Annotated in this window: 43 protein-coding genes and 1 tRNA gene (1 of these 44 running past the window's edge); 23 read left to right on the top strand and 21 right to left on the bottom strand. The window is 60.5% G+C overall.

Features of this window, described 5'->3' with window-relative positions; genetic code table 11:
* Positions 1-15: 15 nt before the first annotated feature.
* A tRNA-Met gene (locus PY649_RS23560) sits at positions 16-92 on the top strand.
* Between the two features lie 250 nt (positions 93-342).
* Complete coding sequence (locus tag PY649_RS23555) at positions 343-978, top strand: DUF1684 domain-containing protein (RefSeq protein WP_349644442.1); 636 nt, start codon at positions 343-345, stop codon at positions 976-978.
* Positions 979-1,733: 755 nt separating this feature from the next.
* On the opposite strand, the gene PY649_RS23550 is transcribed toward PY649_RS23555, so the two are convergent.
* The 16 genes from PY649_RS23550 to PY649_RS23475 all read right to left on the bottom strand — a co-directional run bounded on the left by PY649_RS23550 (position 1,734) and on the right by PY649_RS23475 (position 18,024).
* On the bottom strand, positions 1,734-1,988 hold the full coding sequence (locus PY649_RS23550) for an aldehyde dehydrogenase family protein (protein WP_285871169.1): 255 nt from the start codon (positions 1,986-1,988) through the stop codon (positions 1,734-1,736).
* Between the two features lie 98 nt (positions 1,989-2,086).
* Entirely contained in the window at positions 2,087-2,890 is an 804-nt protein-coding gene (gene phnX, locus PY649_RS23545; RefSeq protein WP_285871168.1) for a phosphonoacetaldehyde hydrolase, read from the bottom strand.
* Positions 2,891-2,892: 2 nt separating this feature from the next.
* Positions 2,893-4,041, bottom strand: coding sequence for a TIGR03364 family FAD-dependent oxidoreductase (locus PY649_RS23540; protein WP_285871167.1), 1,149 nt, complete (start codon positions 4,039-4,041; stop codon positions 2,893-2,895).
* Between the two features lie 156 nt (positions 4,042-4,197).
* A complete protein-coding gene (locus PY649_RS23535) occupies positions 4,198-5,100 on the bottom strand; it encodes a LysR family transcriptional regulator (protein ID WP_285871166.1) in 903 nt (300 codons plus the stop codon).
* A 102-nt stretch (positions 5,101-5,202) separates the two neighbouring features.
* Positions 5,203-6,000 carry an ABC transporter permease subunit gene (locus PY649_RS23530; protein ID WP_285871165.1) on the bottom strand — a complete coding sequence of 266 codons (798 nt, stop codon included), beginning with the start codon at positions 5,998-6,000 and terminating at the stop codon, positions 5,203-5,205.
* On the bottom strand, positions 5,984-6,853 hold the full coding sequence (locus tag PY649_RS23525; RefSeq protein WP_285871163.1) for a 2-aminoethylphosphonate ABC transporter permease subunit: 870 nt from the start codon (positions 6,851-6,853) through the stop codon (positions 5,984-5,986). The genes PY649_RS23530 and PY649_RS23525 overlap by 17 nt, the downstream gene beginning before the upstream one ends.
* On the bottom strand, positions 6,846-7,991 hold the full coding sequence (locus PY649_RS23520) for an ABC transporter ATP-binding protein (RefSeq protein ID WP_285871162.1): 1,146 nt from the start codon (positions 7,989-7,991) through the stop codon (positions 6,846-6,848). Before PY649_RS23520 ends, PY649_RS23525 begins: the two co-directional genes overlap by 8 nt.
* Positions 7,991-9,022, bottom strand: coding sequence for a 2-aminoethylphosphonate ABC transporter substrate-binding protein (locus PY649_RS23515; protein ID WP_285871161.1), 1,032 nt, complete (start codon positions 9,020-9,022; stop codon positions 7,991-7,993). Before PY649_RS23515 ends, PY649_RS23520 begins: the two co-directional genes overlap by 1 nt.
* Positions 9,023-9,552: 530 nt before the next feature.
* A complete protein-coding gene (gene ugpC / locus PY649_RS23510) occupies positions 9,553-10,665 on the bottom strand; it encodes a sn-glycerol-3-phosphate ABC transporter ATP-binding protein UgpC (protein WP_285871160.1) in 1,113 nt (370 codons plus the stop codon).
* Entirely contained in the window at positions 10,665-11,432 is a 768-nt protein-coding gene (locus PY649_RS23505; RefSeq protein ID WP_285871159.1) for a tyrosine-protein phosphatase, read from the bottom strand. Before PY649_RS23505 ends, ugpC begins: the two co-directional genes overlap by 1 nt.
* Entirely contained in the window at positions 11,432-12,310 is an 879-nt protein-coding gene (locus PY649_RS23500; RefSeq protein ID WP_285871158.1) for a carbohydrate ABC transporter permease, read from the bottom strand. Before PY649_RS23500 ends, PY649_RS23505 begins: the two co-directional genes overlap by 1 nt.
* A complete protein-coding gene (locus tag PY649_RS23495; RefSeq protein ID WP_285871179.1) occupies positions 12,300-13,232 on the bottom strand; it encodes a carbohydrate ABC transporter permease in 933 nt (310 codons plus the stop codon). Before PY649_RS23495 ends, PY649_RS23500 begins: the two co-directional genes overlap by 11 nt.
* 220 nt (positions 13,233-13,452) lie before the next feature.
* Positions 13,453-14,772, bottom strand: a complete 1,320-nt coding sequence (locus tag PY649_RS23490) for an ABC transporter substrate-binding protein (RefSeq protein ID WP_285871157.1) — start codon at positions 14,770-14,772, stop codon at positions 13,453-13,455.
* Positions 14,773-14,791: 19 nt separating this feature from the next.
* Positions 14,792-15,661 carry a metallophosphoesterase gene (locus PY649_RS23485; protein WP_285871156.1) on the bottom strand — a complete coding sequence of 290 codons (870 nt, stop codon included), beginning with the start codon at positions 15,659-15,661 and terminating at the stop codon, positions 14,792-14,794.
* A 170-nt stretch (positions 15,662-15,831) separates the two neighbouring features.
* A complete protein-coding gene (locus tag PY649_RS23480) occupies positions 15,832-17,136 on the bottom strand; it encodes an ABC transporter substrate-binding protein (protein ID WP_285871155.1) in 1,305 nt (434 codons plus the stop codon).
* Between the two features lie 12 nt (positions 17,137-17,148).
* Positions 17,149-18,024, bottom strand: a complete 876-nt coding sequence (locus PY649_RS23475; protein ID WP_285871153.1) for a metallophosphoesterase — start codon at positions 18,022-18,024, stop codon at positions 17,149-17,151.
* 229 nt (positions 18,025-18,253) lie between these two features.
* On the opposite strand from PY649_RS23475, the gene PY649_RS23470 reads away from it, so the two are divergent.
* The gene (locus tag PY649_RS23470) at positions 18,254-18,820 is read left to right on the top strand and encodes a TetR/AcrR family transcriptional regulator (protein ID WP_285871151.1); all 567 of its coding nucleotides are present in this window, start codon (positions 18,254-18,256) and stop codon (positions 18,818-18,820) included.
* Positions 18,821-18,868: 48 nt separating this feature from the next.
* Here PY649_RS23470 and PY649_RS23465 read toward each other — a convergent pair whose 3' ends face one another.
* A complete protein-coding gene (locus PY649_RS23465) occupies positions 18,869-19,912 on the bottom strand; it encodes a LacI family DNA-binding transcriptional regulator (protein WP_285871150.1) in 1,044 nt (347 codons plus the stop codon).
* Between the two features lie 192 nt (positions 19,913-20,104).
* Here PY649_RS23465 and PY649_RS23460 point away from each other — a divergent pair, with 192 nt between their 5' ends.
* The 11 genes from PY649_RS23460 to PY649_RS23410 all read left to right on the top strand — a co-directional run bounded on the left by PY649_RS23460 (position 20,105) and on the right by PY649_RS23410 (position 31,157).
* Entirely contained in the window at positions 20,105-20,518 is a 414-nt protein-coding gene (locus tag PY649_RS23460) for a Rieske (2Fe-2S) protein (RefSeq protein WP_285871149.1), read from the top strand.
* Positions 20,519-20,554: 36 nt separating this feature from the next.
* A complete protein-coding gene (locus PY649_RS23455; protein WP_285871148.1) occupies positions 20,555-21,619 on the top strand; it encodes an amidohydrolase family protein in 1,065 nt (354 codons plus the stop codon).
* Positions 21,616-22,725: an amidohydrolase family protein gene (locus tag PY649_RS23450; protein ID WP_285871147.1), complete on the top strand. Its 1,110-nt coding sequence runs from the start codon at positions 21,616-21,618 to the stop codon at positions 22,723-22,725. Before PY649_RS23455 ends, PY649_RS23450 begins: the two co-directional genes overlap by 4 nt.
* 14 nt (positions 22,726-22,739) lie before the next feature.
* Positions 22,740-23,738: a dihydroxyacetone kinase subunit DhaK gene (locus PY649_RS23445; protein WP_285871146.1), complete on the top strand. Its 999-nt coding sequence runs from the start codon at positions 22,740-22,742 to the stop codon at positions 23,736-23,738.
* Entirely contained in the window at positions 23,738-24,358 is a 621-nt protein-coding gene (locus PY649_RS23440; RefSeq protein WP_285871145.1) for a DAK2 domain-containing protein, read from the top strand. Before PY649_RS23445 ends, PY649_RS23440 begins: the two co-directional genes overlap by 1 nt.
* A gap of 305 nt (positions 24,359-24,663) precedes the next feature.
* The gene (locus tag PY649_RS23435; RefSeq protein ID WP_285871144.1) at positions 24,664-25,614 is read left to right on the top strand and encodes a carbohydrate ABC transporter permease; all 951 of its coding nucleotides are present in this window, start codon (positions 24,664-24,666) and stop codon (positions 25,612-25,614) included.
* The gene (locus PY649_RS23430; RefSeq protein WP_285871143.1) at positions 25,614-26,459 is read left to right on the top strand and encodes a carbohydrate ABC transporter permease; all 846 of its coding nucleotides are present in this window, start codon (positions 25,614-25,616) and stop codon (positions 26,457-26,459) included. The genes PY649_RS23435 and PY649_RS23430 overlap by 1 nt, the downstream gene beginning before the upstream one ends.
* 38 nt (positions 26,460-26,497) lie before the next feature.
* Positions 26,498-27,841 carry an ABC transporter substrate-binding protein gene (locus PY649_RS23425; protein WP_285871142.1) on the top strand — a complete coding sequence of 448 codons (1,344 nt, stop codon included), beginning with the start codon at positions 26,498-26,500 and terminating at the stop codon, positions 27,839-27,841.
* A gap of 64 nt (positions 27,842-27,905) precedes the next feature.
* Entirely contained in the window at positions 27,906-28,982 is a 1,077-nt protein-coding gene (locus PY649_RS23420) for an ABC transporter ATP-binding protein (RefSeq protein ID WP_285871141.1), read from the top strand.
* 61 nt (positions 28,983-29,043) lie between these two features.
* Entirely contained in the window at positions 29,044-30,411 is a 1,368-nt protein-coding gene (locus PY649_RS23415) for a mandelate racemase/muconate lactonizing enzyme family protein (RefSeq protein ID WP_285871140.1), read from the top strand.
* On the top strand, positions 30,408-31,157 hold the full coding sequence (locus PY649_RS23410) for a ribonuclease activity regulator RraA (protein ID WP_285871139.1): 750 nt from the start codon (positions 30,408-30,410) through the stop codon (positions 31,155-31,157). Before PY649_RS23415 ends, PY649_RS23410 begins: the two co-directional genes overlap by 4 nt.
* A 210-nt stretch (positions 31,158-31,367) precedes the next feature.
* Here the strand turns inward: PY649_RS23410 and PY649_RS23405 are convergent, their stop codons facing one another.
* Both PY649_RS23405 and PY649_RS23400 read right to left on the bottom strand, forming a co-directional pair.
* Positions 31,368-31,541 carry an enolase C-terminal domain-like protein gene (locus PY649_RS23405; RefSeq protein ID WP_285871138.1) on the bottom strand — a complete coding sequence of 58 codons (174 nt, stop codon included), beginning with the start codon at positions 31,539-31,541 and terminating at the stop codon, positions 31,368-31,370.
* Between the two features lie 66 nt (positions 31,542-31,607).
* The gene (locus PY649_RS23400; protein ID WP_285871137.1) at positions 31,608-32,588 is read right to left on the bottom strand and encodes an aldo/keto reductase; all 981 of its coding nucleotides are present in this window, start codon (positions 32,586-32,588) and stop codon (positions 31,608-31,610) included.
* Positions 32,589-32,783: 195 nt separating this feature from the next.
* Between PY649_RS23400 and PY649_RS23395 the strand changes: the two genes are divergently transcribed.
* From PY649_RS23395 to PY649_RS23385, 3 genes are all read left to right on the top strand, one after another.
* A complete protein-coding gene (locus PY649_RS23395; protein WP_285871136.1) occupies positions 32,784-33,566 on the top strand; it encodes an SDR family oxidoreductase in 783 nt (260 codons plus the stop codon).
* Positions 33,567-34,673: 1,107 nt separating this feature from the next.
* Positions 34,674-37,124 (top strand): phosphoketolase family protein, encoded by a 2,451-nt coding sequence (locus PY649_RS23390; RefSeq protein WP_285871135.1) that lies wholly within the window; start codon positions 34,674-34,676, stop codon positions 37,122-37,124.
* A 204-nt stretch (positions 37,125-37,328) separates the two neighbouring features.
* Entirely contained in the window at positions 37,329-38,648 is a 1,320-nt protein-coding gene (locus tag PY649_RS23385) for a glucoamylase family protein (protein WP_285871134.1), read from the top strand.
* A gap of 84 nt (positions 38,649-38,732) precedes the next feature.
* On the opposite strand, the gene PY649_RS23380 is transcribed toward PY649_RS23385, so the two are convergent.
* The gene (locus tag PY649_RS23380; RefSeq protein ID WP_285871133.1) at positions 38,733-39,356 is read right to left on the bottom strand and encodes a MarC family protein; all 624 of its coding nucleotides are present in this window, start codon (positions 39,354-39,356) and stop codon (positions 38,733-38,735) included.
* A gap of 427 nt (positions 39,357-39,783) precedes the next feature.
* On the opposite strand from PY649_RS23380, the gene PY649_RS23375 reads away from it, so the two are divergent.
* The 6 genes from PY649_RS23375 (at position 39,784) to PY649_RS23350 (ending at position 47,154) form a co-directional block, all read left to right on the top strand.
* Positions 39,784-40,443: a CBS domain-containing protein gene (locus PY649_RS23375; RefSeq protein ID WP_285871132.1), complete on the top strand. Its 660-nt coding sequence runs from the start codon at positions 39,784-39,786 to the stop codon at positions 40,441-40,443.
* Between the two features lie 135 nt (positions 40,444-40,578).
* Positions 40,579-43,089 carry a glycogen/starch/alpha-glucan phosphorylase gene (locus tag PY649_RS23370; RefSeq protein WP_285871131.1) on the top strand — a complete coding sequence of 837 codons (2,511 nt, stop codon included), beginning with the start codon at positions 40,579-40,581 and terminating at the stop codon, positions 43,087-43,089.
* A gap of 30 nt (positions 43,090-43,119) precedes the next feature.
* On the top strand, positions 43,120-44,817 hold the full coding sequence (locus PY649_RS23365; protein ID WP_285871130.1) for an ABC transporter ATP-binding protein/permease: 1,698 nt from the start codon (positions 43,120-43,122) through the stop codon (positions 44,815-44,817).
* Between the two features lie 194 nt (positions 44,818-45,011).
* Complete coding sequence (locus PY649_RS23360) at positions 45,012-45,818, top strand: hypothetical protein (protein WP_285871129.1); 807 nt, start codon at positions 45,012-45,014, stop codon at positions 45,816-45,818.
* A 230-nt stretch (positions 45,819-46,048) separates the two neighbouring features.
* Positions 46,049-46,837 (top strand): DUF2092 domain-containing protein, encoded by a 789-nt coding sequence (locus tag PY649_RS23355; RefSeq protein ID WP_285871128.1) that lies wholly within the window; start codon positions 46,049-46,051, stop codon positions 46,835-46,837.
* Positions 46,834-47,154: a hypothetical protein gene (locus PY649_RS23350; RefSeq protein ID WP_285871127.1), complete on the top strand. Its 321-nt coding sequence runs from the start codon at positions 46,834-46,836 to the stop codon at positions 47,152-47,154. The genes PY649_RS23355 and PY649_RS23350 overlap by 4 nt, the downstream gene beginning before the upstream one ends.
* Before the next feature lie 101 nt (positions 47,155-47,255).
* Here the strand turns inward: PY649_RS23350 and PY649_RS23345 are convergent, their stop codons facing one another.
* A protein-coding gene (locus PY649_RS23345) for an efflux RND transporter permease subunit (protein ID WP_285871125.1) crosses the window boundary here: on the bottom strand, positions 47,256-47,323 show its end. It continues 3,091 nt past the right edge of the window; 68 of the gene's 3,159 nt are visible here — the last part of the coding sequence; its start codon lies beyond the right edge, outside the window; the stop codon is at positions 47,256-47,258.

The raw sequence follows: 47,323 nt of genomic DNA, 5'->3' as shown, positions 1-47,323 counted from the left end.
GGTTTACGCTGGTAACGCGGGGTGGAGCAGCCCGGTAGCTCGTCAGGCTCATAACCTGAAGGCCGCAGGTTCAAATCCTGCCCCCGCAACCAAGCCTTCTCCTAGATACTTATCGCTGGCGCGAAGACTTCATCTTCGCTGGCGATGGTAGCTCCTCGTCCTGCGGACCATAACCTGAAGGCGAGACGCGGCACAGAAAACCACAAAGCCTGCCCCCCGCTGCCAATAAAACTTGCAAATTCTCCGACTCGGGATATTTGCCCTTAAGCTCCTCCGCGCAAGCGTCGACGGGCTTTTGATTGAGCTAGCGTTTCGTGAACGAAACGCCGCGCAATTTCTGAAATGGGAGGAAATGACTTGAACGAGACTCAACAACTGTGGGAATGGCGCGAGAAGATCGCAAATCTCTACTACGAGGTACGTTCTAGTCCGGACGCGGTTGCTGCCTGGAGGCTTTGGTGCGACACCCGTTCGACCCTGTTTCGCGACCATCCTCAGTCGCCAATTGAGTCGGTCGACCGCAAGACGTTCGAAGGGCCGACGATATTTCCTTATGATCCCTCGTTGCGCCTGGCTGTTCAGCTTGTCCCGGAAACGCCGGAACGGATAGCCGTCGCAACAGGAGTGGATGGTGACCTGTCGATGCATGCTTTCGCCCGTACAACCGGGCTGGAGACCAGATTGGGTGGCGAACTAACCCTTTACTGGATTGAGGGGTACGGCGGTGGCGTGTTCCTGCCGTTTGTCGACGCGACCTCAGGGACCGAGACGTATGGCGGTGGCCGATATCTCCTCGACACCATCAAGGGAGCGGATCTCGGAGTTGTCCGTCCAGACGGCACACTAGTGCTTGATTTCAACTTCTCCTATTTTCCTTCGTGCGCCTATTCTTCCCGGTATGTCTGTCCATTAGCGCCATCGGGCAATCGACTGAAAGGCGCGGTGAAAGCCGGAGAACGGCTACCTATCTCGAAATGAGCCGCGGTGAAGCGGAGATGCAGTGATTGTGATGACAGCACATCCCTTACAAATAGGATTCTACTTCCTGCCGTTCACTGTCGGTGCAGTAAACCTTTGCTGCATCGAGTCGCCTGATAGCTATTTTGATTGGGCTCGAGGCTGATAGTTGAGTTGACATCAGAATTGCTTTGTCAAGAAAGAACGACGGGTCATGGTTTGTCGCCCAACCGGGCTTCAGCCGCCTCAATTCTTGCGCCCAAAGGTTATCTATCGGAACTAAGGCCAGTTTTAAGCTGAGTTAAATTTCGATCCAAAAGACCTTTCTAAATAGATCAGAAGCTGTGGTTCCATAACAGAACCTTATGCCAGCCAATCGAATTGGTTGGTCGAGGGTTCGAGTTGGTTCAAGGCGGCTTATTCTGCAACTCTCGGTGCGCTCGGGCCCCGCGCAACCAATTCCTCCTCCTCACAAAGATACTATTGCTCGCGCAGACTGCGGCGACGCTGGCGATACTAGCTCCTTGGCCAAACCATAACCACAAGGCCGCCAGACGCGGGCGCTGTTCGGCGGCGCGGTCGGTGATCTGCTGGATGATACTCTTTTGGGGCTGTTTCACGTTCCCGAGTTTGCCGCCCAGTTCGACAGCGCAGTGCATTCTTCAGCGGAGCCGTCCTATGGGAGATCATCTTCTCGCATACCCGGTCGAACATGCGCGTCAAAAGCAGTAAGCGCCTGCCTGGCGAGTAGGACGCCGGTCACCAGGGTCCTCTTATCATTTACCGAAAGCCGGGCATCGCTGCCCGGCTTCGGAGTCATATTCGATCGGATCGCAGGCGGTCGAGATCGCCCGCACGGAGCTTAAAGCGGGGCTCGCGATCGTTTTTGTTTCCAGGTAGGGTTCAAAGACTTCCTGCCCGCGTTCGCGGCCCCAGCCGGACTGGCGGAAACCGCCGAAGGGCAGCGCGCAGTCGCCCACGAAATGGCGGTTGATGCGGATCGTGCCGGCCCGCACCCGGGCGGCGGCCATCTTATGCGCGATGGAGCTCCAAGCGATATTCGTCTTACCTTGGACGGAAGGTAACGGCTGATCGCAATGCGGCGCCAATTGTCTGCGATACCAAAGAGCTACGGCCGTTCGCCAGCCTTGAGTCGCCGTCCGATGTCATCAATGACCGCAGGCAGATCGGCGATCGTGTCAACGACATAATGCGCGCCATGGGCTCTGAGGCTTGTTGAGGCGCGATTGCGAATATCGGAAAGCTTTTCTGGAGGAAGTGCGGTGATCTCTTCCGGCGTTAACCCCGCCTCGTTGCCGCTCAGGGCAACGCCGACGGTCCAGCAACCGGCGGCCACGCCTTCGTCGATCCCGACGCCGGTGTCGTCGACCTTGACGACTGCATGTGCAGGCCAGACTTCGAGGTCGAGGAAGCACTTATACATGTTCATCGGTGTCGGGCGTCCCTGCGGAAGGTCGCCCGCGCAAACCAGATTGTCGACCTCATAGCCCTGCGCCCTGGCAAGCGGCAGGATTCTCTCCATGATCGAACGCGTATAGCCGGTCGTCGAGCCGATCTTCAAGCCGCGCTGACGGAGTGTGCTCACAACGTTGACGGTGCCGGGCACGAGACTGGCGAATTTGTGCACGACCTCTTCGTTCATCGGCACGAATACCTCGTAGACGGCATCGACGTCTTCGCTCGACGGCGCCTTTCCGTGGCGTTGCATCCAAAGATCGTGAATGCGTGGTTGTCGCAACATGGCGTCGATATGGTCCCACTTCGGCCGACCCATCGGTTCTCGGGCTTCCGCGATCGTTACGTCGATGCCGAAGCGGGCGAAGGCCTCGACAAAGACGCCCATCGGCGCGAACGAGCCAAAATCAATGGTCGTGCCCGCCCAATCGAATATGACGGCCTTCAATTCGGTCATGCTTATGCCTCCTGAGGAACCGGAACGGATGAAAAGAGATCGTCAGCGACCTGTTCGCCGAGCGCGAAACCGGTCGAGGCGCCGGTTCCACCCGTCACCATGACGATGCGGACATTGTCGGCCGGCCGCTCGACGAGCACGGTGCGCTCGGCCGAGGAGGCATAGGTGCCGATCCAGCGGTTGACGACATGGCGGTCCGGGCAGTCGAAGATGCGGTCGAATTCGTCGAGGATCAGGCGATCGAAACGCTCTTGGGCAAAGGGCTGCTGGGCATTGCCGTAGACATGGCTGTCACCGACGACCAGCGAACCGTCAGCCGACTGCACGGCGATGAGGTGAATGCCGGCGGCGCGGCTTTCGGCCTCCTCCGCATCAAGCCGCCGGTCAAGCGCTACTGCTTCCGGAAGGGCGGCAAATCCCTCGTACCGGGCGAGACTCATGTCCGACATCACGGCGGCGCCGAAGCGGGTCGGCTGACCGGGCGAGACGCGCAGCATCTGCAACGTGCAGATGGTTAGCGGATGGGCGGCAATTACATTGGGAAAAAGGGTAGAGAAATCATCGCCGGGGCAGATGGCGACCGCTTCGGCCTCGATCGTGCCATGGCTGGTCTCGACGCGGGTCCCGTTCACCGAGCGCACCGCCGTATTCCAGCGGAAGTCGACCTGATGCTTGTGCTCGAGCCAAGTGGCGAGCTTCGGCAAGGCCTCCGAGGATTCGACGCGTAGTTCATGCGGGCTGTAGAGCGTGGATTTTACGGCGTCCAGCCGCAGCGCGGGCACGAGATCGGCAGCTTCGGCCGAAGTGATCAGCCGGCATTGCTCGCCCATTGGAGTCTTCAGGAAGGCATCCAGAACGACGGCCGCCTCTTCCAGGCGCGCCGGCATTATGAGGCCGCGATGGATGACGGGGATGCCGGCCTCTTCGACGATCTCGGCCCAGATATCGCGGGCGCGCATGGCGCGGGCCCAATGCGCCCCGGCGCGCTGGCCCGTGATGGTGACGAAGCCGAAATTGCGGATCGACGCGCCGATGGCCTTGGCATTGCGTTCAACGACCACGACCTTCTTGCCTTTGCGCGCGGCGGCAAGGGCCACGCCGAGGCCGACAATGCCTGCTCCCACCACTGCGAGATCATATCCTGCAGCCATATCACCCTATCCTCACTCTGTTGCTTTCCTCAGCTGCCTGCTTCGCCGGCGAGCGACGAAAACCCGCATTTTATGGAATAGGGCAAAGGATATCGGAGCGATATGACAAAATTATAAAATTTCAAAAACTATATGCAAAACCTATAATCATAGCCATCACGCGTAAGGCAGATCTCCCTCCGCTTCGGCCAAATGATCCTTGGCGATATCGAAGAATGCCTGGATCGCGGCATGATCGCGGCATTCTGGCAGCGTGATCAGGTAGTGACCGATTTGAAGTTCGGGCTCGACGAGCGGCACTACGTCGATATGATCATCCGGGCTAACCTCGCCCTCTATGGAAATCGCCAATCCAATTCCGGCCGCCGCCGCAGCGTAGGCGACATCAAGGGTGGCGACTTCCATGACAGGCTTGAGCTGAATACCCTGCCGGTTGGCGGCGTCCTCCAGAAGAGTGCGTGTCCCGGATGCTTTATTCCACAGAACCATGTCCCGGCCGTCGAGATCGGCAAGCGTGAGCTTGCCTCTTCCGAGCAGCGGATCGCCCTTGCGGCCATAGATCGCGACGCGGGATTGGTGAAGGCGCAGCGACGAGAAGCGGCCGTCCGGCGCGACCTGCGAGACTGCCGCGACATCGAGTTCGCCGCGCGCCACGGCGTCCGTCAACTCCAGCGATGGGCCTCCGCGCGTCGTCAGGCGAAGTGAGGGAAATTGCCGCACGAAGGCCGTCAGGATCGGCATGAGGAGGCGATGCGCGCTGAAGCCGATGGAAATGGTGCCCTTGTTGAGCGATGTCGTGTCCGCGATTGCCCGGTCCACCTCCTGGACGCATTTCAGGGTGATTTTGATCTTGGCGATCAGATCGATCGCGGAAGGTGCCACCGTCACGTTATGGCCGTCGCGAATGAAGACGCGGGTGCGGCAGAGCTCTTCGAAGGATTGTACCTGCGTCGAGACCGACGGCTGGCTGATGCCGAGATCTTCCGCCGCGCGCGAGAACTTGCCGGTTCGAGCGAGCGCCTCGACGGCTCTCATTTGCGCAAGCGTAACGGATGGCATTCCTTACCTCATGAAATTTTGGCGTCCCCAAGGCTTGCATACGTTGTCGCTTGCAGCCAGGCAACGGCCTTCAGCCTTCCACTTCGGCGATCAACGCAAATATCAGCGCAACATGGCCTTGTTGGACAGGCGCGAGAGGATCCAGAGCACGATCAATGTCGCCGTACCGAGGATCATCGTCAACGTCGCCGCATCGAAGATCGCTCCGCGGTCGGAAAGCGCAAAGATGTTGACCGGCAAGGTGACCCAGCCGGGCGGATAGACCATGACCGTTGCACCCAGTTCTCCCATCGACAGGGCAAAGCTCAGGCTGAACGCGGCAATCAGATAGGGCATCAGCAGCGGCAGGGTAATGCGGCGCAGGCGATAGAATGGGCGCGCACCGAGACTTTCGGCGATCTGTTCGCAATCTGCCGGAAGACGAGACAGCCCGGCAGTGACGTTGCCATAGGTAAAGGCCGAAATCAGCACGAAATGGGCGATCAGCACGATCATCCGTGTACCGTTCAGCAGGATGGGCGGCTGGCTGAAGGCGACGAGCAGGCCGAGCCCGATCGACACGGACGGTACGGCGCTTGGCACGAAGAAGAGAAGATCGAGAACCCGTTTCGGAAGCGGCTTGATCGGCCGTAGGGCGAGAGCTGCCCAGGTACCGGTGATGAGCGCGGCCACACTGGCGATCGCGCCGGTTGCGATGCTTGCCTTCAGGCTGTCGAAAGAGTCGCTCGTGAACGCATTGGCATAATGGATAAGGGTCAGCTTGCTGGGGAGAATCCCGTTCCATTGGCCGCTCACGCTGGCGAGCGCGATGACGGCGATGGGTAGGCCGTAGACGATTGCGAAGAGCGGAATGGCGACCAGCCAGACCATGAGGCGCCCGGACTTAGACCAGACCAGCACGACGGCCTCCAAAATGTGCGATCACGGCACGATATAGGCTGTAGAGCCCAAGCGAGAGCGCGACGTTAACGACGGCAATGACACAGGCCGTGGTGTAGTCGAATTCCTGAATGGCCTTGGAGTAAATCAGCACTGGCAGCGTGATGACACCCTTTGCGCCGATGAACAGAACGATGCCGAATTCATTGACCGTCAGCAACAGGCAGAGGCTGCCGCCGGCAATCAGGGCCGGCATGGCGGCCGGCAGAATGATCTGCCGGACGATGCGCCAAGGCTTGGCGCCGAGCGAGCTCGCGACTTCGATCTGCGCCTGCTCGATCTGAGAGAAAGTGGCAAGCAGCGGGCGCATGACGAAGGGGGTATAGACTGTCGTTTCGGCCAGGATCACGCCCCATTGCGAATAGAGAAAATTGATCGGCGGCAGATCGACATGCATGAGCTGCATCAGCGATTCATTGAGAAGGCCGGCGGAGCCATAGATGAACGTGAAGGCAAGCGTCACCAGAAAAGTCGGCAGGGCGATGACCGTGTCTATCACGCGTCCGCAGAATCTGGCGCCCGGAAAAGGGATAAATGCGATGACGAGCGAAAAGACAAAACCCAGGATCAGGCAGCCCGCTGTCGAGCCCAGGGCGATCACGATCGTATGCACAAGGCCGTCGTGAAATTCGCGCGATGCCAGCACCGTTTGGAACGTCGCCAGGGATAGCTTGCCGGTGTCACCGAGCGACTGCCGGAAAATAAGCCCCAGCGGATAGAAGAACAGCACGCCGAGAACCAACAGCGGCGGGGCAATCCAGGCCCGATCCCATCGGGGCCCGCGCTCAACGGAGGCGATAGCAACATTAGCCATGCCGCTCGTCCTCAGGCACGAGGGTCACGTCAGCCGGATTGAAATGGACGTCGAGGCGAGCACCCGGCTCCGGCGGCCGATGCATCGGCACGGAGGTCAGGCGGACTTCCTGTCCGGCCACATCGAGCGTGACGCTATGGGTATCGCCCTGCCATTGAACGCTGCGCACCGTGCCCGCCAGTCTGTTGCTGTCGCTCAGCGGCGGATCGAGACGGAAGTCATGCGGCCGGGCGCACAGGAGGCACTCGCTGCCCGGAGGCAGGCGATGATGGTTGCGGGCAATCAATTGCTGATCGCCGAAGGTCACCCGGGCCCGATCGCCATCGAGTGGCTGCAGATCCTTGACGGTCAGCAAATTCGCCCTGCCGAGAAATTCGGCAGCAAAGCGGTTCGGCGGATAGCGAAAAAGCGATTGCGCGTCGCCGAAGGCTCTGAGCTTACCGTCGCGCATGATGCCGATATGGTTGGCGAGCGTCAAAGCCTCAGACTGGTCATGGGTGACATACAAGACCGTCAGGGACGGCAGGTCGCGATGCAGCCGGGCAAGCTCATCGACCATCGAACGGCGGATCTGCGCATCGAGCGCCGAAAGCGGTTCGTCGAGCAATAGCACCTGCGGGCGGATGGCAATGGCCCGGGCAATGGCGACACGTTGCTGCTGACCGCCGGAAAGCTCCCGTGGATAGCGTTTCGCGTAGGCGGACATGCCGACCATGGCAAGCGCTTCCGGCACGCGCGCACGACTGACGTCTTCCGCAGTCCGGCGCGCCCGCAAACCGAAGGCGACATTTTCCTCGACGCGCATATGCGGAAACAAGGCGTAGTTCTGCACCACCATGCCGATGTCACGGTCATAGGGCGCGAGATTGGTAACGTCCCGGTCGCCAATGGTGATGCGGCCGCTTGCCGGGCGCACGAAACCGGCGACTGCTCTGAGCGCCGTGGTCTTTCCCGATCCGGACGGGCCGATCAGCGCGACAATCTCGCCGGGATTGACCGTCAGGCTCAATGAATCGAGGACGGTCAGCCCATTATAGGCGACAGAAACGTCCTCGAAGCGGATCCGCTTGGCGGAGGCGGCCGATGCCATTGTCATCGGCCGCGCGCCTTCGGAAACCATGGTTCCCGCCGACGACATCAGTTGCTCGTGGTCGCCTGGTTATAGGCGTCGACGTCCTGCTTCAGGTCGGCCAGCACCTGCGTCCAATCGGGCGACCGGATCTCGATGCCGTCCATGATGGCATGGAGCTTTGCATAATTGTCGTCGGTCGGATGGATGTCGGTGCGAACAGGCAGACCCTGGGCAACGGCACTGACGTCCTTTTGGGCGTCCTCGGCGAGCAGGAAGTCGATCAGCTTCTTGCCGTTGTCGCTGTGCGGCGCGCCGGCGACGAGGCCGATATAGTAGGGCAGCGGGAAGGCGGTCTTCTTGCCGTCCGGGCCGGCGGGGAAGAAGATCTTGATGTTCGGATTGTTGGCCTGCTGGGCAAGGTTCATCTGAAGGTCGCCGTTGGCGACATAGAGTTCGCCCTTGTTGACGAGCGCAGTCAGCTTGCCGGTCGAGGCGGAAGGACCGAGATTGTTGACCTGAAGCTTCTTCAGATAGTCGAGGCCGGCATCCTTGCCGCCGAAGGCATGGAAGGCCTGCAGCATCAGCGCGGTGCCATCGCCGGCCTGGCCGGGCGTCGAATACTGGATTTTCTGCTTGAACTTGGAATCGAGCAGATCCTGGTAGGTCGCCGGAGCCGTCTTCAAGACGGAGCTGTTGTAGATGAAGTTCGGATAGTTGTTGATCATCGCGACGTAGAAGCCCTTCGGGTCCTTGTCGCGTGCGTCGATCTTGTCGGCGCCAGCCGGCGTATAGGCCTGCAGCAGGTTTTCGCTCGCAGCCTTCTGCACGAAGGGCGGCAGAGTGACGAGAACGTCGGCCTGGGTGTTGGATTTTTCCTTGGCGATACGATCGACAACACCGCTGGAGCCAGCCTCGACATACTGGACCTTGATGCCGGTTGCCTTGGTGAAAGCGTCGAACTCATTGCCGAACCAGCTCGGCGAACCGTCATGAAGACCGTCGGCGCTGTAAATGGTCACGATATTGTCGTCCGCCATGGCGGGCATTGCGACGGAGGCGAAAAGCCCGGCAATCGCCAAAATGCATTTTGCGTTCATGATGGTTCCCTCACTGAAAATGCGATCCCGCTCGCCTGCCTGGCAGTGGATCGCAAGGAAGCTGTGCGAGGAAAATCATATGCAAAAACTATTACATCCAAATGACAATAGAAAAAAACTATAAATTGTAAGAGCCGTCAGCGGTTGCGAAGGTCATACGGCGGGATCGCTGGGCAAACTGTTTTCCGAAGCGAATGACACGATCGACAAGCGGCCGATCGAAGGACTGGAGGAAGCGGGCGCTAATTGGATATGGACGGCGCGCGCATTTGTCCGGAAGTCTTCATCCGGGATTGCGAAGCCGTATCCGCCGGATCTTAGTCGCGGCGATCATTCTCGCGGGCGCCGCGGCTCTGTTCGTCCTTTACGGAGTGACCCCGTCGCGGCTTTACGCCTGCCTGGCATCGGAAAACGGACTGCTGCTCATTCTCTCGCAGATGGTGAGCTGGCGGCGGCAATACCGCAGCAGCGCAATCAAGGTGCGGATGAGGGGCGATGCGCCTTGCCATCCGCTTCGGAGGCTGACGGTGTCAGGCGGGCAGGCGGGCGTTAACCGCTGCAGCGGTCGTTTCGAGTGCGAGCCGCTTGCCACTTGCCGCATCGAAGATGTGCAGAGCCGATGGCGGCAAGGCGAGCGTCAAGAGCGTTCCTTCCTGTGCCTCCATGTCGGGCGGCAGAACCACGGCCATCTCAGCCTCGCCCACAGCGCAGTAGGCGATCTGGCTGCCGCCCAGTTCCTCGACAAGATCGATCCGCGCCGCGAGGCCCGGTGCACCGGGCGCCGCAATGCTGACGTGCTCTGGCCGAATGCCGAGCTTGATGCGGGTACCGACCGCAAGATCATGCGAAGGAGCGGCGATCCGATTGGTCGTCACGGCGTCGAGTGCGATTTCGCCCGGCGAGACGATGGCGGCATCGAACAAGTTCATGGCGGGGGCGCCCATGAAGCTGGCGACGAACACAGAGGCCGGCCTGCGATAGATCTCGGACGGCCTTCCGACCTGCTCGATATGGCCGGCATTCATCACGACCAGCAGGTCGGCGAGCGTCATAGCCTCCACCTGGTCGTGGGTGACGAAGATCGAGGTCGCCCCAAGTCGTTTGTGCAGCCGCCGGATTTCGATGCGCATCTGCACCCGCAGCTTGGCGTCGAGATTGCTGAGCGGCTCGTCGAACAGGAACACCTTGGGCTCGCGCACGATGGCCCGGCCCATGGCGACGCGCTGGCGCTGCCCGCCCGAGAGCTGGGCCGGTCGCCGATCGAGATACTGCGTGAGATCGAGGATGCGCGCCGCCTCCTCGACCCGCCGCTCGCGTTCAGCCTTTGGGAGCCGCGCGATCTTGAGCGGATAGGCCATGTTCTGGCGCACGGTCATGTGCGGGTAGAGGGCATAGTTTTGGAACACCATGGCGCAGCCGCGATCGGCCGGGTCGATATCGTTGACGATCTCGCCGTCGATCGCGAGTTCGCCCGAGGTGATGTCCTCCAGCCCGGCGATCATGCGCAGCAGGGTGGATTTGCCGCAGCCAGAAGGGCCGACGATCACCACGAACTGATCGTCCTTTATGGCGAGGTCGAGGCCGTGCACGACCTGATTGCCCTGATAGGCTTTCTTCACTCCGTTGAGTTCCAGTTCGGCCATCATGCCTCTCCCTGTCCGTTCACCGCGACCAGCCGGCTGCGCAGCTTACCGATCGTGACCGCGTCGACGCCGATCCCGCTCAGGTATGCGGCTATCCCGCCATGCTTGGCTTCGATGTGGTCGAGCGTGGCAAACATGGTCGCCGGCTCGCTTACCAGCAGCCGGCTGAACTGCTCGGGGTCGATGCCCCGCGTCTTGGCGTCGGCGAGGAGCTCGGCAACGATTGGCTCGATTGCCGGGCGGGTCAGTGCATAATCGGCAACGATGGTGTCGCGGTCGACGCCGGCAGCGCCAAGGAGCAGAGCCGCGATCATCCCGGTACGGTCCTTGCCGGCGGTGCAGTGGAACATCACCACGCCTTGGTCGGCATCGGCGATGTGGTGAAGAACATCGCGGAAAGCCTCGCCGCGCAGCGCCAGGGCCTTGAGATAAAGGTCGAGCAGCACGTCGCCGTCGGCATATTGCCCGCCCGGGGTCAGGGTCGGGACCAACTGCTCGAACAGCGACACGTTGATGTAGCGCACCTCGGCACTGCCCTTGAAGGGACTGGGCGCCTGCTCAAGTTCGCCGGCATGGCGCAGGTCGATGACGGTGCGCAGGCCCGCTTCGAGCAGGGCGTCGATGTCGGTGGCGTCGAGCCGGTGAAGAGCATCGGCTCTGAACAGGCGGCGCCATTGTGTGACAGCGTCGCCCGCTTGGTAACCGCCCAGGTCACGGACGTTGTGGGCGCCGTTAAGGCGGAAGTGACGGTCGATGGAGGCGTTCATCAGCGGAGTCCCGATTTCATGAAGGATTGGACGACCTGCCGTTGCAGCAGGACATAAAAGATGAGGATCGGCAGGCTGGCCATGGTCGAAGCCGCCATCAGCGGGCCCCAGGCATTACCCTCGGCGGTAATGAACATCTGGATGCCGATCTGGATGACACTGTTTTCCGGCGTGCGGCTTAAAAGCAGCGGCCAGAAATACTCGTTCCAGGTGGAAATGAAGATCAGGATGGCGAGCGAGGCGATGGTGCCGCGCAAATTTGGTACCACCACTTCCCACAGTGTCCGCCAACTGCGAGCGCCATCCATCCGAGCGGCTTCCAAAACCTCCTTGGGGAAGGCACGCATCGACTGGGTGAGCAGCAGGATGCAGAGCGCCGAGGCGAAATGCGGCAGGATCAGCGCCACGATATTGTCGAGCAGTCCCATATTGGCGACGAGCAGGTAATTGGGAATCATCACCACCTGAAACGGCACCAGCCAGGTCAGCGCCACGAGGCTGCTGACAAGCCAGTCGTACGAGAATTTCCAGCGTGCGAAAGCATAGGCGGCAAGGAGCCCGGTAAAGAGCTGCACCACCGTCACCACGGCCGAGACCACAAGTGTGTTCATGAGCATCCGCACCACCGGGATGGCGCGTAGCGCATAGGTATAATTTTCGAGTGAAGCGGCGGTGGGCCACAGGCTCGTCTCGAAGATGGCATTGGCTGGCCGAAGCGAGGTGACCAGCATCCAATAGACCGGGAACAGGCAGAAGATGGTCAGCACCACCATGACGATGTGACCGATCATCGTATCGAGACCCCGGGCCGAGCGGCGCCGCCGGCGGGGACGGGAGGGGGAGAGCTCCACGTGGCTCGTTGTCGCGTCAATTGTCATAGAAGGAGTACCGGTTGACGAGGCGGAACAGGATGAAGGCGACGATGCTGAAGCCGATGAAAAGGATGATGGCCGCTGCCGAGCTCCAGCCGACCGAAAGGCTGGAAAAGCCGAAATCCCACAGCAGGTAGTAGATATTGCTGGTGGCCCCGAGCGGTCCTCCGGAGGTGAGCACGTTGATGTAGGTGAAGCTCCACTGTGCTCCGAGCAGGATCGTCATCATGACAAGGAGCAGTACCGAGGAGGAAAGCAACGGGAGCCGGACGTCGCGGATGATCTCCCATTTACTGGCGCCATCCATGCGGGCCGCCTCGATCAGCGAGGGATTAATGTTGGCGTTCGCCGCCGAAAGGATCAGCGTCGAGAAGCCGATCAGCTTCCATCCGGTGATGACGATGATCGTCCAGATGGCAATCTTGGGATCGGTGAGGAACTTGACCGGCGAATAACCGAAGAGGCTCAGCCCGACATTGACCATGCCGTGACCGGGGTCGAGCAGCCAGCGCCAGACAGCGGCCGCGACGACCGGTGCGATGATCATCGGCACGAAGATCAGCGCACGATAGATATTGCGCGAGCGCGCCGGCAGGTCGTGCGTCCAGATGGCGATGGCGAGCGGAATGATGACCGCGATCGGGATCAGTCCCAGCACGTAAATGCCGGTATTGCGCGCTGCCTGCCAAAGCTTGGGCAGGGCGAAGATATTGGTGTAATTCCGCCATCCGACGAATTTGAGCGGCGCGGTGGGCAGCATGTTCCATTCGTAGAAACTAAGCCGCAGGGCATCGATCAGCGGCCAGTAGATCCACAAGACCAGCGTGAACACGGCCGGCAGAAGATAGATCCACGGCGTGATTTGAGTCCATTTGCTGCTCAAGCGGCGTGCGGCTCGCCGGTTGGCACCGGAAGCGCTGAGGGTCATTTCGGCCACGGCGCATGCTCCTTTGTGCTGGAGGAAGACAACCGACCGCTTTCCGCGGGACCAAATAGGTGTCGCGACTGCTTGGGCGACCGGGTGGGGGGCGCGGCAATCGGCGGGTCGGCGAGATGGCTAAAAGATACCGGCTCAGTCATGGCTTCGTCTGGTGCGTTCAATCGGCGGAAAGGCGCCGGGACCCGCCGTCGGGCCCCGGCATCCGGACTCATTGCTGCGGCATCAGGCCCTGGGCGAGATCCTGGGCAGCCTTCATTGTTTCGGCCACGTCCCCGTCACCGAAGACGGCCGCTTCGGTCGCATCCAGGAAGATTTTTGCGATCTGGCGGTAGTTCTGGCCCGGATAAGCGACCCAAGGCTGAAGCCGATCGAGCTGAGCAAGGTTCGGACGCACCATCGGATGCGCTTTTACCCAAGCCCCGAGATATTGAGGATCGTCGACGATATTGGCACGGAGCGGCAGGTAGCCGATCTGCGATGTGATGATGGAGTAGCCGTGCTTCGACGTCAGGAACTTCATGAGCTCCCACGCTGCGCGCTGCTTGACGGGATCCTTGCTGAAGATCACCAGCCCGCTGCCGGAATTCGTCGGCGTGGAGGGCTTGTCGCCGAAGCCGGGCATCTGGGCGGCACGCAGCTCGAACTTGCCCTCGGATCCCTTGATCAGCACATTCTGCTGAGCCGAGGTGTTCAGCAGCATCGCGAGCTGTCCCGACGTCATCGCCTCGACCATCGCGTCATTCGGCATGTTCTCATAGACGCCGGCATCGTGAAGGCCGCGCAGCATGGAAACCGCCTGCACCGCTGCCGGTTCGCCGAAGGTGATCGTTTTACGATCGTCGGACAGGACGCCGCCGCCGTTGGAGCGAAGAACGCCCTGAAGGGCCCAGTCGAATCCGGCCGCACCGCCGCCCGCGAGCGCGCCGTTGAAGCCCTGAGCGCCTGTCTTCTCGTGGATGGTGACCGCCGCGGCCTTGACCTGCTCCCAGGTCCTTGGCGGTTCGTCGGGATTGAGCCCGGCCTTTCGGAAGAGATCGGCATTGTAGAACAAAACCGGCGTGGAGAAGGTGTAGGCCAGCGCGTAGGTCTTGCCGTTCAACTGGCCAAGCTTGACGCCGGCGGGAATCATGCCGGAGAGGTGATCGGCCAATTCCTGCTTGGGAACGATATCCTCGAGCGCGGCGGCGCCGAGATTGTCGGCGGCAAAGGCCAGCCCGTCAAACACGACCTGCGCGACGTCGGGAACCCGGTTCGCAGCCATATCGCTTTGCAGGCGGCTCGCCATATCTGGCGAAGGTACGGCAACGCCCTCCACCTTTATGGTGGGGTTCGCAGCCATGAACTCGTCGATCAGCTTCTTGGTGGCGTCGGCGCCGAGCCCGGCGGAGGCCAGGTTATAATTGTAGAACGTGATCGTGACCGGCGCGTCCACGCGGGGGGCGGCGGTCTGCGCAAAGGCGGTCGTGCCCGAGGAAAGCACGGTTGCCGCCATCGTAGCGGAGAGGATAAGGAAGGTTCGTTTCAGCATGGGTTTCCCGTCAAAAGGATCATTCAGCAGCTTCGCGAGAGGCGAGATAGGCGTCGAGCCGCGCCTGGAATTCGTTGAGCGGCGTGGAGCTGATCTGGCTGCGGGTAGAAGGTTGCGGAGCAAAGGAGATGGTCAGTCCAGACGGCCGGATGGTGCCGATCGCCATCGATGCGCCCTCGACCGCGCGGATCGCGTCACCCAAGATTACGGGATCAAGCGCATTGTGCTGGCCGATGCCGACGACGACAGGGATGCCGTGCCAGTTCGACACGCGATCGTAGTGAATGTGGCCGGAGAGGATGCCGATGATTTTGCGGCCAGCCAGCAGTTCGCGCAAAGCGATGGTGTCGGCGATGGCAAGCGTTTCCCATTCGCCTTCGAAATTGTCTTCGTCGAGCGCGGGCGCATGATGCATCACCAGCAGCTTGGGCAGTTCTGCATGGTCGTCGAGCCGCGCGGCGAGCCAATCGAGCTGACCGGGCTCGAAGGCACCGCCGATCGTCTTGGGCACGCTCGAATCGACGGTGATGATGTGGATGCCGTCGATGATGGTGTCATGATCGTAGGGCAGGCTCGTATTTTCGATGCCGTCGAAGAACGCGCTGTAAAAACCCCGGCGCGTGTCGTGATTGCCGAGTGCAAAGAGCACCGGCACATCCAGCCCGGCTTCGGCGAGCAGCGACTTGAGGTGTTCGTAGCTGTCCACATCGCCGCGATTGGTGAGGTCGCCCGAGACGATGATGAAGGAGGGCTGCGGATTCATTCGCTTGATATCGGCCATGATGGCGCGGAAGTTGGTGGTGGTGTCGCTGTGCAGATGCGGATCAGGCACGCCAGGGGCGCCGACGTGAAGGTCGGTGATGTGGACGAAGGTGATGTTGCGGCTCATGGAGTTTGTTCCTTCTGGTTGTGGGTGACGGGACGGCCTGGGGGGGCCGAGAATTCTGGCGACGTCATCGTGGCCAAGCACGGCCGCCTCGGCATGCCCGTCTTCACGTTCAGTGTGGAGCGGCGCCGCGTCGATGGAGGTCCGCGGCGCCGGCGTGAAGCAGCCTTGGCTCAGTTGGCCGGCATCAGATCCTGAGCCCGGTCCTGGGCGGCCTTGAGCGTCTCGGCCACGTCCACACCGCCGAATACACTCGTCTCGGCTGCGTCCATCATGGTCTTGACGATCTGCGCGTAGTTCGGGCCGGGCATGGAGTCCCAGGGCTCGAGCACGGCGAGCTGCTCGATATTGGGCTGCACCAACGGATGGGCCTTGACCCAATCTCCCAGATATTTGGGGTCATTGATGATGTCGGTGCGGAGCGGCAGATAGCCGATCTCAGAGGTGATGACCGTGTAGCCGTGCTTGCTCGTAAGAAACTTCATCAGCTCCCACGATGCCCGCTGCTTGACCGGATCGCGGCTCAGCACCACTAGCGCGCTGCCGGAATTGTTCGGACGCACCGGCTTGTCGCCGAAAGCCGGCATCTTGGCCGCGCGCAGGTCGAAATGGCCTTGGGCGCCCTTGACCAGAAAGGCCTGGATGGCCGAGGTCTGGAGGTACATGCCCGCATTGCCGCCGGCTAGGCTTTCCATTGCCTCGTTGATGTCCATGTTTTCGAAGGCACCTGTGTCGGCGAGGTCGCGCAGCATGCGTACCGCCTCGACCGACTCGGGCTCGGCGAATTTGAGCGTCTTGCGGTCTCGCGAGATCACCTCGCCACCGTTGGAGCGGACGACGCCCTGGAACAGCCAATCGACGGCGCTTGGCCCAAAAATGCCGGCGATGAATCCGGTCTTGCCGGTCTTGTCCTTGATGGCGAGAGCATCGGTCTTGACCTCGGCCCAGGTTTTGGGCGGGTTGTCCGGGTTGAGCCCGGCTGCCTTGAACAGATCGGCATTGTAGAACAGCACGGGGGTGGAGAAGGTATAGGCCAGGCCATAGGTCTTGCCGTTAAGCACACCGAGCTTGGTGCCGTTCGGGCTCATGCCTTGCATGTGCGCGGCGATCTCCTGGGCCGGCACGAAATCCTCGAGCGCCTTGGCGCCGTAATTGGTGACGGCATAGTCCAGGGAGTTGAAACCAAGCTGTACGAGGTCGACCGAGCGCGAAGCGGCGAGATCGGCTTGTATGCGCGCATTGCCGTCTGCGGACGAATAGGGCACGCCTTGAACCTTGATGTTGGGATTGGCCGCCATGAATTCGGCGATCAGCCGCTCGGTCGCATCCTTGCCATTGCCGGCCGAGCCGAGGTTGTAGTTGTAGAAGGTGATCGTCACCGGCTGGTCGACGGTCAGCCGCGCTTGCTGGGCGAATGCGGAACCGCCAAGCGCGGCGGCAATGAGGGCGAGGCCCGAAACGAAGGTTCTGCGCAGCATATTCTTCTCTCCCTACTCGGCAGCCGATGTGGCTTCTTTGGCGCTCCTGGCGACGATTTCGCGGATCCTTTCCATGTCGAGCACGTGTAGCTCACGTCTGGTCGAAGGCTGCGGCGCGAACGAGATCGTCAGGCCCGAGGGGCGGATGGTGCCGATCGCCATGGACGCGCCTTCAAGCATGCGGAAGCTGTCCCCGAGCCCAACGACGTCTGTCGCGGCATGCTGGCCGACGCCCACCACCAACGGGATGCCATACCAGCTGGAGACGCGGTCGAAATGAATATGGCCGGAAAGGATGCCGACGATGTCGGAGCGGTCGATAAGCAGGTCGCGCAGGGCGATGGTGTCGGCGATGGCAAGCGTTTCCCATTCGCCATCGAAATCCTCTTCGTCGAGGGCGGGGGCATGGTGCATTACGAGCAGCTTGGGCAGGCCCGCATGCTCGCTGAGGCGCATCGCGAGCCAATCGAGCTGTCCCGGCTCAAACGCACCGCCGATCTTCTTGGGTACGCTCGAATCCATCACGATGATGTGGATGCCCGCGACAACGAGATCATGGTCATGGGGCGCGGACGTGTCCTCGGTGCGGCCCAGCATAACGGGGTAGAAACCTTCGCGCGTGTCGTGGTTGCCCAGCGCGAACAGCATCGGAATGTTGAGGTCAGCCTCGGAGATGAGGGACTTCAGATGCTCGTAGCTTGCGGCATCGCCGCGGTTGGTGAGGTCGCCGCTGGCCACGATGAAGGCCGGGCTGGGCTTCATCCTCCTGATATCGGCGGCAATGGCGCGGAAGGTGGCGGTCGTGTCGGAGAACAGATGATCGTCTTTCGCCGATGGATCGCCGACATGCAGGTCGGTAAGGTGAACAAAGGTGATGTTGTCTGCCATGGTTGTACTTCCTGAAAGGCGAGTCATCCTGTTCGGTGAATGCAGCATCCTGCGCCCGCCGTTGTTTTTGATTCGTGCGGAACTGCCGGCGTCCGTCGGCACGCTCCATTCCCTTACGGGTGATCGCGTCACAGGGTTGTTCCAGCTCTGCCGCAACAACCTCTTGCGTGAGGCGTGCAAATATGCGTAGCTGTGCTCAATGACAAATGAATGAAGGTTCATTCAGACTATGGATATTGCATTGGATAAACGGGAACGCATCCTCAATACGGCCGCCGAACTGCTGCTGAAGACAGGGCTGCAAACGCCTATGTCCGCCATCGCCGAGCAGGCGAACGTGGCCACGGGCTCGCTCTACAACTACTTCCCTTCAAAGGAAGACCTGGTGTTTGCCGTCTACCAGCGCGTGGCTGCGGAACTGAACGCGGATATGATCGTGGAGATCGATCAGGAGACCCCGTTCCCGGCACGGGTCGAAGCCTATATTATGCGCTATATCGAGCACCTTTGGCGCGACCAGACCCGTGCCATGCTCTATGAGGTGATCACCAACTCCCCGCTCATCATGCAGGAGCGTGTCGGATCGCTTTTCCTTGAGTTCGCGATTTACAGCATCAAGGTATTCTCCGAGCCACCGGAGAACGGCGAGCCGGAAATGCCCAAGTCGTTGATGGCGTCCTTCGTTCGCGGCGCCATCCGCAACACGCTCAAGCGCTTGCGCGCCGCCGGCGGCGAGCTCACGCCGGACCTCAAGCATCGGATCGTCGTCATGTGCTGGGCCGCCATCACCGCCTGAAGCGGGATGGCATGCTCGGTGTCAGGCGGTCGGGCTCGGATCGCCAGACTATTCCTGAGCAGTCTCCCTCATCACCGTCAGTGGCTTCTTTAGCCATTCCTTGCCGCCGGCTGGGCCGGTCGATTCGCGTTCGATGATATCAGAGACCAGCGCGAGCCTTACTGGCGGCCGCTCGCGGGCTTCGGGATTGGCTAGCCTGTCGGCAATGCAGCGCACCATGGCTGCGCCCATTTCCACCTGCGGCGTCCGCACTGTCGTCAGGCGCGGGGAGAAGTGGGACGCCGAGGCGAAGTTGTTGAAGCCGACGACAGAAATATCGTCGGGAACGCGAATGCCGAGGCGCAGAAGCTCGGAGGTGACGGCGATCGCGATGCCGTCATGGGCGCAGAAGAGCGCAGTTGGTGCCTTGCCGGAGCGCAGATATGAGAAGAAGGCGCTGCGGAAACCCTTCTCCTCGTCGAAGACGATGTCGTCGACGCTCGTTCCTTCGATCGTTTGCGCCCCGTCACGGAAGCCGCGAAAGCGCTCGGCGCGGCCCATAGGCGTGGCGCTGCCGTGCACGAAGGCCATTTCGCGATGCCCGAGCTTGAGAAGCATCTGGGCGACACCATAGCCGGATTCCCAGTCGGCGCCGACGACCTGGTCGATGCGCTCCATCGGGCTCACATAGCTGGCGCAGACCACGGGCAGTCCGGTGCGCGCGGCAAGCGCGGTCCATTCCGACGGGCGGGGCACGGCGAGGATGAGGCCGACGACGGAAGTCTCCATCTGCCCGACCTCGCTCAGATAGCGCGCCTGCCTCGGCACGATTGCAAAACCCAGCCGCTCTCCCTCCTGCTCGGCGCCGTGCATGATGTTCAGCCAGAGCTCGCTGCTGACCGGGTCGATTTCCTGGCGGATGAAGAGGATGTGGCCGGCCGTATAGGGTACGTCCTGATTGACGTGGTAACCCATGGAATGCGCTGCACGCAAAACACGGTTGCGCGTCGATTCGCCGACCCCGGGCTTACCCGAAAGGGCGCGGGAGACCGAGAATTTCGAGAGACCGAGCTTATCTGCAAGATCCTGTATCGTTACCCTGTTTGAGGCCATTCCCGAGACCCTTGTTATGACAGTTGCGGTTCTGCCGTAGGAAGGCTGCTACGTCAAGTCGCCGTGCGAACTTACCAAAAATAGTTGCGCTTCAAGTTTGCCTATGTTAGCTGATTACCTAACAAAACGCAAATAAATCGTTAGGCGCCGGCGAGGAGGGGCTTTGGCGGCGTCGCACGGAGGGTGGAGACAGTGGGCAAGCATGTCGTGGCTGCATTGGCCGATATCCCGCCGGGGTCGAGGAAGCTCGTTCATGTAAACGGACGCGCGATCGCCGTGTTCAACGTCAATGGCGAGTTTTTCGGCATTTCTAATACCTGCCCGCATCAGGGCGGCAGTCTGGTCACGGGTGCGACGGTCGGCCTGACGACCTCCGACGAGCCCGGCAAGTTCTGTCATTCCCGCCCCGGCGAATTCGTTCGCTGCCCCTGGCATAGCTGGGAGTTCGACCTGCGTTCAGGCCAATCACGGTGCGATCCCCGCAGGTTCCGCACGAAGGCCTATGACCTGACGGTCGAGACCGGCGAGACGCTCGTCGCAGGGCCTTATGTGATCGAGACCTTCGGCATTTCCGTCGAGGATCAATACGTCGTCGTTGAACTTTGAAGCGCGGGGGCGCGCCTGACGGGGAGGACATTCATCTTGCCGATTTCTGATGCCATCGACTGCGACATTCATCCGGGCGTGCCGACGGTCAAGGCGCTGCTCCCCTATATGACCGACTATTGGCGTGAGAGCTTCATCGCAAGGGGGCAAGACGGATTCCAGCCCGCCAGCTATCTGCCTAATTCGCCATTGACCTGCCGGCCCGACTGGCGAGACGGCGAGGAGATTCCCGGAACCAGCTTCGAGCGCCTGAAAGCCCATGCTCTCGATGGTTTCGGATCGAGGTTCGCCATCTGCAACGTCCTCTATGGAGGTTCCTTCGCGGTCAGCGAGACGATGGGAGCCGCGCTCTGCTCGGCTGTCAACGACTGGATTCGCGAGCAATGGCTCGACCGCGATCCGCGCCTGCGGGCCTCGATCGTCGTTCCGACGCAGAACCCGGCGCTTGCCGTCGAGGAGATCGAGCGTCAGGCGGATGATCCGCGTTTCGTGCAGATATTGATGCCCGTCGGCCTCGACATGATGCTCGGCAAGCAGCACTACTGGCCGATCTTTGAGGCTGCCGTAAGACATCGCCTGCCTATCGGCCTTCATGCCGGCAGCCTTTATCGTTACGCGCCGACCGCGGTCGGCTGGCCTAGCCATCACCTCCAGGATTACGTCAGCAACAATCAGGCCTTCGAGAGCCAATTGCTGAGCCTTATCGCGCAGGGCGTTTTCGTGAAATTTCCGGATCTGATGGTCGTGCTCATCGAAAGTGGCGTCACCTGGCTGCCGGGCTTTCTCTGGCGTGCGCGCAAGACCTGGCGCGCGGTTCGCCCGGAAGTGCCCTGGGTAAAGGAATCACCGATCGACATTATCCGCCGCCACGTTCGTCTGACGGCGCAACCGATCGATGCGCCGGACAATCCGGAAATACTCGAGCGCGTCCTGGAGCAGATCGGCTCGGACGACATGCTGCTTTTCGCTTCCGACTATCCCCATTGGCAGTTCGACGGCGACCAGATGCTGCCGAAGGGCGTTCCGGCCCGCCTTATCGAGAAAATGGCGAAGGACAACCCGCTTGCGACCTATCCGCGGCTGAGGGAGACACTGCAATGAGTGCGCGCGACACCGCTCCCGAGCGTCCCGCTGACGCCGCCCGCTTTCAGTTCATCGACTGCGATATCCACCCATCGCTCAAGCACAAGAAGGCGCTGTACCCCTATCTTTCAAAGCAGTGGCGGGATCATCTTGACACTTACGGCAGTCTCACCCACGGCGTCTATGCCACCCGTGGCGGCGCCTATCCGCGCTTCACGCCGGAAACGGCGCGGCGCGATGCCTGGCCGCCCAACGGCAATCCGCCGGGCTCCGATCTCGAATTCATGCAGCAGCAGCATCTCGACGCGCATAATGTCCGCTTCGGCATACTGGAGCCGATCGTCGGTGCGAACAATGCCCGCAACACCGACCTTTCGGCTGCGCTCTGCACTGCCACAAACGAATGGCAGGTCGACGAATTCACCTCCAGGGACAGTCGCCTCAAGGCCTCCATCCACATCTGCGCGGAAGACGCCGATCTCGCGGTCGAGGAGATAGACCGGCGTGCCGGAGACCGGAACTTCGCCCAGATCCAGCTTGGCTCGCGCTCGGTCGAACCGATCGGACGTAAACGCTATTGGCCGATTTTCGAGGCGGCCCAGCGGTATGACATCCCGATCGGCTTTCACGTCGGGGGCCCGTCGCCTTATGCCCCTTCGCCGAGTGGCTGGCCCGATTATTACATCGAGGATCATCACGTGCTCACCCACAGCGCCCATACGCAGGTGGCGAGCATGATCCTCGAAGGCGTCTTCGAACTCTTCCCCCGGGTGCGCGTGGTGATGATCGAGGCTGGTTTCGCCTGGGCGCCGCCGCTCGCCTGGCGGCTCGACAACCACTGGCGGAAGGTCCGGAGTGAAACGCCACGCTGCAAGCGCCCGCCCTCGGAATATATGCGCCAAAATATCTGGTTCACGACGCAGCCGGCCGAAGAACCCGAAGACCGCAAGGATCTTCGCCTGCTGTTCGAATGGATCGGCTTCGACCGCATGATGTTCGCCACCGACTATCCGCACTGGGATTTCGACGATCCGCAGCGTGCGCTCCTCATGCCGATGAGCGAGACGGAGCGGCGCATGCTGTTCCATGACAACGCATTGAAATTCTACGCCAATCTCGACTGAGAAACAGGTCTCCCATGAAGAAGCTCATCAATGATCCCGCCGACTATGTCGACGAAACGCTCGACGGTCTCGCGCTCGCCTATCCGGCCCTCGTGCGAGACGGCGCCCATGGCCGTGTCATCCGGCGTACTGCGGGGGCGACGCAGGGTAAGGTCGGCATCGCTTCCGGCGGCGGCTCCGGCCATCTGCCGCTATTCACCGGCTATGTCGGCAGCGGGCTGATCGATAGCTGCGCCATCGGCAACGTCTTCGAAGGGCCGAATATCGAAAGCTGTATCGACGCGATCAGGCTAGCCGACGGTGGGCGCGGGGTCCTGCGCCTTTATGGCAATTACGGCGGCGACCGGATGAATTTCGACATGGCCGGAGAGTTCCTGGAAGAAGAAGGTATTGCGACGACGACCGTTCTCGGGACCGACGATATCGCGAGCGGCAGCCCGGCCCAGATCGCGCGCCGTCGCGGCGTCGCCGGCCTGATCTATGCCTGCAAGGCAGCCGGAGCCAGCGCCGACAGCGGCGCCGATCTTGAGGAAGTGACGCGTGTCGCAGCCAAGGCCGTGGCCGCGACGCGGACGATCGGCGTCGGCCTCGGTCCCTGCCGTCTGCCATCTGCGGACAAGCCAAGCTTCGAGCTGGCGCCCGACGAGATCGAGATGGGCATCGGTATCCATGGCGAGCCAGGAATCTGGCGCGACACGATGCGCCGGGCCGATGTTCTTGCCGAGGAGATGGTTGGGCGGCTGCTCGCCGACATGCCGGCAGCGCCGCAAGGCGAGGTCTCCGTGCTGGTCAACGGCCTCGGCGCAACGCCGATCGAGGAGCTCTTTATCGTGTACCGTCACGTCCGCAGATTGCTCGACGATGAGAGGCTGCAGGTCGTGCAGCCTCTCATCGGCAACTTCGTCACCTCCATGGAGATGCAGGGCATGTCCATCAGCCTGTTTCATCTCGACGACGAGCTTAAGGGGCTGCTTGCAGCGCCCGCCGAGTGCCCCTTCTGGAGGGTCGGCTGATGGAACTTACGGTCGCACAGATCGTCGCTGGCGTCCGCCGGGCCGCCGATAGTCTCAAGGTTCTGGAGCAGGAACTCAACGCAGCCGACGCCAAACTCGGCGACGGCGATACCGGGTCGATGCTGGCGCGGGTCATCGGCGCCATGGCCACAAGCGATGTCGCCGCCTCGGTCTCTGTCAGCGAAGCTTTTGGCAAGCTTGCACGCGCGGCCGTGTCGGCGACGGGCTCAAGCCTAGGGACCCTGCTTGCGACCGCGCTTCTCACCATGTCGAAACAGACGAAAAGCGCGGTGCAGGTCGAGTGGCGATCGCTGCCGGTTCTCCTGGCTGCGGCTCTGGAGGCGATGATCGCGCGTGGCGGAGCCGCACTGGGCGACAAGACCGTGCTCGATGCATTGGAGGCGATTACCTCGGCAATGGCTGTCGCACCGGATGCCCAAAGCGCTGCCCTTGCCGCCCGGCAAGCCGCCTTCGCGGCGCTCGATGCCTTTCGCGACCGGCCGTGCCGGATGGGGCGCGCGAAGTTCTTTGCGGAACGGAGCATAGGCCTCGACGACCCAGGCATGCTCGCAATCGCGCGGCTAGTCGACGCACTCGCCACTCCGCCGGTCTCCGCCTGAAGCTCGACACTGCCTCAACCTAACAAAGTTGCGGTTTCCATCGAAGCGCCTCAATTATTTTGTCGGACCGCCCTCTTATAAAGCATTGGCTTTTTCGGCTTAAATATCTGATTTATTCCAATTATTTGCACGGTTACGGCACGTGGTTTGAATTCCACCTGCTGCAGGCTTTGACAAAAAGAATAACATTGTTTGTTTTTAACTTGCGTCGCGTTAGGTTTTGCGCTTCTATAAACGCATAGATCGTTCGGCTGGCTTTGCGGGACGGGCGACCTGGAGGCGGTCGCTGAATTTGGAGGAGAGCAATGGTGGCTCAACAGTTCGAGCAGGCGGCGGACTATACCGATCGGCCAGTTGACGAAGAGCGGGCGGAATCGCGTCGCAACGCGGTCATCAAATTCCAGGACAGAATTTTCGTACCGCTGACGGTGGTTCCGACGCTTCTCGCCAGCTTGCTGGTGTTCGGCATTCCGCTCGTCTTTTCCTTCATGTTGAGCTTTCAGGGATGGTCCATCGACAGCGCCTTGTTCTCCGGTCGCTTCGTCGGTTTCGCCAACTATCAGGACCTCTTTACCGATCCGCTGTTTCGCTCCAGCCTGATGCTGACGATCGGTTATACGGCGGTGACCGTCACCGCAGAGCTGCTGCTCGGCCTGGCGGTCGCTTTGTTGCTCAACTGCCGGGTTCCGTTCATCCGCTTCTTTCGCACAGCGCTTATCATTCCGATGATGATCACCCCGATCGTCGCGGCGCTGACCTGGAAGCTGCTGCTCGATCCGAATTACGGGCTCATCAACGTTATCCTTGGGACGAAGACTGTGTGGCTCGGCGACCCCGGTCTGGCGCTGATTGCGGTCGCGATGGTCAATATCTGGCAGAACGCGCCCTTCGTCGCGATTCTCCTTCTCGCCGGCCTGCAATCGCTGCCCCATGAGCCGGTCGAGGCGGCCGCGGTCGATGGCGCCAATCCCTGGCAGACCTTCCGCCATGTGACGCTGCCGCTACTGGCGCCCTATATCGTCGTCGCCGTCCTGCTGCGCACGATTTTCGAGTTCCGCTCCTTCGAGAATATCTGGGTGATGACTGGAGGCGGTCCGGCTAACGCGACCAAGCTTCTTTCGGTCTACACCTTCGAGGCCTCCTTCCTTTCCTTCGACCTGACGCTCGCCTCCGCGGCGTCATGGGTGATGTTGTTCATCGTGCTGATCTTCTGCGTGCTCTTCATCATGGCCACCAAGCGCAAGGAGATCGCGTGATGTCCGCCCTTCTTCGCGGCAAGCGCCGCAAGTTCGCCTATCATGTCGCCGTCTATGCCGGGCTTTTCAGCCTGCTTGCGATCTTCGTGTTCCCGCTGCTGTGGATCGTCGGCATCTCGCTGAAGACGCGCGAGCAGATCTTCACCAATCCGCCAGTCTTTTTCTGGATCCCGACCTTCGAGAACTATACGCAGGTGCTGACGCAGTCGGATTTCCTGGCTTCCTTCGGTAATTCGCTGATTACAACAAGCTGCTCCGTGGCGCTGTCGCTGCTGATCGGCATCCCGGCATCTTATACCTTCGCCCGTTTCCGCTTTCCGGGGCAGGGCTTCGCGATGGTCACCCTGCTCATCATGCGCATGTTGCCGCCGGTCGCCATCCTGTTGCCGCTCTTCATTCTCTTCAAGGCGGTCGGACTTTCGAATACACGGGCTTCCGTCATCATTGCCTATACGACCTTCAGCCTGCCGCTGATCGTCTGGGTCATGAAGGATTATTTCGCGAACCTGCCGAAGGAGCTCGAGGAGGCGGCCTATATCGACGGCGCCTCGCGCATGCTCGCTTTCCGCAAGATCGTCCTGCCGCTTGCCCGTCCAGGCATCGTGACGGCCGCGATCCTGTCGCTGCTGCTTGCCTGGAACGACTTCATCTTCGCAGCCATCCTGACCAACAACGCGACGCGCACCTCGCCCGTCCTGCTGGCCAGCTATGCCGGTGGGGAGACCGGCACGAACTGGGGAGCGATCACGGCGTCGGGTGTGCTCGTCGTGATCCCCGTCATCATCTTCTCGCTGATCGTCCAGAAGCACCTGGTGCAGGGGCTGTCGTCGGGAACCGTGAAATAGAAGGTCAACAAGACACCAAGTCGAGGAGGAGAATGCCAATGGAGAAGAACAGGGGACCTTTCAAGGGGCCGTCAATCACCCGCCGCAACATGATGCTGGGATCGGCCGCGGCGATCGCTGGCGGCAGCCTGATGAGTTCGGCATTGTTTACGCCGGCGCTGGCCCAGAGCAAGCCGTCCAAGCTGACGGTCCTCGGTGACAGCGCGCCATGGAAGGGCACGATCATCGAGGATGCCATTCCGGCCTTCACGAAGGAGACGGGCATCGAGGTCGAATATATCCAGCTGCCGAACGAGCCGCTGATCACCCGTGCCCGCGCCGAGCTTACCAGCGGCAGCACGACGAGTTTCGACGTGATGCAGATGGGCGCTTCGATGATCGGCTGGATGCATCCCTACATGGAGGACGTGAACGAGCTTCTGAAGAAGGCCGGTGGGAAATATGCAGTCGACTTCGGCATGGACGAATTCTCCCAGGCGGCGATCGATCTTGCCAGCATGGACGGCGTTCTGCGCGGGGTGCCCTATCGCAGCACCACCTACATCCTTCACTACCAGAAGGAACTGCTCGACCAGGTCGGGATCAAGCCGCCGACCAACTTCGCCGAATACCTGGCCGCGGCTGAGAAGCTCACCGAAGCAGGCAAGCCGAACCGTTACGGCGTGGGCTATTGCGCCCGCCAGGGCGGTGCAATCGTCGACCATTTTGGCCCCTACCTCCTGTCGGCCGGTGGCGGCTTCTACGATTCGAAATCGAAGGACATCTGGATCAATAACGACAAATCCGTCGCTGGACTCGATTTCTATGCGAGCCTGCTCAACAAGTACCATGTCGTTCCCGAGGATGCGCTGACCTGGGAATGGGACGAGATCATCGCCAACGGCCAGAACGACCGCTATGCGATGGCGATTACGCTGAACGCTTCCGCCACGCCGATCAACAAATCCGACAAGTCGAAGACGAAGGGCAGATGGGGCTGGGCTCTGGTGCCAGGCGCCACAGGCCCCGCCGACAGCCGATCCTCGCTCGGCGGCTGGAGCTTCGCGGTCCCGTCGGCCGGCGCAAACAAGGGATGGGCGTTCGAATTCGTCCAGTTCATCACCAGCCGCGAATGGGCGAAGCGCTCGATGGAGAAAGGCAACGCCTCGGCGCGTCTTTCCGTCCTGACCGACCCGGAAGTGATCGAGACATACGGCTGGACCGGCGTGATGGCCGAGCAGCTGAAGACGGCGCAGGCCAATCCCCGCGACGCCTTCTGGGGCGCGGTCGAGGCACAGCTTCGCGCCGGCCTTTCAAAGACCCTGCTCGGTCAGGCCTCCCCGAAGGCCGCAATGGACGAGGTTGCCACCAACTGGCAGCGCACCATGCGCCGCGCAGGCTGATCACCGATCCCCGGCCGGGCGTCCTCGCGGTGCCCGGCCGATAAGAAAGATGGAGACAAGACATATGGCGTCGGTTCAGCTTACTGGTGTCAAGAAATCGTTCGGGGCGCTGCCCGTGATCCACGACCTCGACCTGAAGATCGAGGACGGGGCCTTTGTCGCCCTCGTCGGCCCTTCCGGCTGCGGGAAATCCACGCTCTTGCGGATGATTGCGGGGCTGGAGGAGACGACCGGCGGCGATATCGCCATCGGCGGCAGGCTGGTGAACGACCTTACGCCGCGCGAGCGCAACATCGCGATGGTCTTTCAAAACTATGCGCTCTATCCGCATATGACCGTCGCCGAGAACATGGGCTTCAACATGAAGCTCGCGAGGAAACCGGCGGCCGAGATCGATGCGCGGGTCAACGAAGCCGCCCGCATGCTAAGCCTGACGCCCTTGCTTGGACGCAAGCCATCCCAGCTTTCCGGCGGTCAGCGTCAGCGCGTGGCCATGGGCCGCGCTGTCGTGCGCAACCCGCAGGTCTTTCTCTTCGACGAGCCGCTCTCCAATCTGGATGCGAAGCTGCGCGTGCAGATGCGCGCGGAAATCAAGCTCTTGCACCAGAAGGTGCGCACGACCGCGATATACGTCACGCATGACCAGATCGAAGCCATGACGCTCGCCGATCATATCGTCGTCATGCACGGCGGGCGTATCGAGCAACAGGGGCATCCTATGGAACTCTATCGCAAGCCGGCCAACCTCTTCGTCGCCGGTTTCATCGGAACTCCTGCGATGAACTTCGTCGATGCGGTCGGCGCGACCGATGCGGGCGGTGCCTTCGCCCGGCTTCCCCATGGCGAAGCGATCCGCTTTGCCGGCGCCCGCATCGAGGACGGACAGCCGATCACGCTCGGCCTCCGCCCGGAGCACTTGGCGCGACGGGGCAACGGCACACGCCTTTCGGGACCCGCGCGTTTCGTCGAGCCGACCGGCGCGCTGACGCATGTGACCTTCGATCTCGGGGGGCGCGACATCGTTGCCGTCATCGATGGCGAAAAGACAGTCAATGCCGGCGAGACCTTCGAGGCGACCATTGCGCCCGATCTCATCCATGTTTTCGACAAAGCATCCGGCGCCCGGCTGAACGCGGCATGACGGACGACAGGCAGTTTATCGAGCCGCGGGATTGCCCGGCTTTACGACAGGAGACGACAACGTGACGGAACATATGAAAGCGGCAATGGCTATCGAGGCCGTCGAAAACGCGGTGCGGACGCATTCGCGGCCGGCCGACCTGCGGATCACCGATATGCGCATCGCCGTCGTCACGGGCATCTGCTATTACCCGCTGATCCGGATCGACACCAATCAAGGCGTCTATGGTCTCGGTGAGGTTCGTGACGGCGGGCATCCGGAAAGCGCCCTGCGCCTGAAACATTTCCTGCTTGGCCAGAACCCTTGCAATGTCGACATGATCTTCAACGCACTGCGCCTCTATGGCGGCGATGGGCGGGAGGGCGGCGGCATCTCCGGTATCGAGATTGCGCTCTGGGATCTGGTCGGCAAGATCTACGGCGTTCCCTGCTACCAGTTCTTCGGCGGCAAGTATCGCGATCAGGTCCGTATCTATGGCGACACGCCGGCGCCGGAGAAACTCACGCCGGAGGCCTACGCCAAGGCCGTGCGGGCGCGGGCGGACATGGGGCTGACCTTCATCAAGTTCGATCTTCCCCCTAAGCTTTTCGAGACGACCGACGGCGCGTTGATCGGCTCGGCGACCAGACATGAATACGATCTCGGCCGGTCGACCCGTACGCCCGGTTCCGGGCGCGGCGCCAAGATATCGGAAAAAGGCATCGAGACGGCCGTCGAGATCGTTCGTGCCGTGCGCGCCGAAGTCGGCAACGACATTTCGCTCTGCGTCGATCATTTCGGCGAAGGCTATGTGACGGCCGACGAGGCGATCCGCATCGGCAAGGCGCTTGAGCCCTTCAATCTCGCCTGGATCGAAGATCCGGTGCTCTGGCACGATATCAAGGGTCATAAGAAGGTAGCGGATGCATTGTTGACTCCGGTTGCCGGCGGCGAAGACCTCTATCTCGTCGACGGCTTCCGCGAAGCCATCGAAACCAAGGCCTTCGATATCCTGCATCCCGACCTTCTGAGTGCCGGAGGCATGCTGGAGACCAAGCGCATTGCCGATTACGGTGCATCCTATGGACTGCCGAGCGCGCTTCATAGCTGCTGCTCGCCGATCGCCTTCATGGCGAATGTGCATTGCGGCGCGGCAATCAACAGCCTGATCGCCGTGGAGCATCACGGGCTCGACGTACCCTTTTGGGAGGAGCTCGTGACGGGCCTCGACCGGGATTACATGACGGATGGCTATGTGAACGTGCCGGAGCTTCCAGGGCTCGGCCTCGATCTCAATCTCGAGGCCGTCGAGGCAAATCTTCGCGAGCCCGGAACGCTCTTCCAGCCGACCGAAGCCTGGAACAAGCGCAAGGCCGGTTTCGAGCGCGTCGATCCTCCGCGCTATCAAACGCAACTGATCAGACAGAAAGCAAACGGAACTCACCAATGATCGAGACGCAGGACATCACCCGCCCGCCGCGCGAATGGATCGATGCCATCCGCAAAATCGGCGCGGCGACCGCAAGCAGCCAGCTCAATAAGATGGGTATCCGCAATTCCCATATCTGCGGCCCGGTATCGCGTCGCGAGGGCGCGGTCATCTGCGGCCCGGCGCTGACGCTGCAGTTCGTGCCTAAGCGGGAGGATTACTATGGCGACGACGAATATGCCGAGCCGGAGAAGCAGCTTCACCGCCATGTCCTCTATCACACCAAGCCCGGCGACATTGTCGTCGTCGATGCGCGCGGCGACATGCGGAGCGGTATCTTCGGTGAGATGATGCTGACCTATTTCAAGGGGAAAGGTGGCGCCGGCGTCGTCATCGATGGCTGCCTGCGCGACTATCCGAATGCCAAGCATCTCGATCTCGGCCTCTGGATTCGCGGATTGACGCCGAATTTCCATACCCAGACCGACATCATGCCCTGGGGCGTGAACGTGCCGATCGCTTGCGGCGGCGTGTTCGTCATGCCCGGCGACATCATCGTCGCCGACGACGACGGCGCAGTCGTCGTGCCGGTGAAATATGCGCCCGAACTCATCAAGCGCGCCTCGACCCATCACGAGTGGGAAGGCTTCTCCAAGGAGAAGTTGCTCGCCGGCGGCGAGTTGAAGCGCTACTACCCCCTCCACGATGATGCGCGGGAGGAATACGAGGCCTGGCGCAAGCTGCAGCCGTCGACCCACGAGAGCTAGAGCAGCCGGTAAAGCCGCCTAGTTCTCAAAGAAGCCGCGGTCTCCCTCCGCCAGATGGGCCGCGGCTTTTTCTAGGATGAAATCGACGCCCATGCTTGGCCTATCCCAGACCTCGATGAAGCCGTCGGGGACGATCGGCTTGGGCAGGTCTTCCAGGATGTCATACCACCATTCCGGCTCGCTGACGGGCAGCTCGAAGGCGATCTAGTTCTACGGCAGCGTGCAGCTGACCTGCACCGGCGTGGCAAGTCCGAGCAGCCCGTTGGCCGTTCCATGCGGTGCAAAGAGAAGACCGTGAATTTCGGCATATTCCGCCATCCGCTTGGGCTCGGTCGTGCCACCGGCGTCACAGGGATCGGCGCACTTTACCTGCGTAATGATCACCTTGAAATCCCACCTCGCGTCGCTTGTGGCATCGGGCGGCGCTGATCGCCGCCCGATAGAGAAGCTTTATTCGAAGCCCATGATTTTGTGCGGCACGTAATGTTCGGTCAGTTCCTTGATGTCCTCCGCCGTCAGGCGGATTGACACTGCCTCGACGGCGTCGATGATCTGGCTTTCGCGGCTGACGCCCACAATCGGCGCGGCGACTGCGGGATTGGAGAGCAGCCAGGCAATCGCGATGCGCGCGCGCGGCACGTCATGACGCCGGGCGACGTTTGCGACCGCATTGATCACTTTTGCATCCGCCTCCTCGGTGTCTCCATAGAGTACCGGCCGGAGAATGTCGGTGCCCTTGCGCAGCGACTCGTGGCCTTCCTCGCGCGCGAGCAGACCACGCGCCAGCGGGCTCCACGGGATGAGGCCGACGCCCTCGGCGGCGCAAAGCGGCACCATTTCGCGCTCTTCCTCCCGGTTGAGCAGGTTGTAGTGGTTCTGCATCGAAATGAAGCGTGCCCAACCTTTCCGATCGGACAGATAGAGGGACTTGGCGAACTTCCAGGCATGCATGGAGGAAGCGCCGATATAGCGCACCTTGCCGGCCTTGATGATGTCGGTCAGGGCCTCGAGCGTCTCTTCGATCGGCGTCACCGGATCCCAGCGATGGATCTGGTAGAGGTCGACATAGTCCGTGCCGAGCCGACGCAGGCTATGGTCGATTTCCTGCATGATCGCTTTACGGGAGAGGCCCTTGGCGTTCGGCCCCTCGCGCAGCGGCGAGTTGATCTTCGTCGCTAGGACGATCTCGTCGCGGTTGGCGAAGTCTTTCAGCGCGCGGCCGACGATTTCCTCGCTGGAGCCGTTGGAATAGATGTTTGCCGTATCGAAGAAGTTGATGCCCATCTCGATCGCCTTGCGGATCAGCGGGCGGCTCTCCTCCTCGACGAGCGTCCATTTCGGGTTGCCGCGATCGGGCTCGCCAAAGGTCATGCATCCAAGGCAGATGCGGGACACTTCCAGCCCCGAATTCCCAAGTTTCGTATATTCCATGTCGCTACTCCCTGCGTTCAATGGGTGTCTTTCATGTGTTCGATGCGGCCGCGGTCGACGCTAACGGGATCGAGTTGCGGCTCCGCCGCCGACAAGGTTGCTTGTATTTTGTTATGTAAAATCTCTCTTTTTGTTTGTTAATGCAAGCCTTTGTTTGTAGATTCATGGCCGGAGATCCTCGGAGGAAATTGGGATATGGATTTGATTGGTAAAGTTGCGCTCGTAACGGGAGCGGGCTCGGGAATCGGAAAGGCGTGCGCCCTAGACCTCGCCGCAAAAGGCGCCAAGGTTGCCGCCCTCAGCCGCACCGTGAGCGAGATTGAGCGCACGCGCGAGGAGATCGAAAGCCGGGGAGGGGAAGCTTCGGCTATCGTTGCCGACGTCGCAGAGGAAGCCGAGATGCGCCGAGCCGTCGACATGGTGATTGATCGTTTCGGCCGGCTGGATATCGTGGTCGTCAATGCCGGCATCAATGGCGTCTGGGCCCCGATCGACGATCTCCGGCCGGACGAATGGGACAAGACGATCGCCGTCAATCTGCGCGGCACCTATCTGACGCTGCACCTCACCGTGCCGCATCTGAAGGCGGCAGGGGGTGGCTCGATCGTCGTGGTTTCCTCCATCAACGGCACGCGCACCTTCTCGACGGCCGGCGCGACCGCCTATACGGCCTCGAAGGCGGCGCAGGTCGCGATGGTGCAGCAGCTTGCACTGGAGCTCGGTCGCCATCGCATTCGCATCAATGCCGTCTGCCCCGGCCTCATCGAGACCAACATTCCGGACAGCACCGTCAAGCGCAACCAGGACCTGGCCCGCATTCCGGTGATCTGGCCGGAGGGCGATATTCCGATCACCGGTGGCAAGGCCGGCAGGAGCGAGGATGTGGCTGAGGTCGTGACCTTCCTCGCCTCGGACGCGGCGCGTCACGTTACCGGTAGTCCGGTCTGGATCGACGGCGGCCAGAGCCTGTTGCGATAGGATGGACGCAGCAAGACGAGGGGCGGAGCGCGCGTTCGCAACCGCTCCCCCCGGTTCGTCGAAGAGCGATGTTTGCGCTGGGTGCCCTACTCTCGGTGGCGGATACTAGAACCGGATGCCAAACATAGTCGATAAAGCCGCAATAAGGTTGCGGCGGTTTGTTGCTTTGTTATGTTCTGGATCGCGCAATTTGTTGGCGGCACGCCTGAATTTCGAAGGGCGAGGGATGCAAACGCGTCTTCCGCAAGGCGTCAGACAGGTCATAGCATTGCAAGCTAGGGGAACAATTCTCGCCGTTCTTGCCAAGCTCCTTGCTTGAGACACCCTCTTCAGTGATTGACTGCAATAAATTTTCACCTCAAGCTTGAAGAAGTCGATCTCCTCCGCAACCAACAGCGGGTCGGCGAAGCCCTGGCAATGGATCGGCCAGGATATCGGATAGACGAGGAAGAAATTGACCGGCCTAGGGGCTCCCGGGATCGGCGACATCGATCGGCATTGTCGGCCATTCGTAAATCTCGGCGCCACCCCTGATCGCGGAAACATGTTGCGGGAACCAGTTGCAGAACCGTTCCAACAGGTTTAGTTTAGCTTTTGCTTATGGCTGACGTCGGGTTGCGAGGGGAGCTGGATAAAATCGCTCGTTAAAGCTGTAGCGACATAGGGGTTGTCATACCGCCACCTGACATTGGTGTCAGACAGGCTACCAAGTTTATCTCTGATCACCATGAATGCGGCTCTTGCCATCGACGATGAAGAGCTGGGTTTGTAGGTGAGGGCGGCCTGGTCCGAAGGCGGATTTTTCATTGGAGCATTTGGGTCGATGGCCAAGCTGGCATTCGACCCTGACGACAGAGCCGGCGCTTTCGCTTCATCCTCAGTGGTGCGCGTCTGCCCATAATGACTTGAAGAAAAGTCTTTGCGAACGGTGACGGGCTCATAGAGCCGAGCCCGCCCTTAATTCCAAGGAGAGCCTGGAGAATACCACTGCCTCTTCCTTCGGATGGAACAGGCAAAACTGACGGTCGTACAATGCTGAGACAGCATTGGCTTGCGTGACAACAAACTGGAGAAATTCTGCATCGCCATTTTGAGCGGGAGGCTCAGATGACTTCACCGGAAACCGCAGTGATGAACGAGACAGCTTCGGGCAAGACCCCGCTGTCAGCCGAGGAACTTCGCCGGATGGACGCCTACTGGCGGGCATCCAACTATCTGTCGGTCGGGCAGATCTATTTGCTCAACAATCCGTTGCTCAAGGAGCCGCTGAAACGCGAGCACATCAAGCCGCGCCTGCTGGGCCACTGGGGAACGTCGCCCGGCCTGAACATGCTCTACGTGCATCTGAACCGTGTGATCAAGCGCGACGATCTCAACATGATCTATGTGATCGGGCCTGGCCATGGTGGACCGTCATTGGTCGCGCATGCCTATCTGGAAGGGACCTACAGCGAATTCTATCCGAATATCGAGCAGAACGTGGAGGGCATGCAGCGGCTGTTCAAGCAGTTCAGTTTCCCCGGCGGCATCCCGAGCCACGTCGCCCCCGAAACGCCTGGAAGCATCCATGAAGGTGGTGAGCTGGGCTATGCCCTGAGCCACGCTTACGGCGCAGCCTTCGACAATCCGGATCTCATCGTCGCTTGCGTCGTCGGCGACGGTGAGGCGGAAACAGGGCCGCTCGCCACGGGATGGCACAGCAACAAATTCCTCAATCCCGCGCGCGACGGATGCGTGCTGCCGATCTTGCATCTCAACGGCTACAAGATCGCCAATCCGTGCTTCCTCGCCCGTATTCCGAAGGAGGAACTGAGGAAGTTCTTCGAGGGGATGGGCTATGCCCCCCTCTTCGTCGAAGGGCATGAGCCCGACCAGGTGCAGCAGCAGCTTGCCGCGGCCATGGACACCGCAGTCGCGGAGATCAAGAGAATCTGGGCAGAGGCCAGAGACAGGGGGAATGTCAGCCGTCCGGCTTGGCCCATGATCGTCTTCCGCACCCCCAAGGGGTGGACTTGTCCGAGCGAAATCGACGGGAAGAAGTGCGAAGACTATTGGCGGGCGCATCAGGTTCCGATGGGCGACATGGACAAGCCCGAGCACATCGAGATTCTCCAGCAGTGGATGAAAACATACAGGCCCGAAGAACTCTTCGATGAGAACGGCAAGTTCCGCGCTGAATTTGCCTCGTTGGCACCATCAGGTCATCGCCGCATGAGCGACAACCCGCATGCAAACGGCGGCCTGCTGCTGCACGATCTGAAGATGCCGGACTTCCGCGACTACGCCGTCTCGGTGCCGAGCCCCGGATCGGTGACCACGGAATCCGCCCGCGTGATGGGCAAGTTCCTGCGCGATGTCATGAAGCTGAACATGAACAGCAAGAACTTCAGGCTGTTCAGCCCTGACGAGAACAACTCCAACCGCTGGCAGGACGTGCTGGAGGTCACCGACCGTTGCTACATGGCGGAGATCTATCCGGAGGACGATCGCCTGTCGCCCGATGGCCGCGTGATGGAGGTGCTGAGCGAACATCAGTGCCAAGGCTGGCTGGAGGGTTACCTGCTGACGGGCCGGCACGGCTTCTTCTCTTGCTACGAGGCCTTCATCCACATTATCGACTCGATGTTCAATCAGCATGCCAAGTGGCTGAAGGTATGCAGCCACATTCCGTGGCGACGGCCGATCGCCTCCCTGAACTACTTCCTGAGCTCGCACGTCTGGCGGCAGGATCACAACGGGTTCAGCCATCAGGATCCCGGGTTCATCGATCACGTCGTCAACAAGAAGGCGGAGGTCATCCGCGTCTATCTGCCGGCAGATGCAAATACGCTGCTTTCCGTCACCGACCATTGCCTGCGCAGCCGCAACTATGTGAACGTCGTCGTGGCTGGCAAGCAACCGGCTCCGCAATGGCTGACAATGGATCAGGCGATCAAGCACTGCGCCGAAGGTGTCGGTATTTGGGAGTGGGCCAGCAACGATCGGGGATCGGAGCCCGACGTCGTGATGGCATGCTGCGGCGACGTGCCGACGCTGGAGACGCTTGCGGCTGTCCAACTCATCCGCGAGCATATTCCGGAGTTGAAGGTGCGCGTCATCAACGTCGTCAACCTCATGAAGCTGCAGCCTTCGAATGAGCACCCGCACGGGCTTCCCGATCGCGATTTCGATGCGCTTTTCACCAAGGACAAGCCGATCATTTTCGCGTTCCATGGATATCCCTGGCTGATCCACCGGCTGACCTACCGGCGCACCAACCACGACAATCTGCATGTGCGAGGATACAAGGAAGAGGGAACGACCACGACGCCGTTCGACATGGTCGTCCTCAACCAGCTCGATCGCTTTCATCTTGTGGAAGACGTCATCGATCGGCTGCCGCAGCTCGGCGCTCGTGCGGCCTACTTCAAACAGTGGATCCGCGAGAAGCTGATCGAGCACCGGCAGTACATCGAGGAGCATGGCGATGACATGCCTCAGATCAGCGGCTGGAAATGGGGCGTCAAGAGCACGGAGCAAGCAAAGGGAGCGACTTCCACGGAAGGCGACAACACCTAAATGACGCTCGGCCTGTGGCCGCTTCGATTGGGGGAATTGTCCAATGGGCGAAATTGAAGTCGTCACTTCCACGCGCTCAGGGGGCTTGCCTCCCGGGTGCGTCCAAGTGCGTTCAGTTCGACTGTTCAACACGGGAACGAAGGCGGGAGGGCTCGCGCAGGCGCGCCGTCCAGATATCCTCCAGAAAGGCTTGGTCGGCTAGCCATGTTGGACTTGCATTTAACCGATGTCGATCTGAGCCGAATGCCGACCGATGAGGATCTCGGTCGTCTTCAGTTCACGACGGTGCTTTACTATCTGCAATGCACCAACCCGGACAACGGGTTGGTGCGTGACAAGACGCAAGCGGGCGCACCGGCAAGCATCGCCGCCATCGGCATGGCGCTTGCCACTATTCCGGTCGTGGTCGAGCGTGGCGTCATCATTCGCGAATTTGCCGCCAAGATCGCGCGGCGGCGGCTGGAATTCTTGATGAATTGCCACCAGGGACCGGAACCTGACGCCTCCGGTTACAAAGGCTTCTTCTATCATTTCCTCGACATCGAGACAGGGCGACGGGTCTGGCAGTGCGAATTGTCGACGATCGACTCGGCTTTTCTGTTTGCCGGCGCTTTGACCGTCGCCACCTATTTTGATGGGGACTCAGAAGATGAGGCGAAGGTCAGGCAACTCGGCACGGCGCTCTACGAGCGGGCGGACTGGAACTGGGCGTGTGACCACGGCGCGACACTGACCCATGGCTGGCGACCGGAAAATGGTTTCATCCCCTATCGCTGGCGCGGCTATGACGAAGGCTTGCTTCTCTACATACTCGGACTTGGCTCACCGACCCATCCGCTACCGCCGGAAAGCTATGCGGCTTATACGGAAAGCTATGAGTGGCGAAACATCTTCGGGCGCGAACTGCTTTATTCCGGTCCGCTCTTTACGCATCAGCTTTCGCATATGTGGATCGATTTCCGAGAGATTCGCGATGAATTCATGCGGGAGCATGACAGCGACTATTTCCAAAACAGCCGGCAAGCGACCTTCGTACAGCAGGAATATGCGATCCGAAATCCCTTGGGATTCGAAGGATACGGCGAGCACTGCTGGGGATTTACCGCGAGCGACGGCCCCGGCTGGCTGACCAAGGATATTGGCGGTGCGCGCCGCGAGTTCTTCGACTACGTCGCACGGGGCGCACCGTTCGGGCCGGACGACGGTACCGTATCGCCCTGGGTCGTCGTCGCGTCCCTTCCGTTTGCGCCCGAGATCGTCATTCCGACCCTCCGCAATTTTGCTTCCCTAAAGCTGGGCATGAGGCGGCTCTATGGCTTCAAGCCATCCTTCAATCAGACGTTCAAGGATGAAAATAGCCCGACCGGCTGGTGGATAAGCCCTTACCATTTTGGGATCGATCAAGGGCCGGTAGCGCTGATGATCGAGAACTATCGAACCGGCTTCCTCTGGAACCTGATGGGCAATTGCGAGCCCGTCGTCCGCGGCCTGCGCCAGGCCGGATTCACCGGTGGGTGGCTGTAGCAAGGATACCGCGGAGAGAGCACTCGGATGCTTCTACTCGATGGCTTCGAGTAGAAGCGGCTGCGCTGTAGCCGGGAGGCTTCTCTACCATTTGATCATACTGAAGCTATGCAGGATAATCTGTAGGCCAAGGGCTGCCTGCGTAACCCCGAGCACGACCGCCAGTACCTGAAGCAAAGTACCGATCCAGCTCAGAATGGTTTCCGCAAACAGCATCGCCACCCAGTCCAGGGCCAGAATCAGCAATACGATAGTGGTGACGGTGAGGCCTTCGGCTTGCCGGCCACCTGCCAGTGTTGCGAAAACGATGACCGCGGCGACTCCGTAAGGCGTTACAATTGTCGGAAACGCCAGGGGAGTAAGGGCCAATTTAAGATCTGGCGGTTTGTCCGTCTCGTTCGAGCGAACCGGCATGCTGGCAGACTGTTGCAATACGGTTTGCAGGGCCACGAGAAACAGGATGATGCCTCCGGTCATCGCCAGGACAGGCAATGAGATTTCGAAATTCTCAAGCATGGTACGTCCTAGCAAGCCGGCGATTGCCAGGGCTGCGGCTGAAAAGAGGATTGCTCTCCGCGCCATGCGATGTCGAAAGCGGCGGTCGCAATTGCCGGTCATCGCCACGAAGGGCACCAGGATCTTGATCGGGCCGAGCATCAGAAAGAGCATGAAGAATATTTTTCGCGCGCCGAACTCCACCTCGGGCATTCCCGCACCAAGCGGCGATTGCGCAAAGGACTGAGCGGGAGACAAGGCCAAAACTATCACCAGAGCGAGGATCAAGTGAAATGAACGACAGTCGAGCCGCCAGGTTTTTGACGGATGGGTGAATAGGCGCGAGCAAACAAGATCGGCGTAAGACCGGACAACCTCGGGGATGGTCGATATGGCCACTGTTCGCGTCTCCGAAGCTATCAACGAGGCACAAATCAACGTTGCCGTCGCAGCGCCAAATATGTTGCGAGGGATGTACAACCAGACCGCTATACTAGACCTCAATCTTCGATAATCGGAGTCCCTTTTTCCACCTGCGCGTGCCTCGCTCAGTATTGTCCCTAAGTTGTCTCAGCCCCTGTGCGGAGCTATATATTAGACAACAAATTTGGGCTCGGATTTCTAGGTCGGAGTTGACGCGATGCTCGTAAGAGACGTGATGAAGCAAAGAATTATCAAGGTCTCGCCGGACAACAGCGTCAAGCAGGCCGCAGAGCTGATGCTCGCCAATCATATCAGCGGTCTCCCGGTTATCGACGATGAAGGACGATTGGTTGGCCTCATCACAGAGGGCGATCTGTTGCGGAGGTCCGAGTTAGGTCATCGAACCAAGGCCGATGAATCCTTGCCTCCGGAGGAGAGGGCCAAGACATACATCAAGAGCAACGCATGGAAAGTTGCCGATGTGATGAGCCGCAATCCAGTGTCCGTCGAGGAGGACACGCCGCTTGCACGCGTCGCCAACCTGATGCAGGAGCACGGTATCAAGCGCCTTCCCGTGATGCGGGCGGGCGCCGTGGTCGGCATCGTGAGCCGTGCGGATCTTCTCCAGGCGATCATCTTCGCCAAACCCGATGAAACGGCGCCTGGTGACGAAGCGATCCGTCGCAGCATCATGACTCGCTTGAGTGAGAACACCGGTCTCGAAGGACAGGATCTGACGGTGACGGTGGCAAACGGCGTGGTACATTTGTGGGGACATGTCTCGACGGAGGAATGCCGGAAGGCGGCGCGCGTCGCAGCCGAGAGTGTCCGCGGCGTCGCTGGTGTCGTGGATCATTTCTTGGAGCACAAGTCCTAAAGAACCAGAAGAGGGCCGCGGACCTTCGGAGACCCTGGCAACCAGAGTGCCAGAGCTGCTCCCACAACAAGCGGGTCCTCGTGAATGCGGTAACCAATGACAACCGCCGCTGCCAAGGCACGGCTAGGGGGTAGCATGAGCAGCGAGAAGGCGGCTGTTCAGCCGCAGGATTTCAAGTCTCTTTCCTCTCCGCATCTTCCAGAACAATACGGCTGCGGTCCCATCCAATTCAGGGGAAGCCATGATGGGCTCTATGAGCGTCATTTGCTTTTCGACAATGTTATCGCTCCCGAGGATGCAGGAAACCGCGAACGATATGAGGCGATTGCCCGATCCGTCAGGGATGTGCTGTCGCAGCGTTGGCAACGGACGGAACAGACCTACAACAGGGAGAATCCGAAGCGGGTCTACTATCTGTCGATGGAGTTCCTGATCGGGCGATCCCTCAGTAACAATCTCCTCAATCTGCGACTTGATCCCCTCGCCAAGCGGCTCTTCGATCACGAGCATATTGACGAACTGGCCGTTCTTGCCGAGGAGCCCGACGCGGGATTGGGTAACGGCGGGCTAGGACGGCTCGCCGCCTGCTTCCTGGACTCGATGGCGACGATGCAACTGCCGGCGATGGGGTATGGGCTGCGCTACGAGTACGGGATTTTCAAGCAGACGATCGTCGATGGCTGGCAACGCGAGCAGCCGGACAACTGGTTGCGTCGGCCGGATCCCTGGGAGGTCGCTCGCCCGCAGGAAGCCGTGGAAATCAAACTCGGCTGCTCCTTCGAGGTCCGCGGAGGGAATCTGCGGGTCGCGGTTGGGATGCCGTCCCGCCTCATCGGCATACCCTACGACCGGCCGGTCGTCGGCTACGGTGGTATGACCATAAACACGCTGCGACTTTGGGCGGCCGCAACGCCGGAAAGTTTCGATTTCCAGACATTCGGCGCCGGTGAGTTCGTCAGCGCGCTCGCCCAAAGGCTCACAGCAGAGACGGTCACGCGGGTTCTCTACCCCGACGATTCGACGAGCATGGGACAAGGCCTGCGGTTCGTTCAGGAATATTTCTTGGTCGCATGTTCGCTTGCCGACCTCGTCCGGCGGTTTCGCTCGAATAATTCCGATTGGCATTCTCTGCCGGGTAAGGTGGCGATCCAGCTCAACGACACGCATCCGAGCATGGCAGTCGCCGAATTGATGCGCATCCTGCTCGATGACGCGGATCTCAGTTGGGATGATGCCTGGGATCTGACTAGGGCTTGCCTCGCCTACACCAATCACACGCTTCTGCCCGAGGCACTGGAGAAATGGCCGCTGCGGTGGTTCGAACTGATGTTGCCGCGTCATCTCGAGATCATTCTGGAGATTGATCGGCGTTTCAAGGAGGAGATCCTCAACCGCTTTCCCCATGATCAAGGCCTGGTCGAGCGGGCAAGCCTGATCGAGCATGGTGGCGAACACCTGGTGCGTATGGCCCATCTTGCCATCGTCGGTTCGCACAGCACCAACGGGGTTGCCGAGATCCATTCGAGACTGCTGCGTGAAACCACCGTCAAGGATCTAGCCGGGATATTCCCCCAACGGTTCAACAACAAGACGAATGGCGTCACACCCCGACGCTGGCTGCTCATGTCCAACCTGGAGCTTGCACGGTGCATAAACGATGCCATAGGCGAGGGGTGGATCACCGACCTCAGCGAGCTGGAAAGGTTGAAACCGCTCGTCGATGACAGTGGTTTTGTCGATCAGGTCCGGGAGGCCAAGCGGATGGCCAAGCACCGCTTTGCCGCATGGCTGAAATCGAGCGCCGGCATCGTCGTCGATCCCAGTGCGATCTTTGACAGCCAGGTCAAGCGCATTCACGAATACAAGCGGCAATTGTTGAACGCACTGCGGATTGTCGCGCTCTACAACCGGATTCGCGAAAATCCCGACCTGGATATGGCGCCGCGCACCTTCTTCTTTTCCGGCAAAGCCGCGCCCGCTTACGTTGTGGCGAAGCTGATAATCAAATTTCTCAATAATCTCGCCGGCACGATCGATGCCGACCCTCAGGTGCGTGGGCGCCTCAAGGTCGTTTTCCTGCCCGACTACTGCGTCTCGGTGGCGGAGCGCCTCATCCCCGCCAGTGACGTTTCCAACCAGATCTCGACAGCCGGATACGAAGCGAGCGGCACCAGCAACATGAAGTTCATGATGAATGGTGCGCTGACGATCGGCACCCGCGACGGGGCCACGATCGAAATGGCCGAGGCGGCGGGCGAGGACAACTTCTTCCTGTTCGGTTTGACGGCCGAAGAGGTCGCGGGGAGCCGCGGCTGGTATAGCCCATATTGGCACTACGACAACGAACCGGAGACCCGCGCGGTGCTGGATCTGATCCTGTCCGGTCATTTCTGCCGTCACGAACCCGGGGTCGTGGATGCGCTGCGCAACATCCTCCTGACGAGCGGCGATGTCTTCAGGCATTTGGCGGACCTCACCTCATATCTGGAAGCGGACCAGCGTTTGCAGTCTCTCTACGCCGATCCTCGAGCATGGACACGTAAAGCGCTGCTCAACATCGCCAGCTCCGGCAAGTTCTCAAGCGATCGTACGATCGCCGATTATGCGGCCGAAATCTGGGATGCGAGACCCTGTCCTGTTGCTTGATGGTGAATGGCAATAACAGCGGGGGCGCGCATGAGCCAGCAGCATATTCCGCTCAAGTTGACGGCGAGCAGGTTCGTCCGCGCGATCAGGCTCTTTATGACCTCGGATGTCGGCGGAAGAGCCAAATTCCTGCTTTTCGCTCTCGTCGCTCTCTTCGGCGGCATCAGTGTTCTGAATGTCGTCAATAGCTTCGTTGGCCGGCATTTCATGACTGCCATCGCCGAAAGGCAGACGGCAGAATTCATTCGCCAGGCCATCCTGTACACCATGGCTTTCGCAGCATCGACCGTTGCTTCGGTAATCGCCCGGTTCTCGGAGGAACGGCTCGCCTTGCTCTGGCGGGAATTCCTGACGCGCCGCGCTGTCGGCCTTTATATGACCGGAGGGACGTTTTACCGCGTCGGGGTTCGGGGCAAGCTCACAAATCCTGACCAGCGGATCGCCGATGACATCAACGCCTTCACAGTTACGACCCTTTCTTTCGTATTGATGCTGCTGAACAGCGTTTTGACTGTCCTGACCTTCTCAGGCGTTCTTTGGGTCATCAGCCCGCTGCTGCTTATCGCGGCTGTCGTATACGCAGCCTCCGGATCTTACCTGACAATCGTATTGGGCCGCCCCCTGATCAGCCTGAGCTATGATCAGCTCGACCGCGAGGCAGCGTTCCGGTCCGGCTTGATCCGCGTGCGCGAGAACGCGGAATCGATCATGCTTGGGGCAGGTGAGCAAAGGCACGCCAATCTCTTGCTGAGGCGTCTCGATGAACTTGCCACGAACTTCAGGCGCATAATCGTCATCAACCGCAATGTCGGTTTCTTCACGACGGGCTATAACTGGATGACTCAGATCATTCCGATCCTCATCATCGCCCCCGCATTCATCCGGGGCGACATGGAGTTCGGCGTCGTTACCCAGTCTGCGGCGGCCTTTGCGATGCTTGTCGGCGCGTTCTCATTTATTGTCAGTCAATTCAAATCGATTTCCAATTTCGCGGTCGTGGTGGCGCGCCTCAGCTCGCTGATTGAAGCGATGGAAGAAGCTGCCGAGCCAACAGAAACCGACCTGCAGGTCGTGGAGGCCGACGGAAACCTTGCCTATGAAGGCCTTACGCTCACGTCACCAAGCGGCCATGCGTTAGTGAAAGATCTTTCGGCGATCTTTCCGGCTGACACGCGCGTCGTAGTGGTGGGAGGCGATGATGGCGGGGCGACCGCCTTGTTCCGGATAACGGCGGGACTTGGCCCATCCGGAGTGGGGCGTATCATTCGTCCGGCACGCGATCAGCTGCGTTTTCTCGCGCAACGAACCCAGCTCGCTCCTGGAACCCTGCGACAAATATTGGTGCCGGTACAGCAGCAAAGCGAAGCGTCTGATGATCAGATCCTTGCCCTCCTCAAGCGGCTCGGATTTGTCCGCGCCCTGACCGTTGATGATCTCGACAAGGAGTGCGACTGGTCGAGCCTATTGTCGCCACGCGAACAGCAGATTATGGCGATTGCCGAGGTGCTTAGTGCTGGTCCTCGGTATGTTCTTCTGGAAAATGCGGACGTGATTTTTGGGCACGAGCTGCTTCGCGTTGTCCTGGAACTGCTTGCTGAGCGAGAGATCGCTTGCATCAACTTCGCCGACACCGATACCTCGCGAGAGGCTTACGATGCCGTGCTCGAGTGTCACGCGGACGGATCATGGAGGTGGATCAGTCGAGGGGAACAGTCGGTGGACCAGTGACTGACTTCCTCCCAGGAATTGTAGCCTGTTTGGCTACCTTTCGTGCATACGCTTGTTATGATAATTTAGTAATGACTGATTTAATATCGAATATCGGCCGCACGTAGCTTTCATCCCATGCGATTTTTTGACCTCGTTACTTCGGCCGACGGGTTCCTTCGATAAGCACGAAGAATTTTTCTTGGGGGGAAACAATGGGAAAATCTGCGTCTTTTCTGGCGACCGTCCCGCATGGAAGGCAATATCTTCTGTCGGCCTGCACCGTGCTTTGCACCTCGTTGTGTGTGCTCAGCCTTTTTGTCGGCGTCGCTCATTCTCAACAGCCCAGCGCCGCACAACGCAATGCAATCAAGTCGGCCTGCCGGTCCGATTTCATCGCACAATGTTCGGGCGTGTCGCCGGGCGGCATCGAAGCTCTAACCTGCCTCCAACAGCATAGCGCAACACTTTCTCCGGCCTGCCGAAGCGCCGTATCGGCGGTGGGCGGCACAACCAAGCAGAAGTCCAGCGCCGCTGCGCCGGCCGAGACACCTGGAACGGCGCCGGCGCAATCTGGCACCGCGGCTTCCGGAGCAATGCAAGCACATCAACCGACACAGGCGCAGCGCAATGCCGTCAAATCTGCCTGCCGGTCTGATTTCATGGCACAGTGCTCGGGTGTTACGCCAGGAGGCACCGAAGCGCTTACCTGTCTTCGCCAGCACAATTCAACCCTCTCTCCATCCTGCCAGCAGGCAGTCGCAGCCCTCGGAGGCAGCGCTTCTGCGCCTGCGGCCGGTGGTGGTGCAGCGGCGGCGACGGCCGCGCCGGCTATGCGCACCACCATGCCATCCTTCACGCCACGTGAAGAATTGATGATCATGCGTCAATCGTGCGGGCCGGATTTCCGGGCTTTTTGTCGTTCGGTGCCGCTTGGCGGCGGCCGGGGCATTGCCTGCCTGCGAGACAATCTGCAGCGAGTGTCTCCGTCATGCCATAAGGTATTGACCAGCGGACTATGAGGTTCTGCCCGGCCTTTGCCGCTGCGGGGAGGTCTCGTTTCTGTCCGGATGAAGGGGCGGACGGCGCATGTTTCTCGATCACAAATTTGCAGGTCGACAGCGGACGGGCCGTCTGCGGTCTTCAGGCACTGGAAACTGACATTTCATGCAAGCTTTAGCAATACGGGCCCGCCGCGGCAGGCGGGGCCTAATTCGATGGATCAACAAAGACCCGAACGAAAGGCATTGCCATGTCATCGATCTCCTACCTTCTGAAATTCAGAGGACTGCTGGTTTATGGTTCTGTCGGTGTCTGCCTCGTCCTGCCGACGGCGGCATGGGCGGATGATGCGAAGGATCTTCTGAAAGCCATGTCCGACTATCTAGCCGCGCAGAAGACGATGTCGTTTCAGTATCAGTCCTCACTCGAGGCTGTGACGCCGGATTTCGAGAAGCTTCAGTTCGTCAGCTCCGGCACCGCCAATATGACGCGCCCCGACAAGCTCAGGATCACCCGGACCGGCGGGTTTGCCGATGTGGATGTGAGCTTCGACGGTTCGACGCTGACCGTACACGGCAAGAATCTGGACGCCTACGCCAAGATCGATGCCAAGGGGTCTGTGGATGATCTGCTCGGCCGACTGGCGGATGCTGGTATCGAAGCGCCGGGCGCCGACCTGCTGTCGACAGATGTTTTCGACCTGCTGATGTCGGATGTGACCGCCGCCAAGCATGTTTCCAGTGCCTTCGTCGATGGCGTCGAATGCGAATATCTGACGTTCCGCACCCCTGAAATCGACTGGCAGATCTGGATACAGGCCGGGGACAAACCGATACCGCGGCGCTACGTCATTACCAGCAAGCATGTCGGCCAAGCGCCGCAATACACGCTGGAGATCAGCGACTTCAAGAGCGGCTCCGATGTGGCCAATGTTTCCTACAATATCGATATTCCAACTAGCGCGAAGAAGGTTGATCTCAGTGAACTCCAGTCGCTGGACGAGCTTCCCGCGCCTGCCGATACGGGGGAAGGCAAATGAGATATCCCAGACTATTGCTTGCCGCAGGATTGGTCGGCGCCTTCCTTTTCGCCGACGTGAATATCGGGCCAGACGGATCGCTGTCGATAAATTTCGCCGCACCTGCTGGCGCCGTCATCGGCCGGCCCTTGACGCCGCTTTCCTATGCGGGTGTTGCCCGTAGGACGACGCGCCGCGTTGCAGCGGGAACGGCGGCTGGCATCGCCGTTCTGCCGTCGGGCTGCGTCTATGGAGCCTATAATGGCGGCTATTACTATCGCTGCGGATCCGGCTACTATGCCAGAAGCGGTAACGTCTATGTCCGGGTCGTGCCGTAGGAGCAAAGTCTCGCCCTTCGGGCAGCATTCCGTGGGGCGAAAGTGCGGGGCCAGGGCGTATGGCAGTGGCGAACATTGACGCGACGGTCAATTCCTTGCCCTCAGTCCGCAGCTTGCGAAACCGGCTGCGGGCTGGTGCGGCGTTTTCTGTATTCCTCGATGCGTTGCA

It is taken from the genome of Rhizobium mayense (assembly GCF_030272705.1).
Lineage (GTDB): Bacteria > Pseudomonadota > Alphaproteobacteria > Rhizobiales > Rhizobiaceae > Rhizobium > Rhizobium mayense.
The sequence above is the reverse complement of the archived record's forward strand: the minus strand, read 5'-3'. Positions and strand labels throughout refer to the sequence as shown.

Bases quoted from the DNA above. Each gene is read 5' to 3' on its own strand.
- PY649_RS23500 (WP_285871158.1), bottom strand. From the start codon at position 12,310: ATGACAATTGACGCGACAACGAGCCACGTGGAGCTCTCCCCCTCCCGT.
- PY649_RS23520 (WP_285871162.1), bottom strand. From the start codon at position 7,991: ATGTCGTCGGCGGGAACCATGGTTTCCGAAGGCGCGCGGCCGATGACA.
- PY649_RS23480 (WP_285871155.1), bottom strand. From the start codon at position 17,136: ATGCTGCGCAGAACCTTCGTTTCGGGCCTCGCCCTCATTGCCGCCGCG.
- PY649_RS23430 (WP_285871143.1), top strand. From the start codon at position 25,614: ATGTCCGCCCTTCTTCGCGGCAAGCGCCGCAAGTTCGCCTATCATGTC.
- PY649_RS23365 (WP_285871130.1), top strand. From the start codon at position 43,120: ATGAGCCAGCAGCATATTCCGCTCAAGTTGACGGCGAGCAGGTTCGTC.
- PY649_RS23385 (WP_285871134.1), top strand. From the start codon at position 37,329: ATGTTGGACTTGCATTTAACCGATGTCGATCTGAGCCGAATGCCGACC.
- PY649_RS23490 (WP_285871157.1), bottom strand. From the start codon at position 14,772: ATGCTGAAACGAACCTTCCTTATCCTCTCCGCTACGATGGCGGCAACC.
- PY649_RS23540 (WP_285871167.1), bottom strand. From the start codon at position 4,041: ATGGCTGCAGGATATGATCTCGCAGTGGTGGGAGCAGGCATTGTCGGC.
- PY649_RS23375 (WP_285871132.1), top strand. From the start codon at position 39,784: ATGCTCGTAAGAGACGTGATGAAGCAAAGAATTATCAAGGTCTCGCCG.
- PY649_RS23475 (WP_285871153.1), bottom strand. From the start codon at position 18,024: ATGGCAGACAACATCACCTTTGTTCACCTTACCGACCTGCATGTCGGC.
- phnX (WP_285871168.1), bottom strand. From the start codon at position 2,890: ATGACCGAATTGAAGGCCGTCATATTCGATTGGGCGGGCACGACCATT.
- PY649_RS23400 (WP_285871137.1), bottom strand. From the start codon at position 32,588: ATGGAATATACGAAACTTGGGAATTCGGGGCTGGAAGTGTCCCGCATC.
- PY649_RS23535 (WP_285871166.1), bottom strand. From the start codon at position 5,100: ATGCCATCCGTTACGCTTGCGCAAATGAGAGCCGTCGAGGCGCTCGCT.
- PY649_RS23450 (WP_285871147.1), top strand. From the start codon at position 21,616: ATGAGTGCGCGCGACACCGCTCCCGAGCGTCCCGCTGACGCCGCCCGC.
- PY649_RS23355 (WP_285871128.1), top strand. From the start codon at position 46,049: ATGTCATCGATCTCCTACCTTCTGAAATTCAGAGGACTGCTGGTTTAT.
- PY649_RS23420 (WP_285871141.1), top strand. From the start codon at position 27,906: ATGGCGTCGGTTCAGCTTACTGGTGTCAAGAAATCGTTCGGGGCGCTG.
- PY649_RS23360 (WP_285871129.1), top strand. From the start codon at position 45,012: ATGGGAAAATCTGCGTCTTTTCTGGCGACCGTCCCGCATGGAAGGCAA.
- PY649_RS23425 (WP_285871142.1), top strand. From the start codon at position 26,498: ATGGAGAAGAACAGGGGACCTTTCAAGGGGCCGTCAATCACCCGCCGC.
- PY649_RS23440 (WP_285871145.1), top strand. From the start codon at position 23,738: ATGGAACTTACGGTCGCACAGATCGTCGCTGGCGTCCGCCGGGCCGCC.
- PY649_RS23395 (WP_285871136.1), top strand. From the start codon at position 32,784: ATGGATTTGATTGGTAAAGTTGCGCTCGTAACGGGAGCGGGCTCGGGA.
- PY649_RS23350 (WP_285871127.1), top strand. From the start codon at position 46,834: ATGAGATATCCCAGACTATTGCTTGCCGCAGGATTGGTCGGCGCCTTC.
- PY649_RS23485 (WP_285871156.1), bottom strand. From the start codon at position 15,661: ATGAGCCGCAACATCACCTTCGTCCACATCACCGACCTTCACGTCGGC.
- PY649_RS23465 (WP_285871150.1), bottom strand. From the start codon at position 19,912: ATGGCCTCAAACAGGGTAACGATACAGGATCTTGCAGATAAGCTCGGT.
- PY649_RS23435 (WP_285871144.1), top strand. From the start codon at position 24,664: ATGGTGGCTCAACAGTTCGAGCAGGCGGCGGACTATACCGATCGGCCA.
- PY649_RS23410 (WP_285871139.1), top strand. From the start codon at position 30,408: ATGATCGAGACGCAGGACATCACCCGCCCGCCGCGCGAATGGATCGAT.
- PY649_RS23370 (WP_285871131.1), top strand. From the start codon at position 40,579: ATGAGCAGCGAGAAGGCGGCTGTTCAGCCGCAGGATTTCAAGTCTCTT.
- ugpC (WP_285871160.1), bottom strand. From the start codon at position 10,665: ATGGCCGAACTGGAACTCAACGGAGTGAAGAAAGCCTATCAGGGCAAT.
- PY649_RS23525 (WP_285871163.1), bottom strand. From the start codon at position 6,853: ATGGCTAATGTTGCTATCGCCTCCGTTGAGCGCGGGCCCCGATGGGAT.
- PY649_RS23380 (WP_285871133.1), bottom strand. From the start codon at position 39,356: ATGCCCGAGGTGGAGTTCGGCGCGCGAAAAATATTCTTCATGCTCTTT.
- PY649_RS23390 (WP_285871135.1), top strand. From the start codon at position 34,674: ATGACTTCACCGGAAACCGCAGTGATGAACGAGACAGCTTCGGGCAAG.
- PY649_RS23445 (WP_285871146.1), top strand. From the start codon at position 22,740: ATGAAGAAGCTCATCAATGATCCCGCCGACTATGTCGACGAAACGCTC.
- PY649_RS23555 (WP_349644442.1), top strand. From the start codon at position 343: ATGGGAGGAAATGACTTGAACGAGACTCAACAACTGTGGGAATGGCGC.
- PY649_RS23550 (WP_285871169.1), bottom strand. From the start codon at position 1,988: ATGGCCGCCGCCCGGGTGCGGGCCGGCACGATCCGCATCAACCGCCAT.
- PY649_RS23505 (WP_285871159.1), bottom strand. From the start codon at position 11,432: ATGAACGCCTCCATCGACCGTCACTTCCGCCTTAACGGCGCCCACAAC.
- PY649_RS23470 (WP_285871151.1), top strand. From the start codon at position 18,254: ATGGATATTGCATTGGATAAACGGGAACGCATCCTCAATACGGCCGCC.
- PY649_RS23495 (WP_285871179.1), bottom strand. From the start codon at position 13,232: ATGACCCTCAGCGCTTCCGGTGCCAACCGGCGAGCCGCACGCCGCTTG.
- PY649_RS23515 (WP_285871161.1), bottom strand. From the start codon at position 9,022: ATGAACGCAAAATGCATTTTGGCGATTGCCGGGCTTTTCGCCTCCGTC.